This is a genomic window from Mesorhizobium waimense (assembly GCF_003601975.1).
In the GTDB taxonomy this organism is placed as follows: domain Bacteria; phylum Pseudomonadota; class Alphaproteobacteria; order Rhizobiales; family Rhizobiaceae; genus Mesorhizobium; species Mesorhizobium waimense.
The window spans coordinates 1-55567 of record NZ_QZWZ01000006.1; the positions used below are offsets into that span (position 1 = coordinate 1).

General features: G+C 63.8%; 56 protein-coding genes (1 of these 56 cut by a window edge). 25 read left to right on the forward strand and 31 right to left on the reverse strand.

Going from position 1 to position 55567, the window contains the following annotated elements:
* Window positions 1-151 precede the first annotated feature (151 nt).
* Both D3227_RS09365 and D3227_RS09370 read left to right on the forward strand, forming a co-directional pair.
* The gene (locus D3227_RS09365; protein ID WP_120013846.1) at window positions 152-1528 is read left to right on the forward strand and encodes an aspartate aminotransferase family protein; all 1377 of its coding nucleotides are present in this window, start codon (window positions 152-154) and stop codon (window positions 1526-1528) included.
* Window positions 1529-1544: 16 nt separating this feature from the next.
* Entirely contained in the window at window positions 1545-2186 is a 642-nt protein-coding gene (locus D3227_RS09370) for a ThuA domain-containing protein (protein ID WP_120014068.1), read from the forward strand.
* A 42-nt stretch (window positions 2187-2228) separates the two neighbouring features.
* On the opposite strand, the gene D3227_RS09375 is transcribed toward D3227_RS09370, so the two are convergent.
* From D3227_RS09375 to D3227_RS09385, 3 genes are all read right to left on the reverse strand, one after another.
* Window positions 2229-3584, reverse strand: coding sequence for a glutamine synthetase family protein (locus tag D3227_RS09375; protein ID WP_120013847.1), 1356 nt, complete (start codon window positions 3582-3584; stop codon window positions 2229-2231).
* Between the two features lie 261 nt (window positions 3585-3845).
* On the reverse strand, window positions 3846-4544 hold the full coding sequence (locus D3227_RS09380; RefSeq protein WP_120013848.1) for a GntR family transcriptional regulator: 699 nt from the start codon (window positions 4542-4544) through the stop codon (window positions 3846-3848).
* A 214-nt stretch (window positions 4545-4758) separates the two neighbouring features.
* The gene (locus D3227_RS09385) at window positions 4759-5571 is read right to left on the reverse strand and encodes a LuxR C-terminal-related transcriptional regulator (protein ID WP_245451714.1); all 813 of its coding nucleotides are present in this window, start codon (window positions 5569-5571) and stop codon (window positions 4759-4761) included.
* A gap of 114 nt (window positions 5572-5685) precedes the next feature.
* Between D3227_RS09385 and D3227_RS09390 the strand changes: the two genes are divergently transcribed.
* From D3227_RS09390 to D3227_RS09410, 5 genes are read left to right on the forward strand one after another with little or no spacing between them, the layout of a single operon-like run.
* Window positions 5686-6822 carry an ABC transporter ATP-binding protein gene (locus D3227_RS09390; RefSeq protein ID WP_120013850.1) on the forward strand — a complete coding sequence of 379 codons (1137 nt, stop codon included), beginning with the start codon at window positions 5686-5688 and terminating at the stop codon, window positions 6820-6822.
* The gene (locus D3227_RS09395; RefSeq protein WP_120013851.1) at window positions 6803-7966 is read left to right on the forward strand and encodes an ABC transporter substrate-binding protein; all 1164 of its coding nucleotides are present in this window, start codon (window positions 6803-6805) and stop codon (window positions 7964-7966) included. Before D3227_RS09390 ends, D3227_RS09395 begins: the two co-directional genes overlap by 20 nt.
* A gap of 47 nt (window positions 7967-8013) precedes the next feature.
* Window positions 8014-8907 carry an ABC transporter permease gene (locus tag D3227_RS09400; RefSeq protein WP_245451715.1) on the forward strand — a complete coding sequence of 298 codons (894 nt, stop codon included), beginning with the start codon at window positions 8014-8016 and terminating at the stop codon, window positions 8905-8907.
* The gene (locus D3227_RS09405) at window positions 8907-9713 is read left to right on the forward strand and encodes an ABC transporter permease (protein ID WP_120013852.1); all 807 of its coding nucleotides are present in this window, start codon (window positions 8907-8909) and stop codon (window positions 9711-9713) included. The genes D3227_RS09400 and D3227_RS09405 overlap by 1 nt, the downstream gene beginning before the upstream one ends.
* A 10-nt stretch (window positions 9714-9723) precedes the next feature.
* On the forward strand, window positions 9724-10485 hold the full coding sequence (locus tag D3227_RS09410; protein WP_120013853.1) for an SDR family NAD(P)-dependent oxidoreductase: 762 nt from the start codon (window positions 9724-9726) through the stop codon (window positions 10483-10485).
* 23 nt (window positions 10486-10508) lie between these two features.
* On the opposite strand, the gene D3227_RS09415 is transcribed toward D3227_RS09410, so the two are convergent.
* The 9 genes from D3227_RS09415 to D3227_RS09455 all read right to left on the reverse strand — a co-directional run bounded on the left by D3227_RS09415 (window position 10509) and on the right by D3227_RS09455 (window position 18280).
* Entirely contained in the window at window positions 10509-12017 is a 1509-nt protein-coding gene (locus tag D3227_RS09415; protein WP_120013854.1) for an aldehyde dehydrogenase family protein, read from the reverse strand.
* Window positions 12018-12037: 20 nt separating this feature from the next.
* Window positions 12038-12382, reverse strand: coding sequence for a cupin domain-containing protein (locus D3227_RS09420; protein WP_027059488.1), 345 nt, complete (start codon window positions 12380-12382; stop codon window positions 12038-12040).
* A 29-nt stretch (window positions 12383-12411) separates the two neighbouring features.
* A complete protein-coding gene (locus tag D3227_RS09425; RefSeq protein WP_120013855.1) occupies window positions 12412-12753 on the reverse strand; it encodes a cupin domain-containing protein in 342 nt (113 codons plus the stop codon).
* Between the two features lie 23 nt (window positions 12754-12776).
* Window positions 12777-13127 (reverse strand): cupin domain-containing protein, encoded by a 351-nt coding sequence (locus tag D3227_RS09430; protein ID WP_120013856.1) that lies wholly within the window; start codon window positions 13125-13127, stop codon window positions 12777-12779.
* The gene (locus tag D3227_RS09435; protein ID WP_120013857.1) at window positions 13124-14398 is read right to left on the reverse strand and encodes a glycosyltransferase; all 1275 of its coding nucleotides are present in this window, start codon (window positions 14396-14398) and stop codon (window positions 13124-13126) included. Before D3227_RS09435 ends, D3227_RS09430 begins: the two co-directional genes overlap by 4 nt.
* Window positions 14399-14414: 16 nt before the next feature.
* Window positions 14415-15488, reverse strand: coding sequence for an ABC transporter ATP-binding protein (locus tag D3227_RS09440; protein ID WP_120013858.1), 1074 nt, complete (start codon window positions 15486-15488; stop codon window positions 14415-14417).
* Window positions 15485-16279, reverse strand: coding sequence for an ABC transporter permease (locus tag D3227_RS09445; protein WP_120014070.1), 795 nt, complete (start codon window positions 16277-16279; stop codon window positions 15485-15487). Before D3227_RS09445 ends, D3227_RS09440 begins: the two co-directional genes overlap by 4 nt.
* Entirely contained in the window at window positions 16272-17114 is an 843-nt protein-coding gene (locus D3227_RS09450) for an ABC transporter permease (RefSeq protein ID WP_120013859.1), read from the reverse strand. The genes D3227_RS09445 and D3227_RS09450 overlap by 8 nt, the downstream gene beginning before the upstream one ends.
* 101 nt (window positions 17115-17215) lie before the next feature.
* Entirely contained in the window at window positions 17216-18280 is a 1065-nt protein-coding gene (locus D3227_RS09455) for a polyamine ABC transporter substrate-binding protein (protein WP_120013860.1), read from the reverse strand.
* Window positions 18281-18507: 227 nt separating this feature from the next.
* Here D3227_RS09455 and D3227_RS09460 point away from each other — a divergent pair, with 227 nt between their 5' ends.
* The 4 genes from D3227_RS09460 to D3227_RS09475 are packed head-to-tail and all read left to right on the forward strand — an operon-like array spanning window position 18508 to window position 23422.
* Window positions 18508-19446, forward strand: coding sequence for a GntR family transcriptional regulator (locus tag D3227_RS09460; RefSeq protein WP_120013861.1), 939 nt, complete (start codon window positions 18508-18510; stop codon window positions 19444-19446).
* An 11-nt stretch (window positions 19447-19457) separates the two neighbouring features.
* On the forward strand, window positions 19458-20741 hold the full coding sequence (locus D3227_RS09465) for a nucleotide disphospho-sugar-binding domain-containing protein (protein WP_120013862.1): 1284 nt from the start codon (window positions 19458-19460) through the stop codon (window positions 20739-20741).
* Window positions 20742-20747: 6 nt separating this feature from the next.
* Window positions 20748-22133 carry a glutamine synthetase family protein gene (locus D3227_RS09470; protein ID WP_120013863.1) on the forward strand — a complete coding sequence of 462 codons (1386 nt, stop codon included), beginning with the start codon at window positions 20748-20750 and terminating at the stop codon, window positions 22131-22133.
* A complete protein-coding gene (locus D3227_RS09475) occupies window positions 22133-23422 on the forward strand; it encodes an NAD(P)/FAD-dependent oxidoreductase (RefSeq protein WP_120013864.1) in 1290 nt (429 codons plus the stop codon). Before D3227_RS09470 ends, D3227_RS09475 begins: the two co-directional genes overlap by 1 nt.
* Window positions 23423-23475: 53 nt before the next feature.
* Here D3227_RS09475 and D3227_RS09480 read toward each other — a convergent pair whose 3' ends face one another.
* The 6 genes from D3227_RS09480 to D3227_RS09510 all read right to left on the reverse strand — a co-directional run bounded on the left by D3227_RS09480 (window position 23476) and on the right by D3227_RS09510 (window position 29317).
* Window positions 23476-23982, reverse strand: a complete 507-nt coding sequence (locus D3227_RS09480) for an L-2-amino-thiazoline-4-carboxylic acid hydrolase (protein WP_120013865.1) — start codon at window positions 23980-23982, stop codon at window positions 23476-23478.
* Window positions 23979-24764 carry an ABC transporter ATP-binding protein gene (locus D3227_RS09485; protein ID WP_120013866.1) on the reverse strand — a complete coding sequence of 262 codons (786 nt, stop codon included), beginning with the start codon at window positions 24762-24764 and terminating at the stop codon, window positions 23979-23981. The genes D3227_RS09480 and D3227_RS09485 overlap by 4 nt, the downstream gene beginning before the upstream one ends.
* Window positions 24761-25639 (reverse strand): ABC transporter ATP-binding protein, encoded by an 879-nt coding sequence (locus tag D3227_RS09490; protein WP_120013867.1) that lies wholly within the window; start codon window positions 25637-25639, stop codon window positions 24761-24763. Before D3227_RS09490 ends, D3227_RS09485 begins: the two co-directional genes overlap by 4 nt.
* On the reverse strand, window positions 25636-26466 hold the full coding sequence (locus D3227_RS09495) for an ABC transporter permease (RefSeq protein WP_120013868.1): 831 nt from the start codon (window positions 26464-26466) through the stop codon (window positions 25636-25638). Before D3227_RS09495 ends, D3227_RS09490 begins: the two co-directional genes overlap by 4 nt.
* Window positions 26463-27449, reverse strand: a complete 987-nt coding sequence (locus tag D3227_RS09500; protein ID WP_120013869.1) for an ABC transporter permease — start codon at window positions 27447-27449, stop codon at window positions 26463-26465. The genes D3227_RS09495 and D3227_RS09500 overlap by 4 nt, the downstream gene beginning before the upstream one ends.
* A gap of 257 nt (window positions 27450-27706) precedes the next feature.
* A complete protein-coding gene (locus tag D3227_RS09510) occupies window positions 27707-29317 on the reverse strand; it encodes an ABC transporter substrate-binding protein (RefSeq protein WP_120014071.1) in 1611 nt (536 codons plus the stop codon).
* 383 nt (window positions 29318-29700) lie between these two features.
* On the opposite strand from D3227_RS09510, the gene D3227_RS09515 reads away from it, so the two are divergent.
* Complete coding sequence (locus tag D3227_RS09515; RefSeq protein WP_120013870.1) at window positions 29701-30882, forward strand: M24 family metallopeptidase; 1182 nt, start codon at window positions 29701-29703, stop codon at window positions 30880-30882.
* A gap of 165 nt (window positions 30883-31047) precedes the next feature.
* On the opposite strand, the gene D3227_RS09520 is transcribed toward D3227_RS09515, so the two are convergent.
* Genes D3227_RS09520 through D3227_RS09530 form a run of 3 tightly spaced genes read right to left on the reverse strand, consistent with a single transcriptional unit; the run spans window position 31048 to window position 33542 of the window.
* Complete coding sequence (locus D3227_RS09520; protein ID WP_120013871.1) at window positions 31048-31464, reverse strand: cupin domain-containing protein; 417 nt, start codon at window positions 31462-31464, stop codon at window positions 31048-31050.
* A 4-nt stretch (window positions 31465-31468) separates the two neighbouring features.
* Window positions 31469-32335: a phosphoenolpyruvate hydrolase family protein gene (locus D3227_RS09525; RefSeq protein ID WP_120013872.1), complete on the reverse strand. Its 867-nt coding sequence runs from the start codon at window positions 32333-32335 to the stop codon at window positions 31469-31471.
* Between the two features lie 10 nt (window positions 32336-32345).
* Window positions 32346-33542: a Tm-1-like ATP-binding domain-containing protein gene (locus tag D3227_RS09530; protein ID WP_120014072.1), complete on the reverse strand. Its 1197-nt coding sequence runs from the start codon at window positions 33540-33542 to the stop codon at window positions 32346-32348.
* A 108-nt stretch (window positions 33543-33650) separates the two neighbouring features.
* Here D3227_RS09530 and D3227_RS09535 point away from each other — a divergent pair, with 108 nt between their 5' ends.
* The 7 genes from D3227_RS09535 (at window position 33651) to D3227_RS09565 (ending at window position 40394) form a co-directional block, all read left to right on the forward strand.
* The gene (locus tag D3227_RS09535) at window positions 33651-34346 is read left to right on the forward strand and encodes a TetR/AcrR family transcriptional regulator (RefSeq protein WP_120013873.1); all 696 of its coding nucleotides are present in this window, start codon (window positions 33651-33653) and stop codon (window positions 34344-34346) included.
* A 360-nt stretch (window positions 34347-34706) separates the two neighbouring features.
* Complete coding sequence (locus tag D3227_RS09540; protein ID WP_120013874.1) at window positions 34707-36023, forward strand: ABC transporter substrate-binding protein; 1317 nt, start codon at window positions 34707-34709, stop codon at window positions 36021-36023.
* Window positions 36024-36091: 68 nt separating this feature from the next.
* Window positions 36092-36997: a carbohydrate ABC transporter permease gene (locus D3227_RS09545; RefSeq protein WP_120013875.1), complete on the forward strand. Its 906-nt coding sequence runs from the start codon at window positions 36092-36094 to the stop codon at window positions 36995-36997.
* A 1-nt stretch (window position 36998) separates the two neighbouring features.
* Window positions 36999-37958: a carbohydrate ABC transporter permease gene (locus D3227_RS09550; protein ID WP_120013876.1), complete on the forward strand. Its 960-nt coding sequence runs from the start codon at window positions 36999-37001 to the stop codon at window positions 37956-37958.
* On the forward strand, window positions 37955-38191 hold the full coding sequence (locus D3227_RS09555) for a hypothetical protein (protein ID WP_120013877.1): 237 nt from the start codon (window positions 37955-37957) through the stop codon (window positions 38189-38191). Before D3227_RS09550 ends, D3227_RS09555 begins: the two co-directional genes overlap by 4 nt.
* A complete protein-coding gene (locus tag D3227_RS09560) occupies window positions 38188-39291 on the forward strand; it encodes an ABC transporter ATP-binding protein (RefSeq protein WP_120013878.1) in 1104 nt (367 codons plus the stop codon). Before D3227_RS09555 ends, D3227_RS09560 begins: the two co-directional genes overlap by 4 nt.
* Window positions 39291-40394, forward strand: a complete 1104-nt coding sequence (locus tag D3227_RS09565; RefSeq protein ID WP_120013879.1) for an ABC transporter ATP-binding protein — start codon at window positions 39291-39293, stop codon at window positions 40392-40394. The genes D3227_RS09560 and D3227_RS09565 overlap by 1 nt, the downstream gene beginning before the upstream one ends.
* A gap of 39 nt (window positions 40395-40433) precedes the next feature.
* Here the strand turns inward: D3227_RS09565 and D3227_RS09570 are convergent, their stop codons facing one another.
* Both D3227_RS09570 and D3227_RS09575 read right to left on the reverse strand, forming a co-directional pair.
* The gene (locus D3227_RS09570) at window positions 40434-40865 is read right to left on the reverse strand and encodes a DUF4437 domain-containing protein (protein WP_120013880.1); all 432 of its coding nucleotides are present in this window, start codon (window positions 40863-40865) and stop codon (window positions 40434-40436) included.
* A 106-nt stretch (window positions 40866-40971) separates the two neighbouring features.
* The gene (locus tag D3227_RS09575; RefSeq protein ID WP_120013881.1) at window positions 40972-41943 is read right to left on the reverse strand and encodes an AraC family transcriptional regulator; all 972 of its coding nucleotides are present in this window, start codon (window positions 41941-41943) and stop codon (window positions 40972-40974) included.
* 90 nt (window positions 41944-42033) lie between these two features.
* Here D3227_RS09575 and D3227_RS09580 point away from each other — a divergent pair, with 90 nt between their 5' ends.
* Window positions 42034-43248, forward strand: a complete 1215-nt coding sequence (locus tag D3227_RS09580; protein WP_120013882.1) for an MFS transporter — start codon at window positions 42034-42036, stop codon at window positions 43246-43248.
* A 50-nt stretch (window positions 43249-43298) separates the two neighbouring features.
* On the opposite strand, the gene D3227_RS09585 is transcribed toward D3227_RS09580, so the two are convergent.
* Window positions 43299-43868, reverse strand: a complete 570-nt coding sequence (locus D3227_RS09585) for a TetR/AcrR family transcriptional regulator (RefSeq protein ID WP_120013883.1) — start codon at window positions 43866-43868, stop codon at window positions 43299-43301.
* Window positions 43869-43965: 97 nt separating this feature from the next.
* Here D3227_RS09585 and D3227_RS09590 point away from each other — a divergent pair, with 97 nt between their 5' ends.
* Entirely contained in the window at window positions 43966-44874 is a 909-nt protein-coding gene (locus D3227_RS09590) for an SDR family oxidoreductase (protein WP_120013884.1), read from the forward strand.
* A 37-nt stretch (window positions 44875-44911) separates the two neighbouring features.
* Here the strand turns inward: D3227_RS09590 and D3227_RS09595 are convergent, their stop codons facing one another.
* Window positions 44912-45259, reverse strand: coding sequence for a GFA family protein (locus D3227_RS09595; protein ID WP_120013885.1), 348 nt, complete (start codon window positions 45257-45259; stop codon window positions 44912-44914).
* Window positions 45260-45382: 123 nt separating this feature from the next.
* Between D3227_RS09595 and D3227_RS09600 the strand changes: the two genes are divergently transcribed.
* The gene (locus tag D3227_RS09600; protein WP_120013886.1) at window positions 45383-46684 is read left to right on the forward strand and encodes an amidase; all 1302 of its coding nucleotides are present in this window, start codon (window positions 45383-45385) and stop codon (window positions 46682-46684) included.
* A gap of 23 nt (window positions 46685-46707) precedes the next feature.
* Here the strand turns inward: D3227_RS09600 and D3227_RS09605 are convergent, their stop codons facing one another.
* The 5 genes from D3227_RS09605 to D3227_RS09625 form a co-directional block, all read right to left on the reverse strand.
* Complete coding sequence (locus D3227_RS09605) at window positions 46708-47064, reverse strand: DUF6748 domain-containing protein (protein WP_245451716.1); 357 nt, start codon at window positions 47062-47064, stop codon at window positions 46708-46710.
* A 65-nt stretch (window positions 47065-47129) separates the two neighbouring features.
* Entirely contained in the window at window positions 47130-48110 is a 981-nt protein-coding gene (locus D3227_RS09610; RefSeq protein WP_120013888.1) for a hydroxyacid dehydrogenase, read from the reverse strand.
* An 8-nt stretch (window positions 48111-48118) separates the two neighbouring features.
* The gene (locus D3227_RS09615) at window positions 48119-48835 is read right to left on the reverse strand and encodes a FadR/GntR family transcriptional regulator (RefSeq protein WP_120013889.1); all 717 of its coding nucleotides are present in this window, start codon (window positions 48833-48835) and stop codon (window positions 48119-48121) included.
* A gap of 2 nt (window positions 48836-48837) precedes the next feature.
* The gene (locus tag D3227_RS09620) at window positions 48838-50007 is read right to left on the reverse strand and encodes a mandelate racemase/muconate lactonizing enzyme family protein (protein WP_120013890.1); all 1170 of its coding nucleotides are present in this window, start codon (window positions 50005-50007) and stop codon (window positions 48838-48840) included.
* Between the two features lie 57 nt (window positions 50008-50064).
* A complete protein-coding gene (locus D3227_RS09625; RefSeq protein WP_120013891.1) occupies window positions 50065-50952 on the reverse strand; it encodes a sugar phosphate isomerase/epimerase family protein in 888 nt (295 codons plus the stop codon).
* Window positions 50953-51350: 398 nt separating this feature from the next.
* Here D3227_RS09625 and D3227_RS09630 point away from each other — a divergent pair, with 398 nt between their 5' ends.
* The 3 genes from D3227_RS09630 (at window position 51351) to D3227_RS09640 (ending at window position 54621) form a co-directional block, all read left to right on the forward strand.
* Window positions 51351-52406, forward strand: a complete 1056-nt coding sequence (locus D3227_RS09630) for a sugar phosphate isomerase/epimerase family protein (RefSeq protein ID WP_120014073.1) — start codon at window positions 51351-51353, stop codon at window positions 52404-52406.
* Between the two features lie 58 nt (window positions 52407-52464).
* On the forward strand, window positions 52465-53652 hold the full coding sequence (locus D3227_RS09635; RefSeq protein ID WP_120013892.1) for a Gfo/Idh/MocA family protein: 1188 nt from the start codon (window positions 52465-52467) through the stop codon (window positions 53650-53652).
* Between the two features lie 78 nt (window positions 53653-53730).
* Complete coding sequence (locus D3227_RS09640; RefSeq protein WP_120014074.1) at window positions 53731-54621, forward strand: sugar phosphate isomerase/epimerase family protein; 891 nt, start codon at window positions 53731-53733, stop codon at window positions 54619-54621.
* Here D3227_RS09640 and phnE read toward each other — a convergent pair.
* Window positions 54609-55567, reverse strand: partial view of a phosphonate ABC transporter, permease protein PhnE gene (phnE, locus tag D3227_RS09645; protein ID WP_120013893.1) — the 3' portion only. It continues 601 nt past the right edge of the window; the window shows 959 of its 1560 coding nt (coding positions 602-1560); its start codon lies off the right edge, out of view — the gene reads right to left on this strand; it ends in the stop codon at window positions 54609-54611. The two genes, D3227_RS09640 and phnE, sit on opposite strands and share 13 nt — an antisense overlap.

Consider the following 55567-nt stretch of genomic DNA (forward strand, 5'->3'; position numbering starts at 1 on the left):
ACAAGCCTGAGCTGGTCGTGGTGGTAGAAAGCCCTGTATCGTCGGAGCGGCGGCGGCAGATGTTCGAGGCCGTCGACGCCGTGCTGCGCCGCAGCCCCGAAGTCGGCGCCTACAACCAGACTTTCTAAGAACCGTGCAGACAGGAGCCATCATGGACACCAGACCCAATTCCCCTGAAGCTCGTGACATACGCTACCATCTGCATGGCTATACCAACGCCCGCAAACACCAGGAATCGGGCCCGCTCATCATCGAAAAGGGCGATGGCATCTATGTCGAGGACGTGGCCGGCAATCGCTACATCGAAGCGATGGCGGGCTTGTGGAGCGTGGCCGTCGGCTTCTCGGAAAAGCGGCTGGTCGACGCCGCGACCCGGCAGATGTCGAAGCTGCCTTATTATCACGACTTCGGTTCGAAATCGCATTCGCCGCTGGTCGACCTGGCTGAAAAGCTGGTCCAGATGGCGCCGGTCCCGATGAGCAAGGCGTATTTCACCAATTCGGGCTCCGAAGCTAACGACACGGCCATGAAGATGATCTGGTACCGGTCGAATGCGCTCGGCCAGCCGGCGCGCAAGAAGATCATCAGCCGCAAACGCGGCTATCACGGCGTGACGATTGCCGCGGCAAGCCTGACCGGGCTGCCCAACAACCATCTGTCATTCGACCTGCCGATCGCAAACGTGCTCCACACATCGACGCCGCATTACTGGCGCGAGGCCGCGCCGGGCGAAAGCGAAGAACAGTTCTCGAGCCGTCTTGCCGAGGATCTCGAGAAGCTGATCCTTGCCGAGGGACCGGAGACCATCGCCGCCTTCTTCGGCGAGCCGATCATGGGCGCCGGCGGCGTCATCGTTCCGCCTGCCGGCTACTGGGAGAAGATCCAGGCGGTGCTGTCGAAATACGACATCCTGCTCGTGGCCGACGAGGTCATCTGCGGCTTTGGCCGGACAGGCGAGATGTTCGGCTCACAGACCTTCGGCATCGGGCCCGACATCATGGTGCTGTCCAAGCAGATCTCTTCGTCCTACCTGCCGATCTCGGCCCTGCTCATCAATGAGAAGGTGTTCGAGCCGATCGCGGACGAGAGCGACCGCATCGGCACGTTCGGGCATGGTTTCACGGGCGGCGGGCATCCTGTCGCCGCGGCCGTGGCGCTGGAGAATCTCAAGCTGATCGACGAGCGCGACCTTGTCGGCAATGCACGCACGGTCGGTGCGCATCTGCAGGCCCGGTTGCGCAGGCTCGCTTCGCATCCGCTCGTGGGCGAGGTGCGCGGCGTCGGTCTGATCGCCGCCGTTGAGCTGGTCGCCGACAAGGCCGGTAAGGCGCCGTGGGAGAAGCCCGGCGCGCTTGGCGCACTGGTCAACGGATTGCTGCAGCAGAATGGCGTCATCTCGCGCAACATGGGCGACGCGATCGCCTTCTGCCCGCCGCTGATCATTACCGAGGCCCAGGTCGATACGCTGGTCGATGCATTCGAGCGGTCGCTCGCCGCCGCCATGCCACAGGTCCGGCCGCAGGGCTGAGTTGACGGAGATGACTATGCGGCAAGCGCTGATCGTATGGGGCGGCTGGGAAGGACACGAGCCGGGCCAAGGGGCGCGTGCCGTCAAGGCGCTGCTCGAGGAGGAAGGCTTTGGCGTGCGCGTCGAAACCACGACTGCTGCATTCGCCGACCCGGCGCTCGCCGAATTGAGCCTGATCGTGCCGATCTACACGATGTCCAAGCTCACCAAAGACGAGGAACGCAACTTGACGAAGGCGGTGGAAGGCGGCGTCGGCCTCGGCGGCTACCATGGCGGCATGGGCGACGCATTTCGTGAATCGACGGACTACCAGTTCATGTGCGGCGGCCAATGGGTCGCGCACCCCGGCAACATCATCGACTACCGGGTGAACGTCACCAGGCGCAACGATCCGATCATGAGCGGCATCGACGACTTTTCGTACCGCTCGGAGCAGTACTACATGCATGTCGATCCGGCGAACGAGGTGCTGGCGACCACCACCTTTTCCGGCGACCATGCGCCCTGGATCGGCGGCGTCGTCATGCCGGTGGTGTGGAAGCGCCGGCACGGTCAGGGCAAGGTGTTCTATTCGTCGCTCGGGCACGCGGCCGCGGAATTCGAGGTGCCGCAAATGCGGACCATTCTTCGTCGCGGCCTGGCTTGGGCGGCGCGCTGACAGAGTTGGCGCCGCCGCCAAGCTTCCTTGCCGCGGTGCTGATCAGACGCTTTCCAGATAGGTCTCGAGTTCGAAGTCGCTGACATTGAGCGCGAAGGTGTTCAGTTCCTGGCGTTTGCAGGCGATGAAGGAGTCGCGCAGGATCGCCGGGAAGATCTCCGCGACATGCGGCCCGCTCTCGAAGCTGGCGATGGCCGAGGCCCAGTCCGGCGGCAGCCTGGCCGGCTGGCCGCCTTGCCCTTCGCCACGGGTCGGGTCGCCGGGCGACAGTTCTCTTTCGATGCCGACCAGCGCCGCGCCGAGGATGGCGGCCAGCACCAGGTAGGGATTGGCGTCGGCGCCTGAAACGCGATGCTCGATGCGGCGCGCGGCCGACGGTCCGCCGGGAATGCGGATCGCCACCATGCGGTTCTCGTAGCCCCAGGCGACCGCGGTCGGAGCGTAGGACCGCGGACGCAGCCTGCGGTAGGAATTGAAGTGCGGGGCAAACACCAGCGTGCTCTCGGCCATGGCCGCAAGTAGACCGCCTACGGCATGGCGCATAATCTCGGATCCCTGGTCGCTGCCGTCGTCGAAGATGTTGCGGCCATCGGTGTCGATCAGGCTGAAATGGACATGAAAGCCGTTGCCGGCACGGTCGCCATAAGGCTTGGCCATGAAGCAGGCGGCAAAGCCATGCTTGCGGGCGATGCCCTTGACGGTGCGCTTGAACAGCACCGCATCGTCGGCGGCGCGCAGGGCATCGGCGACATGGTTCAGATTGATTTCGAACTGACCGACGCCGTTCTCGGCGATCGCGGTGTCGACGGGAATGCCTTGCATACGGCAGGCATCATAGACGTCGTGGATGAAAGCCTCGAAGTCGTCGATCTCGTCGATCGAAAGGGCTGCATCGGAATCGAGGCGGCGCCCGGTCACCGGCGAGACGGGCCCGACCGGTCGTTGTGACTGCGGGTCGACGAGGTAGAACTCCAGCTCCGTTGCCGCGACCGGCGTCAGGCCGAGCGCCTTGTAGCGGTCGAGGATGCGGGCAAGCGCCCGCCGCGGGTCGCCGAGATAGGGCGTGCCGTTCTCGTCGGCAAGCCAGAGCGGGACAAGCGCTGTCGGATGTGCGGTCCAGTTGACCGGCAGGATGCCGCGTCCGGTCCACTGGCAGAGGCCATAGGCATCGCCGGTCGAGAAAACCAGCGCGTTGCCTTCGATGTCCTCGCCCCAGACGTCGAGGCCGATCAGCGAAAAGGGCATGCGCAGCTTGCCCTCCAGCGCCTTGCGCGCCTGCTCGACGGGAATGCGCTTGCCGCGCATGATACCGTTGAGGTCACACACCGCGGCCCTCAGGCTCTGGATGTCGTTTCTGCTTTCAAGCCAGTTCAAAACGTCCGCAATTGCATCGCCCAATTTCAAACCTCTTGGTTCTTGAAGGTGCCGTAGCCTGGAGCCACGATATCCCTGTTAAAAATAGCTCGTGAGTTTCTGAAGGCGGCCTCGGCTTTGGCCGACGGCGTTTCCTTCATTTTTTCAATTCACTAGCCGGGATGTCGGGCGGCATCTCAAAACCAATTGTGCGATCTGCGATCGCAACATAGAGGTAAGCCGGAGCAAAGCCAAGCGGCATTTGAGCCGCCGGTTCCTCCGGCCTGGATCCCTTTCTAGTTCCGACTAGTTCCGAATTTCCGGAAACTTGGCCTGTCGCAGGATATGCGCTGCGCCTTCGTCGATGTCGCGCATGATGGCAGCGCGTGCGCGCTCCGCGTCCTGGGCCTCGATCGCCGCCACGACCTCCTCGTGGTAGTCGATGTCGAGAATGGAGGCGAGGTCGTCCTCGAATCCCATGCCGAGGTTCCTGAGAAAAGGGCCGACCTGCATCCACACCGTCTCGATCAGGAAGATCATCTGCTCGTTGCCGCAGTGGCGGTAAATGGAGAACTTGAAGGCGTAGTTCTTCCTGAGATAGTCGTCGATATCCCCCTTGCGCGCCGCCATGGTCAGTTCGGCGCAGTGGCGCCGGATGGCCCGCAGATTGTTGCCGTTGATGAGCTTTGTCGCCAGCTCGGTCGCCGAGCCTTCCAGGATCGTTCGCACAGCGGTCAGCTGGGAGAACCGCTCGGCAGAGATGATCGGCACTTCGACGCTGCCATTCGGCATCGGGCTCAGCGCGCGCAGCGCCTGCAGCCGCATGAAGGCGCTGCGCACCGGCATGTCGCTGGTCCCGAGCTCCTTGGCGAGCTTGCGCGAGGTCAGCTTCTGGCCGGGCACGAACTGACCCGACATCAACGCCCGCACGAGCTCCAAATAGACTTTCTCATGCAGGGGGACGGTGTCGACAGCGGTCAATCCGAATTGTGTCTTGTCGGCCATTGGCAATGCGCTACTTCATTCGTTCTGAAATCTACGCAGCTGGCTGTCTTTGCCGCTAGGATATTGGGCCGAACGCGGCGCGGGGCCGAAGCCGGCGGTTTTTCAATCACACGATAGACGGTTCAGCCGCGATGCCGCAAGCCGCGTGATCGCCGCGTCCCCAGTTGCGGCCGGGCTTGGGCCACTGGTCGACGGGGAACGTCAGCCTGTCGGCCTAGCCGATCTGCGCGTCGATGATCTCGACGAAGCGGGCGAAGAGGCCGGCCTGCGACTTGATTTTGAGCTTGCGGTAGATGTTGCGGCGGTGGACCTTTACGGTTCCTGGCACGATCCGCAGCGCCCTGGCGATCGATTCCGTGGAGTGGCCCTGCAGCACCAGGTCGACGACCTGCTTTTCGCGTGAGGTCAGCGACAGGCTTTTCCAGATATGGGCGCGATCGAAGTCGCTGGCGACCGCAGCGTACTCATCGCGCGGCGTCACGGCCGCTTCGTCAGCCGGCAAACCAGGCCAGCGCAGCCTGGCGAGGCTGATCACCGCAGGGGCCATGTCGCGCAGCAGCCTGGCGTCGGCGGTTCCGAACGGACCCGAAGCGCGCAACCGCATCAGCGACAGCACCAGCGCGTCCTTGCCCGGCAGCGGCACGAAGAAGCCGACCTCCTCGGCAAGCCTGGTCTGGCTGTAGTAGGAGCGATAATATTCGCTGGCATAGAAGCGGTCCGGCGCGAGTTCCCGCATCCGCCAGAAACCTTCCTTCCGCTCAACCGCCGCGTGGTGGAACGGGTCGAGCAGATACGGCCCTTCCTGATAAAGCGCGACGAAGACGTGGCTCTCGGCCGGCGAGAATGTCTCGAACAGCAGCGGCGGGCGCGAAGCACCGCGATAGCCGAAGGCCACGCAGTGATCGAAGCCGACGTGGCCGCGCAGCCAGCCGACCATGGCCCTGCCGAAATGGTCGCCGGCCGTCTCGCGCGTCGCCGCGACGACGGCGGCGAGCCCGTTGTATTCATCGCTGCGGGAAACGCCCAATCCATACCCCTCGAAACGATAAAATAGGCTGAGTATACCACCAGCGAGGTATATACTAGCCGCCATTGGCTCTGGTAGCGTTTCGAAATCATCTCGCTGCTGGAGCCCTCGCCTTTGACTGCAGTGCCAGATATCGAGTTTCGCGCGGTCACCAAGCGCTATGGCGCCGTGACGGCGGTCAGCGGCATCGACCTCGCCATCCCGCCGTCGGCCTTCGTCGCGCTGCTCGGGCCGTCGGGCTGCGGCAAGACGACGTGCCTGCGCATGATCGGCGGTTTCGAACAGCCGAGCGAAGGCCAGGTGCTGATCCGCGGCCGCGACATGGCCGGCACGCCGCCCTATCGGCGGCCTGTCAACATGGTGTTCCAGCAATATGCGCTGTTCCCGCATCTCGATGTCGAGGACAACATTGCCTACGGGCTGCGCCAGGCGAGGCCACGGCTGTCGGCGCGCGAGATCACCTCAAGGGCAGGCGAGGCGCTGGCTATGGTGCGGCTGGCCGGCTACGGCCGCCGCAAGATCCACGAGCTTTCCGGCGGCCAGCAGCAGCGCGTTGCGTTGGCACGAGCGCTGGTCAACAAGCCGGCGGTGCTTTTGCTCGACGAGCCGCTGGCGGCGCTCGATAAGAAGCTGCGTACCGACATGCAGATCGAGCTGCAGAACCTGCAGCGCGAAATCGGCATCACTTTCGTGCTCGTCACCCACGACCAGGAGGAAGCGCTGTCGATGAGCGATTTCGTCTGCGTCATGAATGGCGGGCGCATCGTCCAGCTCGGCCAGCCGAGCGAGATCTATGACGAGCCGGCCGATCTCTTCGTCGCCGACTTCGTCGGCAAGACCAATCTTTTGAGCGGCAAGGTCGCGGGACATTCGGGTGAACTTGTCGACGTGACGCTTGCCAACGGCACTGTGATTGCCGCGCGCAAGCGGGTGCCGCTCAGCCGAGGTGACACCGTGTCGGTCAGCCTGCGCCCGGAATCGCTCAGCCTCGGTGCGCCGGGAAGCGGCCGTCTTACGGGCATCGTGCGCAACCGCATCTTCCTAGGCTCGACGGCGGAATACGCGATCGAGGTCCAGGGCATCGGAACGCTGCTCGCCAAGGCCGACCACCTGATCGGCCAGGGCAATCTCTTCAAGCCGGGTGAACCCGTCGCCATCGGCTTTGCCGCCGGAACGCCGCTGGCGTTTCCGGACCCCAAGAACAACGGGACCAACCAGAGGGAAAACCAACATGTCGAAATCCTATCGTGACGGACTGCCGATAAGCCCGGAGAAATTCGTCGATCAACTGATGCGCCTGAAGCGCGGCTCGATCGGCCGCCGCGAATTCCTAGGCCTCACCGGGCTCGGGGTTGCAACGGCGGTAATGGCGCGCGAACTCGGCATCATGCCGACGCCGGCATACGCAGCGGAAAATCTCGGCGACCGCATGTCGATCGCCACCTGGCCGAATTATCACGACCCGGCGACCTTCGAGAGCTTCAAGGCCGAGACGGGCGTCGCCGTGGAGGTCAACGTCTTCGGCTCGAACGAGGAGATGCTGGCCAAGCTGCAGGCCGGCGCTTCCGGCTGGAGCCTGTTCGTGCCGACCAACTACACGATCTCGACCTACAAGAAGCTCGGCATCATCGAAGCGCTCGACATGGCCAAGCTCGCCAATTTCGACGGCACCCAGGAAGACCCGCGCTTCACCTCGGAAGGCACGATCGACGGCGTGACCTACGCGGTGCCGAAGAACTGGGGCACGACGGGATTTTCCATCAACACCAAGAAGCTGACCAAGCCGATGACCAGCTGGAAGGAGTTCTGGGACACGGCCATGGCGGAAGGCGACGGCCGCACCATGGTGCACGACTACCAGCTGACCACGATCGGCAATGCGCTGAAATATTATGGCTACTCGTTCAACTCGCTGAAGCCGGACGAACTCGCCAAGGCCGAGGAATTGCTGCTCAAGGTCAAGCCGCACCTTTTCGCCGTGTCCAGCGATTATCAGCCGTCGATGCGGGCCGGCGATGCCTGGATGACGATGTGCTGGACCAATGACGGAGCACAGCTCAATCGCGGCATCCCGGAGATCGCCTATGTGCTGGGCAAGGAAGGCGGCGAGATCTGGACCGACTTCTACGCCATCCCTAAGGATGCGCCGAACAAGCCGGCCGGCTATGCGCTGCTCAACTATCTGATGAACCCGAAGGTGGCGGTGAAAGAGCACCTGGCCAATGGCGCGCCGTCGACCGATGCTCGGGTCAACGCGCTGCTGCCGAAGGAGGTGCTGGACAATCCGATCCTCTACCCGGCGGCGGACCTGCTGACGCCGCTCGAATTCGGTGCGGCTGCAACGCTCACCGATCCGGGGCGCGCCGAATTGATGGCGCGCTTCAAGTCGGCTTGAGCCGGGCCGACCACAAACCCGATCCAGACAATGCGACCGGCGGGCAAATGTCCGTCGGCCCTGAAGCGGCTTTTTCGATGCGCGGCAATCTCCTTCGCAAAAATCTCCTGACCGCGCTGCTGCTCGCTCCGGCGACGCTGTGGCTGGTGGTGTTCCTGGTGCTGCCGTTCGTCGCCATTGCCATCTTCAGCGTCGGCGAGCGGGCGCCGGAAGGCGGCTACCAGGCCGCTTTCACGCTGGCGCAATATGCCAATCTTCCGGCGCGGGCGACCGCATTCTGGAACACGATGGTGCTGGCGCCCGTCGGCGCGCTTGCCTGTCTGCTCGTTGCCTATCCGGTCGCCTACTACCTCGCCTTGAAGGCGCCGGAGCGCTGGCGGCTGATCCTGCTGGCGCTGGTCGTCATCCCGTTCTGGACCAGCCTTCTGATGCGCACCTATGCCTGGATGTATGTGCTGGGCGGGCGCGGCATTCCGGCGCTGCTTGCGCTTGTCGGCATCGAGGACGTCAGGTTGATCAACACGCCGGGCGCCGTGCTGCTCGGCATCGTCTATGGCTATCTGCCGCTGATGATCCTGCCGATCTATGTCAGCCTCGAACGGCTCGACCGCCGGCTGCTGGAGGCCTCCGCCGATCTGGGTGCTACGCCGCTGTCGACCTTCCTCGGCGTGACGCTCAGGTTGTCGCTGCCAGGCGTGATGACCGGCTTCTCGCTGGTGATGATCTTGCTGCTCGGCGAATATCTGATCCCGACGCTACTTGGTGGCGGCAAGGTGTTCTTCATAGGCAACGCTCTGGTCGACCTGTTCCTGCAGTCGCGCAACTGGCCGTTCGGATCGGCCATCGCCATCACGCTGGTCCTGGTTTCTGTGGTTGTGTTGATTGCCGCCAACCGCATCTCGACCCGGCTTTCGGGCGCGCGCCGGGTGGACCTGATCTGATGCGCGCTTTTGTCGTTGCGGTGTTTGCCTTCCTCTATCTGCCGATCGCGTTGGTGGTCTTGTTCTCGTTCAACGCCGGCCACCACGCCAGCGAACTCACCGGCTTCTCCGTGCAATGGTACGGCAAGGCGCTGTCAAACCCGTTCCTGGTCGAAGCGCTGAAGAACAGCCTGTTCATCGCCACCACCAGCGCCCTGCTGGCGGCGCTGTGCGGCACGGCGGCAGCACTTGGCCTGCAACGGGTCGGCGCGCGGACCCGCGCCGTCTTCGACGCGCTGCTGGGTGCGGCGATCGTCGTGCCAGGTGTCGTCATCGGCATCTCGACGCTGGTGGCGCTCGTCCAGTTGTTCGGGGTCCTCAATCCGTTCCTCGCCGAGCTGTGGCCAAACGACAAGCCGCCACGCCTGGCGCTTGGCTACGGCTCGATCATCGCCGCGCACGGCCTGTTTTCGATGGCGCTGGTGGCGATGATCGTCGGCACGCGGCTTGGCAGCCTCGACCGCAACCTGGTTGAGGCATCGAGCGATCTCTATGCCACGCCGCTGACGACGTTCCGCTCGATCGTGCTGCCGCAGATCATGCCGGCGGTTATCGCCGGCTTCCTGCTCGCCTTCACCTTCTCGTTCGACGATTTCATCGTCGCCTTCTTCGTCGCGGGCGCGCAGACGACCTTGCCGATCTATGTCTTCGCCTCGATCCGGCGCGGAGTGACGCCGGAGATCAACGCCATCGCGACGATCGTGCTCGTCGCCTCGGTCCTGCTCGTAGTGCTTGCCCAGTGGCAATTGCGCCGAAGAAAACACTGAAAGGCGGATCATGATTCTGAGAGATCGCATCGCCGTGGTGACGGGCGCCGGGTCGGGCATCGGGCGCGCCGGCGCCATGATCATGGGCCGGGAAGGGGCGGTGGTGGTGATCGCCGACAGGGACAAGTCAGCCGGCGAAGCAACGGCTTGTGCCGTCCGCGCTGCAGGCGGCCGAGCCGAGGCTGTGGCGACCGATGTCGACGACGATAAGGCAGTCGAGCAGCTGATCAACGGCACACTGGACAGGCACGGTCGCATCGACATATTGCACAACCATGCCGGCATCCAGGTCGGCGGCATGCTGACCGAAGTCGGTACCGACGGCATGGATGCGTCCTGGCGCATCAATGTGCGAGCGCAGTTCCTCGCAGCCAGGACCGTCATGCCGTCGATGATCGCGCAGGGCGGCGGCGTCATCCTCAACACCGCTTCCAATTCCGGCGTGTTCTACGACCGCAAGATGATCGCCTATGCCACCTCGAAGCATGCCGTGGTGGCGATGACCAGGCAGATGTCGCTCGACTATGCAAGGCACAATGTCCGCGTCAACGCGCTCTGCCCGGGCTGGGTCGACACGCCGTTCAACGAGCCGTTCATCGCCCAGATGGGTGGGCGCGAGGCGATCGAGCGCTATGTGCGGACAAAGATCCCGATGGGGCGCTGGGCGAGCGCGGAAGAGATCGCTGAAGCGATCCTGTTCCTGGTCTCGGATCGCTCGTCCTTCATGACCGGCCAGGCGCTGGTGGTCGACGGCGGCGAAAGCATCGGCTGAGCCGTGCTTGCGCGCCGGTCACCTCACACGTGTTTGCGGCCGCCGGTCTCGCGGAACCAGCTGTCGGGATAGGGATACCACCAGCCCTGGATCTCGGGCTTGTGGTCGATGATGACCATCTTGGAGCGGCGGAAGGCGTCGAGCCCCTGGCGGCCGAGTTCACGGCCGAGGCCCGAAGCCTTCCAGCCGCCGAAGGGCAGGGCGTCATTGTCGATCAACGGGTTGTTGACCCAGACCATTCCGGCTTCGAGCCGTTCGGCGGCTTCATGCGCTTCGGCAAGGTCGGTGGTGAACACCGAGGCGCCGAGCCCGAACGGGCTGTCATTGGCAAGCCTGATCGCCTCGTCGAAATCCTTCACCCGGCAGATCGCTGCGACCGGTCCGAAACACTCTTCGCGCACGATCGTCATGTCCGGTGTGACGCCGGTTAGGATCGTCGGCTCGTAGAACCAGCCGACATTGTGCGCCGGCGGAATGCGCCCGCCAGTTACCGCTTTGGCGCCGCAGCGGATGGCATCGTCGACAAGGCGCATGACCTTCGCCCGCGCCGCCTCGCTGACCAGCGGCCCGATCTCGGTCTTGTCCAGCCCGTTGCCGATGCGCAGCGCCCGGGTCCTTTCGGCGAACAGTTCGACGAAGCGGTCATGCACGGAATCGACGACAAAAAAGCGCTCGGCCGAGGTGCAGACCTGGCCGGTGAGGTGGAAGGCGGCGGTGACGCTGCCAGCGGCCGCCACGTCGAGCGGGGCGTGTTCGCTGATGATCAGCGGATCGCTGCCGCCTGCCTCGATGACACAAGGCTTCATGCGCTCCGCGCAGGCCACCGCCACCGCCTTGCCGGCTGCGACCGAGCCGGTGAAGGCGACGGCGTGGGTGCGGTCGGAGGTGATCAGCGCCTGTGCGGTGGCGGCACCGCCGGGCAGGCAGGAGACGAGGCCCTTGGGCAGCGAGCGGAACACGGTCATGTAGTCGAGCGTCGACAGCGTCGTCGCTTCGGCCGGCTTGATGATGCAGGCGTTGCCGGCGGCGAGCGATGCGGCGACGGTCCAGCACATCAGCAGGATCGGAAAATTGTAGGGCATGATGTGGACCGACACGCCATAGGGCTCGAAGCGTGCATATTGGAACGAGCCGGCCTGCGTCGTGCCGGCCACCTTGCCGGCATCGTCGCGCGCCATCTCGGCATAGTAGCGGAAGATCGGCGCGCAATTGGCGATCTCGCCGATGGCTTCGGGATAGGGTTTGCCCATCTCGCGCACCATCAGCTCGGCGCAGCGGGTGAAGTCGGCCGCCTCGATGGCGTTGGCGACGGCATGCAAATGCCTGGCGCGGCTCTTGGCGTCGAGTTTTTTCCACGCGGCTTGCGCTTGCGTCGCTGCGCTGAGCGCGGCGTCGATCTCGCCCTCGGCAACGGCGGCAATGGCGCCGACGGTTTCGAGCGTCGCCGGATCGATCACCGGTTTGTTCGCGCCGGCCATCGGCCGGTAATCCGGATTGACGAAGAAAGCCGGCCGGTCAGCGGAGAAATCCATGGTCGTCCTTTCAGGCCCGCTCAGCGGATCATGTAGACCTTCTTGATCGTCTCATGGACGGTGCAGACGCCCTTCCAGTCCTGCGGGAAGAAGGCCGCCGTGTCCGGCTCGATCTCGATGACCTCGCCGGATTCGTGCACATAGGTGCAACGCCCCTCGAGGAAGTGGCAGAACTCGTCGCGGGTGACGTGGCAGTGCCATTTGCCCGGAGTGCACACCCACAGGCCGCATTCGGAGCGGCCTTCCGGCCCCTTGTAGAGCAGCTTGCCCGAAGTGTGGGATTCGCCTTCGATCATCGTCGGGATGACGCCCCAATCGACGAGGTCGGTGATGGCAAGCGGAGATTGCATGATCGGCGTTGTCATTTCGATTGTCCTTGAAAGTGCTTCGGTGCTCACCGGCACATGAAGGCCTTGGTCAGCGTTTCGGTGATGATGGAGGTGCCGGTCCAGCCGGCGGGGAAGAACACCAGCGTGCCGGCCTCGACCGGTATCTGCTCGCCGTTGTCGCGAACATAGCTGCCGCGCCCGGACAGGAAATGGCAGAACTCGTCGGCAGCGAAGGTAATGTGGCGCGTGCCGGGCGTGCATGACCAAAGGCCGCATTCGCTCGACCCATTCGGGTGCTGGAACAGGATCTTGCCCGATGCGCGCGGCGAGCCGGCGATTGGCGATGCGCTTTCGCCCCAGTCGTCCAGCGCTACCGAGGCGGCGTTCGGCCAATGCGGTGTCGACATGTCGTGATGCTCCCCGTTGCTGTTCAGGCCAGCATGTAGACGTTACGAATGGTCTCATGCACGCTGCATTCGCCTGTCCAGCCGGCAGGGAACATGACCACGGTTCCAGCGGAGACTTCTATCACTTCACCGACATCCGACCTGTAGGTCGCGCGGCCGGCGACGAAATGGCACAATTCGTCGCGCGGGATCGCCAGTCGCCAGCGGCCTGGCGTGCAGACCCAGATGCCCGATTCCGGCTGGTTGTTCGGCCCCTTGTGAACCAGCCTGCCTGTCGAGTGCGAAGCGCTCTCCAGCGCATCCGGCTGCGCGCCCCAGTCGACGAGGTCGGTGCGGGTCGAGGCCTGATGGAGATGGGGTGCGGAGGAGGTCATAGCAGTTTCTCCAGCAACCCAGCCGCTTTCTCCGGCCCGTTCTGCGACTGCATCTGTGCCGATGTCGTCGCCAGCTTCGCCTTCATCGCCGGATCGGTCAGGCAGGTCTCGATCTTGGCGATCAGCTCGGCATCGCTCCAGTCGTAGCGCGGCATGCCAAAGCCGCAACCGATCTCGCCGACGCGGGTGGCGTTGTCGTGACCGTCCCAGACATAGGGCATGATGATGGCCGGCTTGCCGAAATAGAGGCACTCGGTGAACGAGTTGTTGCCGCCATGGTGGATCACCGCATCGACCTGCGGGATGACCGAAGGCTGCGGGAACCAGCTCTCGACGATGACGTTACCGGGCACGTCCGTATACTGGTCCTTGTAGCCGCCGACATTGACCAGCGCGCGGTAGCGGGTCATCCCCAGCGCCGCGATGATGCGCTTCAGCAGGTCGACATCGCCGGCGCCCAGGCTGCCGAAGGAGACATAGAGCAGCGGCCCGTCATTGTTTTTCGCGAAGGTCGGCACGCTGTAGGGCTTTTCCTGCCGCACGCAGCCTTCGAGATACTGGAATTTTGCCGGATCGAGCGGATGGCGACGCTTGAACTTTGCTGCTTCCGGGTAGAGCAGCAGGTTGAGATAGGGCGAGGCTTCGAAGAACTGGCCGATCGGGTAGGGCGCTTCGCCGTTGGCGGTCAGGAACGCGTTGAAGTCGTCATGGATCGGCTTGATGACTGCGTTGAAATGATCGCGGTAGCGCTGATGCCCGGCATGGTCGTTCTCGCCACAGCCGGAGAGATGCGGCGGGATGCCTTCATCCTCGATCTCGTTTTCCGAGCAGGAGATGACGCGCACCCAGGGCTTGCCGTACTGCTTGATCGCCGGGAACAGGATGACGTTGTCGACGCAGATGACATCGGGCTTGATGGCGGTGAGCACGCGCGGCAGATCCTTCTGCGCCCACTTGGCGCTGTCGACGATCGCCGTCCAGCAATCCTTCACATAGTTGTCGACCTGGTCGTAGGGCGATTTGCGGAAGTTCGGGATGTGGCCGTTGATGAAATCCTCCCAGAATTTTGCCATCTGCTCCGGCGGCATCGGCTCGGAGAGGTTCACCGGGTGCGCCTCGAAACCGTAGCCCTTGTAGACGTCGACGAAGCCGGGGTCCGACAGGAACACGGCCTTGTGGCCGCGCGCTTCGACCGCCTGGGCGATGCCGACGGAATTGAGCGCCGGGCCAAAGGCCGCCTCGGGAAAAAACGCGATCGTCTTCTGCGCCATCAAGCTTCTCCTTCAATCACTCTGCGAAAATTCTGACATCGGCGGCGTTCCAGCCGAGCTCGATTGTGTCGCCGGCCGCGACCGGCCGACGGTCGGCGGCATCGGCGGTGACACGCACCAGGAACGGTTTTGGCGAGAGAGCGGTGCGGATATGCAGCTGCAGGTCGAGCCCCTGATAGGCCAGCGCTTCGACCGTGCCGCTAGTCCGGTTGGCCGTCTGAGGCTCAGGGAATAGCCTGATACGTTCCGGCCGCACCGCGGCGACGGCGGATGCGCCAGGCGAAAGCGTTGCGGGAGCCTTGCCGGTGATCCGTGCACCGTTGGCCGCCAGCACGCCATCGGCGGTCGCTTTGCCCGGCACAAAATTCATCACGCCGATGAAGTCGGCGACGAAGCGGTCGGCTGGGTGTTCGTAGACCGCGTGTGGCGTGTCGCATTGCAGCAGCCGGCCATCCTTCAGCACCGCCATGCGGTCGGCCATCACCAGCGACTCCTCCTGGTCATGGGTGACGATGACGAAGGTGATGCCGACCTCGTGCTGCAGGCGCTTCAGTTCGAGCTGCATGGCGCCGCGCAGCTTCTTGTCGAGCGCGCCGAGCGGTTCGTCGAGCAGCAGCAGGCGCGGCCGCTTCACCAGCGCCCGGGCGAGCGCGACGCGCTGCTTCTGGCCGCCCGACAATTGCTCCGGCTTGCGGTCGGCGAAGGGGACAAGTTCGGTCGTCGCCAGGATGGCGTCGACGCGGGAGCGGATTTCTTTTGCCGGCAAACGCTCCATTTCCAGGCCGTAGGAAACATTGGCCCTGACGCTCATATGCGGAAACAGCGCATAGGACTGGAACATCAGATTGACCGGCCGCTTGTTGGGCGGGATCCGTGCGATGTCGCGTCCGTCGAGCAGGATGCGCCCGTCATTGGGCGTCTCGAAGCCGGCCAGCATGCGCAACAGCGTGGTCTTGCCGCAGCCCGAGGGTCCGAGCAGAGCGAAGAATTCGTTCTCGCGGATGTCGAGCGAAATGCCGTCGACGGCGGTCACCCGGCCGAAATTCTTCGACACATGATCGATGGCCAACAGCGTGCGCGGTTCGCTCATTGGCCGATCACCCCGCGGTTGAGCCGCTGCGACAGGGTCAGCGCGGTGATGCTGACCGCCATGACGATGGTCGCCAGTGCGTTGATCTCGGGCGTGATGCCGAAACGGATCATCGCATAGATTTGCATCGGCAACGTGGTCGAGGCGCGCCCGGCGCCAGCGGTGAAGAAGGCGATGATGAACTCGTCGACCGAGAGCGTGAAGGCGAGCAGCGCGCCGGCGATCACTGCCGGCAGGATAACCGGTAATGTTACGCGCCTGAAGGTGGTAAGCGCCGAGGCGCCGAGATCGGCCGAGGCCTCGACGATCGACCAGTCAAAGCTCTTCAGCCGGGCGCGCACCACCGAGCAGACGAAGGCGAGGTTGAAGACGACATGGGCAAGGATGATGGTGTGCAGGCCCATGGTGAGGTTGAGCATCGAGAAGAACGAGAGCAGCGCGATGGCCAGCACGATGTCGGGGATGATCATCGGCGCAAAGATCAACGCCTCGAGGCCCTTGCCATACTGCCGGCGCATCTCGACGCCGATCGCCAGCAGCGTGCCGAGCAGTGTGGCGATGACGGTCGAGACCAGCGCCACGATCAGCGTGTTGAGGGCAGCCTGCAGGATCGCCGCATTGCCGGCCAGCGAGGCATACCATTTCAGCGAAAAGCCCGACCATGCCGTCGGCAGTCCGCCTGCGTTGAAGGAGAGCGCGACCAGCACGGCGATCGGGATGTAGAGGAAGGCGAAGACGAGCGACAGCACGAGCCAGAGCGCGCGCCGCGTGCCGGGGGAACGCTCAGCCATTGGCGCCGCCTTTGGCTTCGGCCGCACGGCCGGCGGCGCGATCGGCGAGCAGTGCCTGCGTCATAAGCACCAGCAGCATGATGGCAATCAGCGCCATGGCGAGCGCGGCGCCGAAGGGCCAGTCGTTGGCGGTCAGGAACTGGTCGTAGACGAGATTGCCGATCATCTGGAAGCGGCCGCCGCCGAGCAGCGCCGGCGTGACGAAATTGCCGATAGATAGCACGAAGACGAAGACCGCGCCGGCGGCGATGCCGGGCACCGTCAGTGGCAGGATAACCCGCCGAAATGTGGTGAGGGCGGACGCGCCCAGGTCGCGCGATGCCTCGGCAAGTTCGGGGTTGAGCCGTGACAGCGGCGCGTAGCAGGCAAGTATGACGAAGGGTAGGTAGTTGTAGACCAGGCCGGCAATGACGGCGCCTTCGGTGTAGAGCATAGACGGCGGCTCGCCGGTGTAGCCGAACCAGCGCAACAACTGGGTGATTAGGCCCTCGCGGTTGAGCAGGACGATCCAGGCATAGGTGCGGATCAGGTAGTTGGACCAGAACGGCAGCACGGCGAAAAACAGGAACACTGGCTGCAGCCGGCGGGGGGCGGCCGATATGGCGTAGGCGGCGGCATAGCCGATGATGACGGCGATGAGCGTGGCCGTGCCGGCGATGCGCGCCGAATTGAGGAAGATGCCGGCATAGAGCGGGTCGAACACCAGCCCGAAATTCTCCAGCGTGAAGGTGTATTCGATGCCGCCATAGATGCCGCGCCGGAAGAAGGCGAGCGCCAGTACCAGCGCGCATGGCACCACCATCAGGGCGGTCAGCCAGGCCAGCGCCGGCGCCATCAGCAAGGAGGAGCGAAGTCTAGTTGGGGACACGTTTGCGAACCGCGTTCGGCGACCGACGGCGGATGCCCGCCGTCGGTCGTGATCCAGTTTGATGCCGCTTACTGCGCGGCCTTGATCTCGCTGACGATCTTCGAATAGTCGCGCTGGGCGTCGCCGACGTCGCGCAGCTGTTCGAACTTGACGAGGTCAGCCACCGGCATCGCCATGTTGGGGAATTTCGCCAGGAAGTCGGCCGGCAGGCTTTCCATCGCCGGCTTGTTCGGCACCTTGTAGTCGATGTTCTGAGCCGCCCAGGCGTGGTTCTTGGCGTCGAGCATGAAGTTGATGAACTGGAAGGCGGCGTCCTTGTTGGCAGAGGCCTTCATCACCACCATCGTGTCAACCCAGAGGTCCGACCCTTCCTTCGGGATGACGTATTTGATCTCGGGGTTTTCGGCGATGCCATAGTTGCACCAGCCGTCCCAGGCCTGCACCAGCAGCGCCTCGCCGGACACCAGCTTGGAATAGAAGGTGGTGTCGTCATAGGCGAGCAAGGTCTTCTTGGCCGAGATCAGCAGGTCCTTGACCTCAGCGAGCTTGGCCGGATCGGTTTCGTTGACCGAAAAGCCCTTGTTGAGCTGGCCGGCGGCCAGCAGCCAGCGGTCGGTCGCCAGCATGGTGGTCTTGCCCTTGAGATCATCGGACGGGGCGAGCAGATCGCTCCAGCTGGTCGGCGCAACCTTCACCAGATCCGAGCGGTAGCAGAGACCGGTGGTGCCCCAGGTGTAGGGCACGGAAAAGGCGTTGCCCACATCGTGCGGCAGCTTGGCCGCTTCCGGATAGAGGTTGGCGAGGTTGGGGACCTTGGCATGGTCGATCGGCTCGGCCAGGCCGAGCTTGTTCAGCACCTCGGCGAAGGGCGAGGAGACGAAGACCACGTCATAGCCCTTGCCGCCGGAGGCGACGAGCTTGCCCATGATCTCCTCATTGGTGGCATGCACCACGACCTCGCCGGAAACGCCGGTCGCGGTCTTGAAGGCGGCCATGGCATCAGGCGCCATGTAGCCGTCCCAGTTTGAGATGACGAGATCGGCGGCCGCAGCCGGCGCCGAGAGCGCCAGCGCGAGGCCAAGCGCGATTGAAGACATTGTGAACGAACGGTGCCGTAAGGCGGTGGCGGTCATGACAGACTCCCATTCCGGTTGATCGTCGAATTCGTTGTCGGATCGGCGTTCGCGGTTCTGCCGCAGCCTCGATCCTGTTCCCCGGTCTTTTTGTTGCCGATTGCAGTGACAGTACTATTGCAGAAAAAAGTACGTCAATCCATAATTTGACAGGCCGCCATGGAATCTGGCCGATTGCGTCCGCGATCGGCCCATCATGGCGGTCGCGCCCGTTCACGAGAATTGTCATGCAAGCGGCAGCCAGGCGACCTCGCACCAACCACCTCGATCTCGCGCAGCGCATCCTGGATGTCGCCCGGCAGCGCGGCTTTGCCCCCGGCGCCCATCTGCCCGAGCAGCAGATTGCTTCGTTGTGCAACGTTTCGCGTACACCGGTGCGGGCAGCTCTGCGCCTGCTCACCGAACAGGGCGTGGTGCGCTGGGAGGCCGCCACCGGTTATCGTCTGGCGGCCGACCTGACGGCGCAGGCGGCTGTTGCCGCCGATCTGCCTGCTACGGCTGAGGACGAACTGGCCGAGGCGATCCTGCGCGATCGCTCGGCTCGGCGGTTGGACCAGACGGTGACCGTCGTCGGCTTGATGCGGCGCTATGAAGCTGAACGCAAGACGGTACTAAAAGCGCTTCAGAGACTGACCGAGGAGAATCTCGTCGACCGCGCGCCGGGCCAATCCTGGCTGTTTCGCCGCGCGCCTGACGATCCGGAGGCACAGGGCGAGAGCTACGAGTTTCGCCTGCTGCTGGAGCCCGCCGCGATACTGACACCGGGCTTCCGGCTGGACGGGGCGCGCGCGGCAGCACTGCGCCAGGGCATGGAAGCACTGGCAATGCTAGCGGATGCGGCGTTCGACACCAGGGAGTTCCAGCGGCTGGACATCGAATTCCACGACATGATCGCCGATGGTTCCGCCAACCGCTTCGTTGCCGACGCGCTGTCGGATCATCTCAGGCTGCGCCGGCTGCCAGGAACCTATGCGGGCGTCAACGTCTTCCGGCTGAAACAGTCGCTGCGCGAACACCTCACCTTACTCGACCATCTGGAAAGCCGGCAGTATGAGGTTGCCGCCGACCTGTTGCGCGTGCATCTGAGGCTGTCGCGCAGCCAGCGGCCGCAGGCGGCCAGTCGCGGCGCGCCCGCGCTGTTCGGCATGATCAGCCGGCCGGATTGACGAGGATCATTTTGACGCGCAAAGCCAGCCCGACCATCGCGCTGTTTGCCGAAGCAAGCTTCGGCGCGGCGCTGAATTGTGTCGGTATCGCGCAGGCGTTGCGCGCACGCGGCGCGCGGCCTGTGTTCATCTGCCATGCCGGGTTTTCCGGTGTCTTTGCCGATTACGGTTTTCAGGAATACCAGCTGCCGACCGACGATCCGCTGAGCGACAGCGAGCGGCAGAGCTACTGGCAGGCTTTCGTGCGCCGGCATCTGCCGCATTTCCGGCTGAGCCCGATCGACCAGCTCGAAACCTATGTCGCCCCGACATGGCAGGCCATCGTCGACACCGCGGTCAATGCCGAAGCGCCGCTGCGCCAATTGCTGGCGCGGCTAAAGCCGGAGGCCGTCGTGCTCGACAACGTTATCATGTTTCCGGCTCTGGCCGGCGCCGGCTGTCCCTGGGTGCGCGTCGTCTCCTGCGCCGAGACCGAGCTGCCCGACGCGGACGTGCCGCCCTATCTGTCCGGCCTTGCCGCCGACGATCCAAGCCGCGAGGCCTTCGAGGCGCGCTACCTCTCTGCCGTTGCGCCGGCGCATGAGCGGTTCAACCGGCTGCGCGCTGATGCGGGTCTGGCGCCACTGCCGAAGGGCCTGTTCCTGGAGGCGTCGCCCGATCTCAATTTGCTACTGACGCCGACCATCGTGCGCCGCGAGCGTGCCACGCCGCTCGACCCCGAGCGCTTCATTTATCTCGAAGGCTGCGTGCGCTCGGAAGGGCCGTTCGAGGTGCCGGTCTTCCCGCGCAACGGCGGACCGCTGGTCTATGTCAGCTTCGGCAGCCTCGGCGCCATGGATGTCGGGCTGATCCAGCGCATGCTTGCCGTGTTCGACAGGTTGCCGGCGCGCTTCATCGTCAATGTCGGCGGCCTGCGCGATGCCTATCGCGCGGTGCCCGACAATGTCTATCTCGATGCCTGGTTCCCGCAGCCATCGGTAGTGGCGAAGTCAGACCTTTTCATCCACCATGGCGGCAACAACAGCTTTTGCGAGGCGCTGCGCTTCGGCGTGCCGTCGCTGATCATGCCCTATTGCTGGGACGGGCACGACAACGCGCGACGCGCCGGCGAGACCGGTGTCGGCGATCATATCGGCCGTGACGGATGGACCGAAGGAGTATTGGAGAGAGCCATTCTCGGCCTGTTGGCCGATGATGCGATGCGCGCCCGCCTGAAGGAAAATGCAGCGCAAATGGCGCTGAAACCCGGAACGGACGTGGCTGCCGAAGCGATCCTCTCTCTGATACGGACATGAACCGAAATGCCTGACAATCACTCAACCATCACGTCGCCTTTGAGCGGCACCAACGATCCAAAAAGCTGGCTGGCCGCGCAGGCGATCAGCGAAGTCGAGTGCCTGGTGCCCGACTTGAATGGCGTCCTGCGCGGCAAGGCCTTGCCGGTGGCAAAATTCCTCAAGGCGCTGGAGGACCGTGCGCTCTATCTGCCGAGCAGCGCCTTCCTGGTCAGCATCGATGGCCGCTATTCCGGCTCGATCGACGAGGGTTTTGCTTATTCGGACCCGGACATGCGCATGGTGCCGGATGTTTCCACGCTGTGCCTGGCGCCCGGTGTTGGCGCGGGCAAAGCGTATGTCTTTGCCGATGCCTTCCACATGGATGACCGTCCATGGATGGCCTCGCCGCGTCATGTCTTGCGGGCGGTGCTCGATCTCTATCGCCAGCGTGGCTGGCGGGCGGTGGTGGCGCCGGAGCTCGAATTTTATCTGACCGCGCCCAATCCCGATCCCGACCGTCCCTTGACCGCACCGGTCGGTGGCAATGGCCGCGCTGAAACCGTGCAGCATCCCTATGACATGGCCGCACTGGAGGAGTTCGAGCCGGTGATCCGGCGCGTCTACGATTACGCGGCGGCGGCAGGACTGCCGCTCGATACGCTGATCCATGAATCCGGCACCGCGCAGCTCGAGATCAATTTCCTGCACGGCGATGCCCTGCCGCTCGCCGACAAGGTGCTGCTGTTCAAAAGGATGACGCGGCAAGCCGCGCGGCAGTGCGGCATGCATGCCACCTTCATGGCCAAGCCGATCGCGGCTCAGGCCGGTAGTTCGATGCATCTGCACATGTCGGTCATCGACGAGGCCGGCAATACACTGTTTGCCAGCGCCGATGATGCCGATACCGAAATGTTCGGCCACTTCATCGGAGGGCTGCAGAAATATGTCCCCGAGATCATGCCGCTGTTTGCGCCGAACGTGAATTCGTACCGACGCATCCGTCCGAACCACAGCGCGCCGGCCAACATCGAGTGGTCGCACGACAATCGTTCTTGTGGTTTGCGCGTGCCGGCCGGCGGACGGGGGGCGCGGCGCATAGAAAACCGGCTGCCCGGCGCCGATGCCAACCCCTACCTCGCCATCGCCGGCTCGCTGCTGGCGGGCTATCTCGGAGTCGAGGAGAAGATCGCGCGTTCATCCGAGGCATCGGGCAATGCGTACAAGATCAAGAGCACGCTGCCGAAAACCATGGAGGAAGCGCTCGACCGGTTCACCGCTTGCGATCCGGTGCGGGGGCTGCTCGGCGAGGACTTCTTCCAGTCCTATCTGCGCGTCAAGAGCGTCGAGCTCGACCTGTTCCAGAGCGTGGTTACGTCCTGGGAACGCGACCACCTGCTACTCAAGGTGTAATGATGGGATTCAATTCCGGCCTGGATATCGGCAAATCCTATTATGTCGCGACCGCCAACCCGGCGCCGGATTATCCGGCCCTGCAAGGTGAGGTCGACGCCGACCTGGTGGTCGTCGGCGGCGGCTGCACAGGCCTTTCCGCCGCTCTTCACGCGGCAGAGCGTGGGCTGAAAGTGCTGCTGCTCGAAGGCGGCAAGATTGGCTGGGGGGCATCGGGCCGCAATGGCGGCCAGATGATCCCCGGCCTGCGCAAGGGTGCCAAAGGGCTGGTCAAGCTCTACGGGCCCCAACGGGCAAAGGTGCTGTTCGATCTCGCTTTCGAAGCACGTGGACTGGTGCTGGATATCATCGAGCGTCACACCATCGATTGTGATCTGAGACTGACCGGCCATCTGGTTGGCGCGGTCAACGGCTCCGATCTCAAAGACCTCGAGGAAGAGGCCGAGTGCCTGGCCACGGCGATGAAATTTCGTGACGTCGAGATTTTGTCGGCGGCGGAAGCGCGCGCCAAGGTCGACACGCCCTATCATGGCGCGATGTACGAGCCGCTTGGTGGCCACATGCACCCGCTGAATTATACGCTCGGGCTCGCCCGCGCCGCGGCTGCGGCCGGCGTCACGATCCATGAGAATTCGGTTGCCGTGCGGCTGGACCGGGAGCCGTCCATCCGGGTCTCGACATCAAAGGGTTCGGTCCGGGCAAAACATGTCGTGCTGGCCGGAGATGCGCTGCTGCATGGGCTCGAGCCGCGCGTTAACAGCCGCATCATGCCGGTCGGCAACTACATCGTCGCCACCGAGCCGCTCGAGGGCAAACGCAATGTCATCCCGGCCAATGTCGCGGTGTCCGATACGCGCTTCGTCGTCAATTACTATCGGATGTCGGCGGATGGACGCCTGCTGTTCGGCGGTGGCGAACGCTACACGCCGTCGCCGCCGGCCGACATTGCCGGCTTCGTGCGGCTGCATATGGAAAAGACCTTTCCGCAACTCAGCGGCTGCCGCATCGATCATGCCTGGGGCGGGCTTGTGTCGGTGACGACCTCGCGGCTGCCGCATGTCGGACATTATGGCGAGGTCTATTTCGCGCATGGCTATTCCGGCAAGGGCGTCATCCTGTCGACGCTGTCGGGCAAGCTGCTGGCCGAGGCGATCACCGGCGATTCCTCGCGGCTCGACCTGTTCTCGATGCTCACCCCGCTGCCGTTCCCGGGTGGAACGGCACTGCGCGGTCCGCTCTATGTCCTTGGCATGCTCTGGTACGCGATGCGGGACCGCATCAAGCACTGAGCCTTCGTGGTGGCCGGCGCGGCAGACGCTGCTCTGGCCACCAATCACACGGCTTAAGCAGCATCCTGGTTGGTCAGGGCGATGTGGCAGCATCCGGAGCCATGACCCGGCGTCCAGGTGACGTTGTCGAAACGCACGCCGGTCGCCTCGAACAGGCCGCGGTCGAAGGCGCCGGCGATGCGGCAGAGCGTGGCGAGTTTTTCCTCGTCTACACCTGCCTCGATCCAGGCGTCCTTCAGCGGGCAGCGTCTCACCTTGAAGGCAATGCGATGTTCACTGCGCTCGACATCGGTCGGATACATGCGGCCGCCATCGGGGCTGACGGCGAGAAATGCTTCGCCGATGGCCGGCGCGTCATTGGGGCCGAAATCGGCGAAGGCTGAAGCGGCGACTTCCCGGCCGCGCAGCTCGATGGTGCGGACCATGATCGCCTCGGCTCTTTCGGCGCCCAGCTCTTCGGTCAATTCATCGAGGAACAGGCGATAGAGATCGGCCCGGTTGCGAAAGGCGGAATCGAGTTCGCGCGACAGGTTTTCGGCTCTGGCTGCGGGGTCGGTCATGGTGCTGTGGTCCTGTGTAGTTTCGGCGTCGCCGCCACCAGCTCCCGGCCGATCGCCGATTGCGGAGCATTGATGACGGCGCGGGCATCGCCGCTCTCGGTGATCCGCCCGGCGTCGAGGATGACGACACGATGGGCGATGGCTCTGACGACGCCGAGATCGTGCGAAATGAACAGATAGGCAATCCGTTCCTTGGTCTGCAGGTCGAGCAGCAATTTGAGGATGTCGCCGCGCACGGAAACGTCGAGCGCCGACACCGCCTCGTCGAGCACGATCAGCGAGGGTTTCGTGGCGATGGCGCGGGCAATGGCGACGCGCTGGCGCTGGCCACCGGAGATTTCGTGGATGGCGCGGGATGCGAGATTGGGGCTTAGGCCGACGCGTTCGAGCAGGGCGACGATACGGCGCGGGCGTTCGGCGCGCGAGGCGATGCCATGGATGCGCAACGGGTCGTTGAGCACGCGCGCCACTGTGGCGCGCGGGTTGAAGGCGGCGAGCGGATCCTGGAACACCATCTGCAGGCGGGCACGCCGGGCTCGCAAGGCGGCACCATTCAGGGCGAGGAAGTCATCACCTTCGAACGCAATGCGCCCGGCATCCGGCTCGACCAGCCTGAGCACAAGGCGCGCAATTGTCGACTTGCCGCTGCCGGACGGCCCGGCCAGCGCCAGCGTCTCGCCGGGTCCTATCGCGAAGGAAACGTTGTCGACAGCGGCGATGGCCTTGCCGCCACGGTGATAGCCTTTGGCAAGGCCGGAGACGGCGAGCAGCGGACTGCTCATACCGATGCTCCGGCGCGCCGCAACATCGGCTCGGTATCGAGGCCGATGTGGGCGTCGAGCAGCGCGCGCGTGTAGACGTGGTGCGGGGCGCTGGCGATCTGCGCCGTGGTTCCAAGTTCGACCAGCTCGCCGTGCCGGAAGACGGCGATGCGGTCGGCAAGTTCGGCGGCCAGCGCAATGTCGTGACTGATGAACAATAGCGTCATGCCGTCCTCGGCCACCAGCTGCCGGATGAGCGATACGATCTCGGCCTGCACGATGGTGTCCAGCGCGCTGGTCGCCTCGTCGGCGATCAGCAGTTTCGGACTGGCGGCTATTGCCGCGGCGATCGCCACACGCTGCTTCTGACCACCGGAGAGCTGGTGCGGATAGGCGTGCATGGCGGCGTCGGGGTCGGGCAGGCGGACGCGTTCGAGCAGGGTTTTGGCTCGTGCAAAAGCCTGCGGCCAGTCGAGGCCGAGATGGGTGTGGGCGACTTCGGCGATCTGCTTGCCGACGGTCATCACCGGATCGAGACTGGCCGAGGGGTCCTGGAAGACTAATCCGATGTCGCGGCCGCCGAGGGGAACGAATTTGGGCTGGCGATCCTTCGCGCCCTCTGTCCTGCCGGACATCTCCGGCAGGACAGAGGGGGGCGCGAAGGAATGAGACGATCGAAATTCGGTCGTTTGCCAATCGATATGCCCCTCGATCCTGGCGGAAGGCGGCAACAATCCTGCAATCACCAGTGCCAGCGTGCTCTTGCCGGAGCCGCTCTCTCCGATGACAGCGATACGCTCGCCGGCGGCGACATCGAGATTGATGTTCTTCAGCGCCTCGCGGCCATTTCCGCGATAGGCCACCGAGAGATCACGGATCGAGAGCAGCGCCGTCATGACAGGCTCCGTCTCACCGCCGTCGTCTCGACGACGCCTTCGCCGGCGAGATAGACGCCGAGCACCGTCAGCACGAGCGCCACGCCTGGGATGACCGACAGGAAGGGCGCGGTGCGCAGCACTGTGCGGCCTTCAGCGATCATGCCGCCCCAGGTGACGCGGTTGGGGTCGCCGAGGCCGAGAAACGAAAGGGCGGCTTCGGTGAGGATGGCGGCAGCGACGATCACCGACGACAACGCCAGCACCGGCGGCAGAGCGTTGGGCAGCACTTCGCGGAAGGCGATTTCGAGGGGATGCATGCCGATGACGCGGGCGCCGGCGACATAGTCGCGCTCACGAATGGAAAGAACTTCGGCGCGCGCCACCCGCGCCGGCCCGGTCCAGGCGCCGAGCGCGATGGCCACGACGACGACGCCGAGCGACGGCCCGACGACACTGACGAAGGCCAGCGCCAGCAGGAAGCTCGGGACGGTCTGAAAAGCGTCGGTGATGCGCATCAGCACTTCGTCGACCAGGCCGCCGGCGAAGCCGGCCAGCGTGCCGACGATCGCGCCTATGACAAGGGCCGCAGCGGCCGCCGCCAGCCCGACCGCCAGCGAGGTACGCGAGCCGTGGAACAGTTCGGCCAGCACGTCGCGGCCGAGGCGATCGGTGCCGAGCGGCAGCCCCCAGTCCTGGAAAGGCGGCAGCAGCGCCGGGCCGGCGATGGCCTGCGGATCACCGGGAAAGAACAGCGAAGCGGAGAGCGCCATGGCAAACAACGCCGCCAGGATGATCGCGCCGGCAATCGCCTCCGGTGTGCGCAGGAAACGCCGGAGCACGCTCACGCGCCAGCCTCACTAGCGCCGACGCGCGGATCGAGGAAGGCGTAGGCGACGTCGACGAGAAGGTTGACGACGATGACGAGAACTGCGCTGGTGAGAATAATCCCGAGGAGCAATGGGGTGTCCCGCGCGGCCACCGCTTCCTGCGCCAGCCGGCCGAGACCCGGCACGGCAAAGACGCTTTCGATGACGACGCTGCCGCCCAGCATCTGTGCCGATTGCAGGCCGAGCATGGTGACCAGAGGCAGCAGCGCGTTGCGAGCGACATGGGCGAGCACGATGCGGCGGCGCGACAGACCCCTGGAGCGGGCGGCAAGGACAAAATCCTGCCGCCAGGCCTCGGCCATGCCGGCGCGCATCATGCGCAGATAGAGCGCGAGATAGATGAAGCCTAGTGCGGACACTGGCAGGACGAGATGGATGGCAATGTCGGCGGCGCGGGCAAGGCCGGTCTTGCTGGAGGCGATGGTCTCGATGCCGCCGATCGGCAGCCAGCGCAGGTCGACGGCGAAGATCACGATCAGCACCAGGCCGAGCCAGAAGCCGGGGACGGCGTAGAGCGCCAGAGAGCCGATCGACAGGAAGCGATCGCGAAAGCTGCCGGGTCTTGCGCCAGCATAGATGCCAAGCGACGATCCGAGGCCGAAGGAGAGCGCGGTGGCGCTGCCCATCAAAAGCAGCGTCGTGGGCAGACGTTCGAGGATGACGTCGCGGATCGGTCGCGAGAAGGTGACGGACTGGCCAAGGTCGAGATGGAGCAGCGCCCAGAGATAGTTGGCAAGCCGGGTCAGCTCCGATTGGTCGAGGCCCCAGCGATGGCGCAGCAGTTCGATCATGCCGGTATCGCCGCCGGTCGAGACGATATAGGCGTCGACCGCATCGCCGGGGGCGGCTTCGAGTAGCAGGAAGGTGCCGATGACGACGATCAGCAGCACGAAAGTGCTGCCGAGAAGACGGCGGCGCAGGAGGGTGAGCGCGCGGGTCATGGGCAAGCGACTTTGGCCGTGAGGCCAACCCTTGGGTGTCGCGTTCTGTCGCGCCTCCGTCTGTCCTGCCGGACTGGGAGATTGGCAGCTTCGGTGCCTCGCCCAGTCCTGCAACGTTGGAGATTGGCGAAAGGCCGGATGACGGCCGATCTCCCTCCTCGTGGGGGAGATGTCCGGCAGGACAGAGGGGGGCGCGAAGGAACTTTCATCGCAGAAGCTGAGCACCCGGATTTGCGATGCGCAAGCCCGCAGAAACGCTAGCCCGCCAAGTAGGTGTCCGCCCAGTTCGACACCGCCCAGCGCGGGTTGTTGGCGATCTTCCCGACCGTATCGCGCGCGACGCTGATAAAACTCCATTCGGCGACGTTGATCAGCGGCAGGTCGGCAGCGACCTTTTTCTGGAACTCCTTGTAGAGCTCGGTGCGGGCAGCGGTGTCGAGCGTCTCGGATGCCTTGGCGATGAGGGCGTCGAGATCTTCGTTCTTGTAGCCGCCCTGGTTGGAGAAGGGCACGCCGTCCGGAATGCCGCTCTGCACCAGGATGGTGGTGGAGATCGCCGGGTCACCGCGGAATACCGGCGGGCCGACGGCGAGGTCGAAGGCATGGTCGGTGTAGACGGCCTTGATGTGCGCGGGCGAGTCGTTGTTGACCAGCTCGGCGTCGATGCCGATGGCGGCGAGCGCCTGGCGCAGATAGTCGCCGAACTGCTTGGTCTCGTTGAAATAGGGCGCTGGCAATAGTTTTAGCGAAAAACGCTTGCCGTCGGGGCCCTTCTTGTAGCCGGCCTCGTCGAGCAAGGCATTGGCCTTGGCGACGTCGAAGGCATAGGTCGGCACGTCGGCAGTGTAGAACTGCGGGTCGTTTTTCGGCACCGGGCCGGTGGCGGTGGCGGCATAGCCGAGGAACACCGTCTTGACGACGAAATCCTTGTCGATGGCGTGCGCGATCGCCTGGCGCACTTTCAGATCGGCCAGTTCTTTGCGGCGATGGTTGATCTCGACCACGAGCTGGTAGGTCAGACCCTCATAGCCCTTGGTGATGACCTTGAGGCCCGGCACCTTAGAGATGCGGTCGAGGTCGGCCAGCGGCACGGCGGAGAAAGCGGCGAGCTGGATCTCCTCGGCTTCCAGGGCGGCGGCGGCCGAGGTGCGATCCGGCAGCACCTGGTAGACGATCTCGTCGAGCCAGGGTTCGTCTTTGCCCCAGTAGTCGGTGTTCTTCTGCAGCCGGTAGTACTGGCCGGCCTTGTATTCGGCGAATTTGAACGGGCCGGTGCCGACCGGCGCATTGTTGGCCGGGTTCTCCTCGATCTTGCCGGTCTCGTAGACGTGCTTCGGCACCACGCTGCTCAGCGCCGGCAAGGCGTTGCGGATCAGCTGGAACGGCGTCGGCTTGGCGAATTTGAACACGGCGGTCAGCTCGTCCGGCGTGTCGACCGCCGCGAGATCCTTGAACACGGTGCGGCCGAGATTCTGCAGCGGCTTCCATATCTGCAGCGCGGAGAAAGCGACGTCGGCGGAGGTGAAGGGCTTGCCATCATGCCATTTGACGCCGTCGCGCAATTTGAACGTCACCGAGAGACCGTCGGCTGCACCTTCCCAGGAGAGAGCCAGGCGCGGCTGCAGCCCATCCTTGCCGTCGAAGGAGGCCTCGGCCAGCGTCTCCACGACCTTGCTGGAAATGAAGAAGACGCCGTTGGATGCAACGATGGCCGGGTTGAGGTTGCGTGGCTCGGAATCGGCGGCGACGACCAGCCGTCCGCCCTTCTTCGGCGTCTGCGCCCAGCCGATCGTTGGCATGGCGGTGGAGGCGAGAAGCGCCGCCGAACCGGCAAGCATCGTGCGCCTGGAAATGGTGAAACCTGACATGATCGACCTCCGTCCTCTCCGCCCCGGCCGGGTGCGCCAATTCCCCTCGACGCCAGCGGGCCCGCGAGCATCTTTGCGGCGGCGATTATGGCCCTTGCCGAGGGTTTCGCCAGAGATGGAATTGGCGCATGCTGGCTTGGCTTTGAAATTTCTGTCCGCTGGACCAGTCGCCAGCAAGCGGTTCAAACGATCAATCTGGTAGGACCAGGTATGACGGTTGCGGCACGAGAACGCAGAATGGTGACGGTGACGACAACAGAAACCTCATTTCTGGCTGGACCAGTGCGGCGAAAATAGTGCAGATTTGATCGACAGCCAGACGATCAGCGACCTGCGCGGCCGGCAAGCCGGTCCGACCGGGCGCCACATTCAGGGAGAGAGCAATGAACATCGCCCCGGGCAAGATCGGCACCATTCCGTTCGACCAGGCGAGGCTCGATGGGTTGATGGAGGAGGCCGGCATCGACGTGCTGCTCGCCACCTCCAAGCACGACACGCAGTACCTGCTTGGCGGCTACAAGTTCATCTTCTTCGCCGCCATGGATGCGATCGGCCATAGCCGCTACCTGCCTGTCGTTGTCTACGAGAAGGGCGGGCCGGACCATGCCGCCTATATCGGCAACCGCATGGAAGGCGCCGAGCACCAGAACAATCCGTTCTGGACGCCGACACTGCATGCCGCCTGCTGGGGCACGCTCGACGCCGCCAACCTCGCCGTCGAGCATGTGCGCAAGATCGGCAAGGCAGACGCCCGCATCGGCATCGAGCCGGCTTTCCTGCCGTCGGACGCCTATACCCTGATCCGCAAGACCCTGCCGGACGCGAAGCTCATCGACGCCACCGACATGCTCGAGCGGATGCGCGCCATCAAGACGGAGGCGGAGCTGGAGAAGCTGCGCATTGCGTCCGAGTTGATCACCGATTCCATGCTGGCAACGATTGGCTGGGCGCGCGAGGGCACGACCAAGACCGAGATCATCGAGCAGCTGCGGCGCGAGGAGACCAATCGCGGTGCGCATTTCGAATATTGCCTATTGACGCTGGGCTCCAGCCACAACCGCGCCGCTTCACCCCAGGCGTGGAAGCAGGGTGAGGTGCTGTCGATCGATTCCGGCGGCAACTATCACGGCTATATCGGCGACCTCTGCCGCATGGGGATTTTGGGCGAACCGGACGCCGAGCTGGAAGATTTGCTGGCCGAGGTCGAGAGGGTGCAGCAGGCGGCCTTCTCGAAGGTGAAGGCGGGCATACTGGGCGGCGACATGATTTCCTTCGCAGAGGGCGTGCTAAAGAAATCCAAGGTCGCGCCCTACACCGATTTCTTCGCCCATGGCATGGGGCTGATCACGCATGAGGCGCCGTTCCTGATGACCAACCATCCGGTGACCTATGAAGGCACCTATGCCGCCAAGCCGCTGGAGAAGAACATGGTGCTCTCGGTCGAGACGACCATGCTTCATCCGACACGGGGTTTCATCAAGCTGGAGGATACGCTGGCGGTGACTGACAATGGCTATGTCATGTTCGGTGATCGGGGTCGGGGGTGGAACAGGGGTGGCGCTTGAATCACAGACGACAGGCGCCGCCTCTCTGCCGGAAGCTTCTCCCCTCCTTATCCTGCACGTTGGTGATTGGCGAAACCTTCGACGAAGCCGTCCTTCTCCCGTCCCTATACAAGGAGAAGTGCCCGGCAGGGCGATGAGGGGCAGCGCTGCCCAATTAAGAGAAGGTCACCTGCCAGCCGGCAGCAGCCTGAAATCCGGCAATTCCCGCAGCGCCAGTTCCGGTCCGGTCGGCGAATAGACGACAAAAAGCTGCATCGGTCCGTCGCCGGTGTTCAGCGTCGAATGAAAACGGCTTTCCGGCACGTAGATGGTGCAGCCGGGGCCGACTTTAGCGACCACCGGATTGCCCTGTTCGTCCTCGACCATCTGCTCGCCGTTTCCAGAGATGACGAAGATGATTTCTTCCGCACCCGGATGATTGTGGCGGGTGTGGCCCTTGCCGGACGGCAGGTCGACGACGCCGCCAGAAAAGCGCTCGGCACCGTTCACTTCCGGCGCAACCGTCAATGCCAACCGGCCCCAGTCGAAGCCGAAGGCGCTGACGTCCTTCGGGTATACGAACACCTTGCTTCTGTCGGCCATCGTCTCATCCCTTCTTTTTCTTCGCGATAGTTTTCGAGCCGCCAAGCGCGACGGCCTTGAAATCTGCGGTCTGCCTGGCGATCGCCGCTTCCGCCGGCAGCCGCTCCATCGAGCTTGCGCCGTAAAAGCCGTGCAGGCCCTTGCAGCGGTCGAGGATATAGCGGGCGTCGCGCGGCATCGAGATCGGGCCGCCATGGCAAAGCAGGATGACGTCCTTGCGCACCGAGCGCGCGGCGTTGGCGATGGCGTCGATCTCGACAACGCAATCGTCGAGCGACTTGGCCGAGGTGGCGCCGATCGAGCCGCCGGTGGTGACGCCCATATGGGCGACGACGATGTCGGCGCCAGCCTTGGTCATGGCGCGCGCTTCATCCGGGTTGAAGACATAGGGTGTGGTCAAGAGATCGAGCTTGTGCGCCTCGGCAATCATGTCGACTTCGAGCCCGAAGCCCATGCCGGTCTCCTCGAAGCTTTGCCGCATCTGGCCGTCGAACAGGCCGATGGTGGGAAAGTTCTGCACGCCCGAAAAACCCATCGTCTTCAGCTCGGCTAGGAACAGCGGCATGATGACGAAGGGATCGGTGCCGTTGACGCCGGCCAGCACCGGTGTCTTCTTGACCACCGGCAGCACCTCGTAGGCCATCTCCTTGACGATCTCGTTGGCGTTGCCATAGGCGAGCAGACCGGCGGCCGAGCCGCGCCCGGCCATGCGGTAGCGGCCGGAATTGTAGATGATGATGAGGTCAATGCCGCCGGCTTCCTCGGCCTTGGCCGACAGGCCGGTGCCAGCGCCGCCGCCGACGATGGGCACGCCCTTGTCGATCATGCCTCTGAATTTCTTTAGTATGTCCTTGCGCGGTATGGCGGCCATTTTTTGGATCTCACTGTCTGGCGATATCGAGGAAGGCCGCCGTTGCGGCTCTGGCAAATTCCGGATCGTTGATGTGCAGCGGCAGCCGCGTCACGCGGCGCGTGGCGTTGGGCTTGATCGTGCGCTCGATAGCATCGAACAGCACGGCGTCCGCCTCCGTATCGAAAAAGGCGCCGCCCGCTATATCGAGCGCCGAGACGCCTTTTTCCGGGATCAGGAAATGCACGGGACCGTCGCAACGGCTCAATCTGTCGCCGATCCATTCGCCGATCCTGCGGCATTCGTCCGCCGTCGTACGCATCAGCGTCACATTGGAATTGTGCTCGTATAACAGCCGCCCGCGATATTTTTCGGGAATGGTCAGCGGGGCCCAGAAGTTGACCATATCGAGCGCGCCGACCGAGCCGACATAAGGCAATCTCGTTCGGGCAATTGCCCCGAAGCGGTCCTCAGTCGCGGGCAGCACACCGCCGAACAGCAGGTCGCAGACTTCCGTTGTGGTGATGTCGATGACACCGGCAAGCAGGCCTGAATCGGCCAGCTTTTCCATGGTGCGGCCACCGGTGCCGGTGGCGTGGAAGACCATGCAGTCATAGCTGACGCGAAGCTGATCGGCGATTGCCGTCACGCAAGGCGTGGTGACGCCGAACATTGTGAGGCCGAGCGACGGCTTGCCGTCTGGCGGCGGCGCCGGTTTTGCCGCCATGCAAGCGATGGCCTGGGCGGCATTGTGCAGAACGACGCGCGACAGCCGGTTAAGGCCGGCCATGTCAGTGACGGACGGCATCATGACGATGTCGGAGACGTCGACATAGGGCGCGGTGTCGCCGGAGGCGAGCGTCGAGACCATGATCTTGGGCAGGCCGAGCGGCAGCGTGCGCATGCCTGAGGTGATGATCGAGGTGCCGCCACCGCCGCCGATACCGATCATGCCTGCTATGTCGGTGCGCGACTGCGCGAAGCCGGCGAAGGCAGCGGCCATCGCCGCCACCGATCGGCCGCGATCGTCGATGCCCAGCACGGCGTTGCGGCCATCGGGATGATGGTCGGCGACGTCCTCGCCGGGAATGTCGACCGGCACGGTGGCGGCGCGCGTTCCGACATCGACACGGGTGACGGCAGCACCGGTGGCGGCGATCGTGTCGGCCAGGAAGGCAAGTTCCTCGCCCTTGGTGTCGGCGGTGCCCACCACATAGATGTGCTTCATCGCTTCCCCGTCCTCAGCGTGCCCAGCGTCGTCGCCTGCCGCTCTCTGCAGGCCGCTCGGCAGTGCCAAGGCCATTGCATTTTTTTGAGACGCGCGTATCGTATTGACATGAATGTCTCACGTCAACAAGCCGCAATGAATGATGACGCCGAGGGAAGGGTAAGCCAGGCGGCCGAGCGCGGGGCGCGTGCCCGCACCAGACGGCTGATGCTGGAGACGGCGACGCGGCTGATGCAGGCAGGCGCCACGCCCTCGGTCAGCGAGGTGGCGGAAGCAGCCGAAGTGTCCCGCGCGACCGCCTATCGCTATTTTCCGAGCCAGGCGGCCCTGGTGCACGCGGTGGTCGACGAAGGGCTCGGCCCGATCCTCACCTGGCAGTCGACTTCCGCCGATCCGGAGCGCCGGGTCGCCGAATTGTTCGGTGCAGCGATGCCGCGCATCGAGGCCTTCGAGGCGACGTTCAAGGCGGCACTAAAACTGTCGCTCGAACAGTGGGCGCAGCGGCAGGCGGGCACGCTGGGCAGCGAGCCGCAATTCACCCGCGGCCATCGCGTCGAGCTGTTGAAGGACGCCATCGCACCGCTCAAGGGCCAGTTGCCGCCGCGCGATTTCAAGCGTCTGGCGCAGGCGCTGTCGCTGATATTCGGTGTCGAGGTGCTGATCGTGCTGAAAGACATTTGGGGCCTGGACAGCCGCAAGATGATGTCGGTGGCGCAGTGGGCGGCCGGCGCCCTGGTGCGGGCGGCGGTGGCGGAATCAGTGGAGAATGGAGACGGGGCCGCGCGACCGGCGGTCGCCAAATAAACGCGAATCTGGTTCGACCAGATCTGGAAGCCAGCTACACATAGTAATTGTGCTGACACAACCAAAACAAGACCCTTATGTATCAAGGAGTAGGAAAATTAAAGTAAAACAGGCAGATACCGCTGCGAATGGCTTGTGGGGCCGCTCCTGATCGCAGAAGAAAGAGCTTGACGTGCATTCGAAATTGGTAATACCAGATCAAGACCGATAAAGCGGATCGAAAGTGAGGGCCGCGATCCATTTTCCGGCCGGGCGAGGAGGCCCAGAACCGGAAATGCGCCACCACGGAGGAACTACCAGGGCCGGCCTCGCTGCCGGCTCGCTTGACAAGGTAGAATGCGCACAAGGGAGGAAATCATTATGCGCAAGACAATGACCAGCCTGCTTGCTGGTATCGGCTTAGTGCTCGCCTGCGGAACGTCCGTCTATGCGCAGGACAAGGAACTCACCATCTTCTGGGCGGAATGGGATCCGGCCAACTATCTGCAGGAACTCGGCAACGAGTACGAGAAGGAAACGGGCGTCAAGATCACGGTGGAAACCACGCCGTGGCCCGACTTCCAGACCAAGGCCTTCACCGAGTTCAACGCCCATGGCGACGCCTATGATATGGTCGTCGGCGACTCGCAATGGCTCGGTGCCGGCTCGACCGGTGGCCACTATGTCGACCTGACCGACTTCTTCAACAAGCACAAGGTCGGCGAAGTGATGGCACCGGCGACGGTGAAATACTATGCCGAATACCCGGGCGGCAGCAGCAAGTACTGGGCCATTCCGCTAGAAGGCGACGCCGTCGGCTGGTCCTATCGCAAGGACTGGTTCGAAGACCCCAAGGAAAAGGAAGCCTTCAAGGCCAAGTATGGCTACGATCTCGACGTGCCGAAGGATTTCAAGGCGCTGCGAGACATCGCCGAATTCTTCCACCGGCCGGATCAGAAACGTTACGGCATCGCCATCTACACCGACAATTCGTATGACGCGATGGCAATGGGCTTCGAAAACGCGCTGTTCTCCTTTGGCGGTGAGCTGGGTGACTATAAGACTTACAAGGTCGATGGCTTCATCAACTCCGACAAGGCGATCGCGGCGCTCGACGCCTACAAGGAACTCTACACGTTCACGCCTCCGGGCTGGGCCAAGTCGTTCTTCGTCGAGGACAATCAGGCGATCACTGAAAACCTGGCGGCGATGAGCATGAACTACTTCGCGTTCTTCCCCTCGCTGATCAACGAGGCGTCGAACCCGAACGCCAAGAACACCGGCTTCTTCGCTAACCCTGCCGGACCTGGCGGCGATCAGTTCGCGGCCCTTGGCGGCCAGGGCATCTCCATCGTCTCCTACTCGCAGAAGCAGGACGAGGCGGTGAAGTTCCTCGAATGGTTCATCAAGGACGAGACCCAGAAGAAGTGGGCGGCGCTCGGCGGCTATACCTGCAGCGCCGCGGTGCTGAAGTCGCCCGAGTTCCAGAACGCCACGCCCTATAACAAGGCCTTCTACGAGACCATGTTCAAGGTGAAGGACTTCTGGGCGGTGCCTGAATACGCCGAACTGCTGCAGCAGCTCAACCAGCGCATCTATCCCTACGTGATCGGCGGACCTGGCACTGCCAAGGAAACGCTGGACGCGCTGGCCGCCGACTGGAACGCGACCTTCAAGAAATACGGCCGCGGCCAATAAAAGTCATGCCTGACGGAGGAGGCCTTCGCGCCTCCTCCGTTTGTTTTTTAAGAATCTGGAGCAGGGTTTTGGCGACCACGATGATCACGACGCTGGACAGGTCCTCGCGGGCCGCTGCCCGCGGCCTCAGCGACATTTCGATCCGCAATCTCTTCATCATCCCGACGATCCTGTTCTTGATCGTCTTCAACATCTTCCCGCTGATCTATTCGCTGGGCTATTCCTTCACCGATTTCCGCGCCTCGACCAATGCGCCGGCGAATTTCATCGGGCTGCAAAATTATCGCGACCTGCTCAACGATCCCTATGTCTGGTTGAACTTCGCCATCACCGCGAAATACGTCATCATCTCGGTCGCCGGACAGCTGCTCGTCGGTTTTGGCGTCGCCATGCTACTCAACCGCGACATTCCGCTGAAGGGATTGCTGACGACGCTGCTCCTGCTGCCGATGATGCTGTCGATGGCGGTGGTCGGCCTGTTCTGGAAGCTGCTCTACGACCCCTCCTTCGGCATCATCAACTACGCGCTCGGCCTCGGCACCTTCGAATGGCTGTCGGATCCGAACATGGCGCTTTATGCGGTGGCGCTGACCGACATCTGGATGTGGTCGCCCTTCGTCATGCTCTTGTCACTGGCCGGTCTCTCGGCGGTGCCGAAGCATCTCTACGAAGCCGCCGCCATCGATCGTGCCGGGCCGTTCTACACCTTCTTCCGCATCACGCTGCCGCTGGTCGCGCCGATCCTGATGATCGCGGTCATCTTCCGCACCATGGAAGCGTTCAAGACCTTCGACCTTGCCTACATCCTGACCAGCCAGCCGACGGCCGAACTGATCTCGATCCGGCTCTACAAGATGGCGTTCCAGGAATGGCAGACGGGGCGCTCCTGCGCGATGGCCTACATTGTGCTGATCATGGTGCTGGCGATCACCAATATCTACGTCAAATACCTCAACAAGGTGAAGGAGCGCTGACATGGCCGCCGTCCGCACTTCTTCCGAAATCGGCTTCAACCGTGCGGCAATCGTCGCGGTGCTGGTGGTGACGATCATCTTCCTAGCGCCGATCTACTGGATCGCCTCGACGGCGTTCAAGCCGCGCAATCTCGCGACCACGATCCCGCCGACGGTGGTCTTCCAGCCGGAGATATCGCCCTTCGTCAAGCTGTTCGCCAAGCGTTCGCAACTGCGCAGTCCGCCGACGCCCGAAGAGTATGCGGCGGCTCCGTGGTGGGAACGCGTCGTCTTCAATGGCGGCGAAAAGATCGTTCGCGACGGCAAGGGCGAGGTGCAGTGGTCGGGCTATCCGAGCCGCTTCATGAACTCGCTGATCGTCGCCATCACCTCGACGGTGCTGGCCGTCGGCATGGGCACTTTTACCGCCTACGGGTTTTCGCGCTTCAGGGTGAAGGGGGAGGCGGACCTGCTGTTCTTCATCCTGTCGACGCGCATGCTGCCGCCGGTGGTGGTCGCCATTCCGATGTTCCTGATGTACCGGGCAGTCGGTCTCAACGATTCCCATCTCGGCCTGATCATCCTCTACACCGCCTTCAACCTGTCCTTCTCGGTCTGGCTGATGAAAGGGTTCATGGACGAGATACCGAAGGAATATGAGGAAGCGGCGCTGGTCGACGGCTACACGCGCATGGAAGCCTTCTTCAAGATCGTGCTACCCGAGGCAGCAACCGGCATCGCCGCGACCGCCGTCTTCTGCTTTATCACGGCGTGGAACGAATATGCCTTCGCTTTGATCATGACCAGCCGGCGCGCCCAGACAGCACCCCCCTTCATCCCCAGCCAGGTCGGCTCCGGCCTGCCGGACTGGTCGGTGATCGCCGCCGGAACCTTCCTGTTCCTGCTGCCGGTCGCGATCTTCACCTTCCTGCTTCGCAACCATCTTCTGCGCGGCATGTCGTTTGGAGCGATCCGCAAATGAGCTTTCGCGCCATCAACCAGAAATACCTGGAACCCGGCTCGCAGATCCTGATGGTGCTTGGCATCATCGCGCTCTGCCAGCCCTGGAACATGCTGCTGCACAGCTATGGAGTGACCATCATCCTGATCGGGCTGATCGGCTTCAACATCACGTCGAAGATCGCGCCGGAGGAAGAGGCCGGCACCGGTCATGGCGCAGATGCGCAGGCGCGAAATCCGGGAGCACAGCATTGACCCAGATCGAGCTTCGCGGCGTGCAGAAATATTTCGGCGCCGTCCAGGTCATCAAGGACCTCAACCTCAAGATCGACGACAACGAGTTCATCGTGCTGCTCGGCCAGTCCGGCTGCGGCAAGACGACGACGCTGCGCGCCATTGCCGGGCTGGAGACGATCGACGGCGGCGACATCCTCATCGACGGCAAGCCGGTGCAGCATCTCAAGGCCGCCGACCGCGACATCGCCATGGTGTTCCAGTCGTTCTCGCTCTATCCGCATATGAGCGTCTACGAGAACATCGCCTTTCCGCTGCGGGCAACGCGCAAGAGCAAGGCGGAGATCGACCAGGAAGTGCGCTCGGTCGCCAAGACGCTGCAGATCACCGACCTGCTGGCGAAGAAGCCGTCGGCGCTGTCGGGCGGCGACATGCAGCGCGTCGCCATCGGCCGGGCGCTGGTGCGGCGTCCCAAGGCGATGCTGATGGACGAACCGATCGGCGCGCTCGACGCCAAGCTGCGCGAGGAGATGCGGGCCGAGATCAAGCGGCTGCACATCAAGCAGGGCTCGACCAGTATCTACGTCACCCACGACCAGATCGAGGCGATGAGCCTCGCCGATCGCATCGTCATCATGCATGAGGGCGTGCTGCAGCAGGTGGGTTCTCCGGACGACGTCTATTCGCATCCGGCCAATCTGTTCGTGGCGCAGTTCGTCGGCAGCCCGGTGATGAATGTCGCCGAGGCGTCGGTCACCGAGAAGGCCTCGGCCGCTTCGGTCACGCTCGGTGACGCGGCCGCCGGCTTCGAGTTCCCGCGCGCGCTTTTGTCGAAGCTCAACGGCCATGCCGGCGACAAGCTTGCGCTCGGCATCCGGCCGGAAGGGGTGATCGTGCGCCATGAGGCGGCGGAAGGCTTCCTGCCGGTCGAGACGCAGATCGTCGAGCCGCTCGGATCCTTCGACATCGTCGACATCAAGGTCGGCTCCAAGATGCTGCGCGCGCGCACCAAAAGCGGCTTCGTCAGCGGGCCGGGCGAAAAGGTCTTTGCCAGGATCGATCCGGCGCAGGCGCATTTCTTCGACGTGGCGAGCGGCAGGTCGCTCGGAGTGAGACTCTGATGGCCCACATCCAGCTGAAAAACATCTCGAAGAGCTTCGGCAATCACACGGCGCTCACCGGGCTTAATCTAGAGATCGCCGACGGCGAGTTCTTCGTGCTGCTCGGCGAGACCGGCGCCGGCAAGACGACGACGCTGCGCATGATCGCCGGGCTGGAAAAGCCGAGCGAGGGCCAGGTCTTCATCGACGGCGTCGACGTTGCCGACTGGGGTGCGGCCGAGCGCGACGTGGCGCTGGTGCTGCAGCAATATTCGCTCTATCCGCGCTACACGGTGCGCGAGAACCTCGAATTTCCGCTGAAGCCGAAGATCCGCCGGTTGCCCGATGCCGAGATCAAGGATCGCGTCGACCGCGCGGCCAGGACGCTGCGCATCGAGCATCTGCTCGACCGCAAGACCGACCGGCTCTCGGGCGGCGAGATGCAGCGCGTCTCCATCGGCCGCGCCATCGTGCGCAAGCCGCGCGTGTTCCTGATGGACGAGCCGCTGTCGGCGCTCGACGCCAAATTGCGCGAAGCCCTGCGCACCGAACTGAAGAATTTGCAGATGCAGCTTGGCGCCACCTTCCTGTTCGTCACCCACGACCAGATCGAGGCGATGTCGATGGGCGACAAGGTCGGTGTGCTCAACCACGGCCGCATCGTCCAGACCGGCACGCCGCAGGAGATCTACAACAATCCGCGCGACACTTATGTGGCGAGCTTCGTCGGCTCGCCGCCAATGAACCTCATCGACGGCAGGCTGGTCGACAACCGCGCGGTGATGGCGCCGATGAATTTCGAACTGCCGTTCTCAGGGGGAACCAGGACTTCTTGGGGGTTGAACTCGGGCGGCGCGACCGACGGTCGCCCGCTTGTCTTCGGCATCCGTCCCGAGGACGTCTATCTGGAGAGCGGTGCGCCGGTCGAGGCGCGCGTCCATGATGTCGAGAACCATGGCGTCGAAAAAATCCTGACGCTCAGGGTCGGCGACACGATGCTGCGTGCCACGGTACCGGCGAGGACCGATGTCGAGATCGAGCAACCGGTGCGCTTCGCCTGGAATCCGGACAAGGTGGTGCTGTTCGACAAGGGCAGCGGGATAAGCCTACGCCACGCCAGCTAGTCCGCGGATTTCTTGCGCGACGGTATCGCCGACCGGCCGCTATTTCGGGAAGTAGGTCTCGTAAGGCGTGTCGTTGATCAAAAGTATCACGCACTCGGTGTCCGATAGGCACGCATCGTCGTGCATCTCATTGGCCTTCTGGGTCCAATACGATCCGGGGGGCAGCTCGACCTTGGTCGCTTCGCCGCCGTCCATCTGCCAATGCGCCCAGAGCCCCTTTATGACCACCGCGCGATAGTCCGCTGTGTGCGCATGAACCGGCGCACGCCAGTTGCCGGGAACCTTGAGCAAAGTCCCCGCCGGACCTTTGGCCCGTTCGCCCCATAGCGGCCCGAGCCGATGCGGCTGGTCGGGCACTTCGGCGACATAGGGGATGTTGTCGGCCGGCAGGTAGCTGTCTTCAAGGGCAAGTGCCCGTCCCGGAATGAAGGACAGGGCGGCGAGAGCAAACAATACAGAACGTCTGGCCATAGCGGTTTCCTCCGCCGGCCAGATTATTCGCCGGACGTCGCAGGGCAATGACGCTCCGTCCAAAAGGCTTGGCAATTCCTCCAGGGCAGGGGCGGCGCCGCGGCGTCTAGGACTCGTGGTCGCTGGCGCCGGTGTTGCGCAGATGGCTCGGCGCCACGCCCATGACCCGCTTGAAGGCACGGCTGAAGGACGCTTCCGAATCGTAGCCCAGTTTGGCCGCAGCGACGGATACCCTCATCCCATCTCGGGCCAACCATTGCCGCGCCTGGTGCATGCGCACCCGCGAGACATATTTTGCCGGCGTCTCACCGACCACGGTGGCGAAGCGCTGGGCGAAGGCGGAGCGCGAGGCTCCCATTGTCCGCGCCAGCGCTTCGACCGTCCAATCGCGGTCCGGCTGCAGGTGAATGGCGGCCAACACCTTGCCGACATCCGGGTTCCTTACCGCGGCGATCCATCCGGTGGCGTCGCCGCAGCCATTCTCCACCCAGGAGCGGATGATCGTCGCGGCGAGCACATCGGCAAGGCGTGCCAGGATGCCGCCCGATCCGACCCGGTCCATCGTCACTTCGCCGGCCATGGCATCGAGCAGATGCTGGATGCCGGGCGCATTCGCCATCAGTTCATGCGCGCGCATCAGGTCGGGCATCATGTCCAGAAGCGGATGCGATCCGTCGAGGTTGAAATGCATGCTGCCACAGAACAGCAAGGTCTTGGGGCCGCCGCACTCGTTGGAGACGTCATAGATGTTCTCGCACACCGGCTCGATGCTGTAGCGACCGATCGGTACCGCGGGCACGCCCGGCGCGCTGGCCAGAACGTGCTCGTCGCCGCGCGGGATCAGCAGCGCATCGCCCACCGTCAGTTCGATCCATTCCTTCGCCGGCGACAGCAGCCAGCAGCCCTGCTGGCCGATGAAGTGGAAGCGCGCCGCCTTCTGCGCCGGGAAGGATACGGCCCAGGGTTCACCCAGCACACAGCGGCCATAGTCAACGCCATCAAGACGCAAGCCGCGCAGCATGTCGCTGAGCGGATCGCCGGAACCCGGTAGCGCAGTTTTGGACGAATTGTAATTCATTCCGGTGTTTCTAGCATGGAAACTCCAGATTGTCACTCCCATGTTGCAGTGCAGCCAAATGGTGCGCCGCAACCAAACCGGAGATCCATCATGACCGAACCCGCGACAGGCGTCATCGACGCCGCCGTTCTCGACTCTTCCGAATCCGACGAACGATCCGAGCCGGCGTGGGGCGCGGTTGTGTCGCTTGCGCTGGGCGTTTTCGGCCTGGTGACCGCCGAATTCCTGCCCGCCAGCCTGCTGACGCGGCTGGCGCAGGATCTCGGCATCACCGAAGGTGCGGCCGGGCAAGCGGTGACGGCGACGGCCGTCGTCGGCGCGATCGCCGCACCCACCATGGCCATCGTCACCAAGCGGCTCGATCGCAGGCTGGTCATGTGGGGGCTGACGATACTCCTGATCGTCTCCAACCTGCTCGCCGCCTTCGCGTCATCGCTTCCCGTTCTGCTTGCGGCCCGCGTCGTTCTTGGCGTCGCCCTCGGCGGCTTCTGGTCGATGTCGGCGGCCATGGCGATGCGGCTGGTGCCGATGCGGCTGATGCCGCGCGCCATGTCGATCATCCTCACCGGCGTTTCGGTCGCCACCGTCACCGCGGCCCCGGTGGGCGCCTATGTCGGCGATGTCTGGGGCTGGCGGACCGCTTTTATGATCGCGGCGATTGTCGGCGCGCTGGCGCTGCTGGTGCAGATCGCAACGCTTCCAAAGCTGCCGCCGGCCGGCGTGGCAAGTTTCAGCACCTTGCTGGAGGTGCTGAAGCGGCCGATGATCAGGGTGGCGCTGCTGGTCGTGCTGCTGGTCGCCTCAGGGCACTTTGCCGGCTTCACCTATGTGCGCCCGTATCTGGAGCAGGTTCCCGTCCTGCCGATCGAAACGATCTCGCTCGTGCTTCTGGCTTACGGCATCGGCGGCTTCTTCGGCAATTTCGCCGGCGGCTTCATGGCCGAGCGCAGCCTCAAGACGGCGGTCGGTCTGGCACCGCTGCTCATCGCCTTGTCGGCCCTGGTGCTGCTAACGCTCGGCGCCTCGCCGGTGACGGCGGCGGTCGCGGTCGCCGCCTGGGGCTTTGCCTTCGGCGCCGTGCCGGTCGGCCTGCAGACCTGGCTGGTGCGCGCAGCGCCCGACCAGGCCGAGAGCGCCGGCGGGCTGATGGTGGCGACGTTCCAGGTGGCGATCGCGCTGGGCGCGGTGTTTGGCGGATTGCTGGTCGATCACGCCGGCGTCGCCAGCGCCTTTGCCTATTGCGGTACGGCGACGCTGCTGGCGGCGCTGGTTACCTTCCTGCTCGGCCCGAAGCGCGCAAGCTAGGTCAGCTTTCGACGCTCGACGCCTTCCACATCAATCGGCCCGATACTCGGCTACGGGTTTCGGGCCGAAAGCGCCACCACGAAACGCTTCAGGCTGTGCTCGACATAGGCAGTCAGCTCCATGTCGGGGTCAAAACTCCACCACAGCAGAGAACCCTGCCAATGGGACGCCATCAGCAGGCCGATATCTTCGGGCATGTCGGGCACGTCGGCGAAGCAGCCGGCGAGCACCTTGCTCAGCACCGCCTTCCAGGCGGCGCCGCGCGCCCGCAGCACGGGATCGCGCAGATCCTCGCGCAGGACGAGCAGACCTTGGGCATAGGATTCGATATCGCCGTAGCCTTTGGACAAGGCGACGAGCAACTGGATGGCCCCGGCCGGAGTTTTCGGAATCGAGCCGGCGAGATCCTCGGTTTTTCGGTCGAGCCCATCCCAGGCGTAAAGCAAAGTGCGTTGCTTCAGCTGTGCCTTGCTCTTGAAGCGCTGCACCAGCGTCGACCCCGAGAGACCACATGCCCGCGCCAGCCGCTCGAAGGTCAGCGCTTCCGGGCCATCGGAATGGATCAGCCGGTACGCGGCCTCCAGCACCTGCTCGTCGGGTTGGGTTTTTGGTCGGGTCATCTTGACACCTAATTATAAACGAATGATCATTTATAAATGATTGGAGAGGCGAGAGCCAGTCCGGTTTGTTCGATGAGTCGCTTTTTGGGAGGGGTTCATGACGCTTGAAGGAAAAGTCGCTCTTGTCGCCGGCGCCACCCGCGGCGCGGGCCGTGGCATAGCGGTCGAACTCGGTGCGGCTGGCGCCACCGTCTATGTCACCGGGCGGACGACACGAACCCAGCAGTCCGACTATGGTCGCCCGGAGACCATCGAGGAGACGGCGGAGCTAGTGACGGCGCAAGGCGGCAAGGGCATTGCCGTTCAGGTCGATCATCTGATTGCGGACGATGTGCGCAAACTGGTCGAGCGCATCCGCGCCGAACAGGGCCGCCTCGACATCCTGGTCAACGACCTGTGGGGCGGCGAGAAACTGTTCGAATGGAACAAGCCGGTTTGGGAGCACAATCTAGACAACGGCTTGCGCCTGCTGCGCCTAGCGATCGACACGCATCTGATCACCGCGCACCATGCGCTGCCGCTGATGATCGAGCGGCCGGGCGGGCTGCATGTCGAAGTCACCGACGGCACCGCCGAATACAATGCCGACCACTACCGACTGTCGCCCTTCTATGATCTCGCCAAGGTGGCGGCGACGCGCATGGCATGGGCGCATGCCAAGGACCTCGCGCCGCATAGCGCTACGTCGGTTTGCCTGACGCCAGGCTGGTTGCGGTCCGAAATGATGCTGGAGGCGTTCGGCGTCACCGAAGAAAACTGGCGCGACGCGACCGCAAAGGTGGCGCATTTCATCATCTCGGAGACGCCGCGCTTCATTGGCCGCGCGATAGCGGCACTGGCCGCGGATCCGGATCGCTCGCGCTGGAACGGTCAGTCGCTGTCGAGCGGCGGGCTGGCGCAGGTCTATGGCTTCACTGACCTCGACGGCTCACGCCCCGATGCCTGGCGCTATGTTCCGGAAGTCCAGGATGCCGGCAAGCCAGCCGACGCGACCGGGTACCGGTAGAGCGGCTTTGCGCATCGTGGACCGCTCCGTAGAACTCCTAGGCCGAGCGGCCATCGAAATCGATCACAGGCACCGCTGACAGGTCGATGTCGTCGAGGCAGTTGATGTTGACATAGGCGCTTCGCTCACTGCCTTCGCCGACATCCTCGGCGAAGGGATGGATGCCACAGGTCCGGCAGAAGCGGTGGGCGATAGCCTTGCTGGCGAATGTGTAGCGGCCGAGATCGTCGCCCCAGGCGAGCATCCGCAATTTCTGGTGCGGCACGGCCCACAGCAGCGCGCCCTTGCGCGCACAGATCGAGCAATTGCATCGCACGGCCGCGGTCAATTCGCCCTCGACCTCGAACGCGACCTTGCCGCAATGACAGCTGCCCTTGTAGTGCATCGAGTGTTCCTCTTCCTTCGGTCCGACAGGGTGCAAATCCGACTTTGCCGGGTTATGTCTCTACAGGCCATGTTGGCCGCCAGCCTTTAAGACGTTGCAGTTGGCCGGAGTCCGACACCAAAAATGCACTCAGTCCGCGACCATCTGGAAAAAAACATCCTTGCGCGCCTCGCCGCCCGTGCCGGCGAAGAACGCGTGTTCACAACGCTCTATGCCGAAGCCGCGCGGGCTGCGGCTGATGCCAGCGATGCCCGCAAGCGGGCAGGCGTGACGCTCGGGCCGCTCGACGGCACCATTGTGTCGATCAAGGATCTGTTCGATGTCGCCGGCGAGGCGACCACAGCCGGCTCGCTGATGCTCAAGAACGCCGCACCTGCCCAGCGCGACGCGGCAATCGTCAGTCGGCTGCGGCAGGCCGGGGCTGTCATCATCGGCAAGACCAACATGACCGAGTTTGCCTTCACTGCGATCGGCGACAACCAGCATTACGGCACTCCCGGCAACGCGATGGATTCCAGCCGCATCCCGGGCGGCTCGTCTTCGGGTGCCGGTGTTTCCGTCGGCGAAGGCACCTGCGACATCGCCATTGGCTCAGACACGGGCGGTTCAGTGCGCATACCGGCATCGCTCAACGGCGTCGTCGGCTTCAAGCCGACGGCTCGGCGCGTGCCATTGACCGGCGCCTACCCATTGTCCGCGACTCTGGATTCGATCGGACCGCTTGCACTCAGTGTCGCTGCGTGCGCGATTGCCGACGCCGCGATGGCCGGCGAGGAGTTGCCGGCACCGCACCTGCCGCTCCCGCTTGCCGGGCTTCGTGTAGGTATTCCGCGCGGCCCGCTTTTCGAAGACACCGAAAGTGAGGTCGCCGCGGCGTTCGATCGCAGCCTTCGCAAGATCGAGCCGACAGGCGCGCGCCTAGCGGACATATCGATGGACGATTTACTTGCCGCGATGCGTGCGGCCACCAGGCGCGGTTCGATCGCGGCCATGGAAGGGGCCGAAATCCATGCCGACTGGCTGGCGACGGGGGCATCGGTGCCGGTCGACCCATGGGTCAGCGGGCCGCTGTCGCGGGCGGCCGCAATCCCGACGCCGGTCTATATCAGGGCAATGCGCCGCCGCGCGGCACTTTGCATAGCCATGGACGAGCGGTTGGCGTCGGTCGACGTGCTAGCGCTGCCGACCACCCCGGTGACGGCGCCGACCATAGTTTCGATGACTGAGAATGCCGATCTGCGCGAACGCACCGAAGGGCTGCTGCTGCGCAACACGCAGGTGGCCAACCAGTTCGACCTCTGCGCCATCTCGCTGCCGATGCCCGGCATGACGCTGCAGGCCGGCTTGATGCTGGTGGCGCGCAACGGCCATGACCATCATTTGCTGCGCATCGCGGCCGAAGTCGAGGCGCTGTTAGTCTGCTGATCGGGTAGCCCTTTGGAATCGGGTTAACGCGGCCGGCAGTGCTTGCGCTCGGTCTTCTTGGAGGCTCGTTCGATGCTGGTCGCGATTAGCCGATCGTATCCGCTGCCGGAATTCGGCTCGTGTTCGATCGACCCTTTGACTACGATCTTTCCCGTATCAAGTGATGCCGAGAGATCTTTCTTTGCTCTGTCTTGCCACGGCAATCGGGTGGTGTCGATCGACACCACCTCGATGATCTCACCGGTGGCGAGGTCGAGAGCGCTGTGCGACGGGCAGGGCTGCATGACGCAGGCTATCCCATTGCTGCAGTAGACATAACTGCTGCCCTCGATCGCGGCGGCCGACGGCGATGCCGCGATTGAAGACGCGGCGATGGCCATGAAGGCGCGGCGAAGGCCAGGCATGGTTTCAACGTCGCGGAGAAATGAGGCGAAACCGCGATGTGTTACACGCTCGCCGGGAACCGCCGCCGGTACTGCTGGACCACTTCGGGATTGCGCAGATTGACCGGCAATTTGTTGGCCAACACCAGCAGGGCTTCGCCGGCGGCGCCGACGCCCATGCGCATCATTGATTCCTCGGTGATGCCGGCCATGTGCGGGGTGATGATGACGTTGTCGAAGCCGAAATAGGGATGATTGGGCGGCAGCGGCTGCGTCGCAAACACATCGAGTGCCGCACCACCGATGCGGCCCTTCTGCAAGGCCTCGATCAGCGCCTCGTCGTCGACCACTGGCCCGCGCGAGACGTTGATCAGCAGCGCATGCGGCTTCATGCGGGCGATGCGCTCGCGGCTGATCAGGCCGCGCGTCTCTTCCGTCAGCGGGCAGCACAAAACGATGATGTCGCTCTGCTCGACCAGCGCGTCGATCGACAGGAAGCCGACCCTGTCGGGCGCCGGCCGCATGCTGCGCGTCGTCGCCACGACGTTGAGATCGAAGCCGTGCGCGGCGATATGGCCGACCGCCTGGCCGACGGCGCCTAAGCCGACGATGCCGATGGTCTTGCCGGCGAGTTCGCTGTTGGCATTGGCGTGCTCGCGGCCGGCGAGCCAGCCCTTTGTGCGCAAGTCGCGGTCGACCACGCGAAAACGCCGGGAAAGCGCAAGGGCGGCAAACATCACATGCTCGGCGACCGAGCGCGCATTGACCGCAGGCACGTTCGCCACCAGCACGCCGGCGGCAGTCGCCGCGTCCATCGGGATCATGTCGAGCCCGGCGCCATGGCGGATCGCGGCCCGCAGCTTCTTAGCGCCATCGAAAAGCGCCGGTGGCAGAGGCGCACGGACAATGACGATGTCGGCATCCTTCGCCTCACTGGCGAGTGTGTTGGCATCGAGGGCGGAGGCGACGACGAGCCTGCCGGCCTCGGCCAGCATGGCCGTGGCGCGCGGATGCAACGGATGCGTCGACAGGATCTTGGGCATCTTCTGCGTCAGGCCTTTTCGAGCACCGGGCTCGGAGGCTCGGCCGCCTTACCGCTGATGAGGCCTTTCCAATAGCTCTCCGCGCCCTGCAGATGGGCGCTCATAAGCGCCTGGGCGAGATTGCCGTCACGGCGCAGCAGCGCCTCGTAGATCTGGATGTGCTCGGCATGCGAACGCACGCTGCGTTCGGGATCGTTGAAATAGATCGGCAGGCGCAGCTCGCCCATCAGATAGTAAACGCTGCAGATGTTGTGGAAGACGCTGTTCTTGGTGGCGCGCACGATCTCGAGGTGGAATTCGCGGTCTTCCCTGGCCAAGCCCTCGCCGGCGGCGATGCGTTCCTCCGAAGCTTTCAGGATCTCGCGCAGCCGTTCGAAATTCTCCTCAGTGGCGCGCGAACAAGCGAGTTCGGCCGCCTTGATCTCGTGGATCTTGCGCAACTCAACCGTTTCGTAGATCTGCACCGGATCGAGCGGCAGGCCGGCGCGCGCGAACAGCGCCATGGCCTCGACGCTCGCCTGCTTGGTGTCGATATAGATGCCGGATTTGGCGCGGCGCTCGACGATGCGCATGGCTTCGAGGATGGCCAGGGCTTCACGGATCTGGCCGCGGCTGACGCCGAAATGCTCCGCCAGTTCACGCTCCGACGGGGTGCGGCCTGTCTCCTTGTCCGAATTGGAGAACAGATAGGCGGCGAGTTCGGCGAGAAGGTTCTTTTCTTTCATCGTCAGCAGCGTTGCGCGTGCGCCTCCAGGAATCGTTCCGAAAGGGTGAATCCCAAACCAGGCTTTTCAGGGATCGCTATCATACCGTCCTTTGCTTCGACAGTCTCTTCGATAAGATCATGGATCATCGGGTTGGCGCCCAGCGAATATTCGACGGTGAAGCTCGCCGGCGAAGCAGCGCAGACATGCAGCCCGGCAAAGAAGCAGGGCGCGCCCGCCCACAGATGCGGCGCAAAACGCAGGTTGAAGGCGCTGGCGATGGTGCCAATCTTCATCGCCTCGCTGATGCCGCCGCAAAAGGCCGGATCCGGTTGGAAGATGTCGGCGGATTTGAGCACCGCGAGATCGCGGAAGGCATAGCGCGTCGCCTCGCTTTCGCCGGTGGCGATCGGGATGGAGCCGCTGGCGCGCACTTCGGCCATCCCCGCCTTGTCGTCGGCAATCACCGGCTCCTCGAACCAGGCGAGGTCGAGATCGGCGGCGAGATGGATGAAGCGCTTGGCCTCGGCGACCGTATAGGTGCCATGCGCGTCGACCATCAGCTCGACATCGGGGCCGAGCGCCTGCCTTGCGGCGCGGACGCGGGCGGCGGAAATATGCGGGGCGCCGTCCATGGCGCCGATGCGCATCTTCAGCGCCTTGAAACCACCCTTGGCGATGTAGGATTTGAGCTGGTCGCCGATGGCGTCGGCGGCAGCCCAACCGCCCGACGCATAGGCCTGCATGCGCTCTACCTTGCGGCCGCCGAGCAGCCGCCAGACCGGCTGTCCCAGCGACTTGCCGAGAATGTCCCAGAGCGCGATGTCGACTGCGCTGATCGCGGCAATGCTCAAGCCGCGCCGCGCCAGTTGCGGCATGGCATGGCCGCCGTGGGCCGCGGTCTCGTGGCGCACGCCGTTATAGAGCATCTCCCAGATGACGCCGATGTCGGCCGGGTCGCGGCCGATCAGCTGCGGGGCGACCTCGTGGTTCAGCATGTGGACAAGGGCGCCGTAGCTGCCGGCGCTGCCGGCGGCGTTCTTGCCTTCGCCCCAGCCGACCAGACCGTCATCGGTCTCGATGCGCAGGATGGCGGCATCGAACGTCGTCACCTGGCCGAAGTCGCTGCGATGCTGCCGCGCGACTTCGATCGGTATGCGAACCCACCATGCCTGGACGTTTCTGATGCGCATGTTCTTCCCCGGCCCTGCCGCTGGCCGGGCGGAAGGGCTCATTCCCAGTCGGAGCGGCTACTTGATCAGAGGCAGCAGCGTTTCGGCGGTGATGCGCATCTGGTCGGTGTAGAATTTCTCCGTCAGCACGCTGGAACCGTGATCCTGGATGAACTTCAGCTGTTCGGGAGAGATGTCGACAGGGTGGCGCTCGACCATTTCGGGATAGGGCGCGGCCGGCGTGCGGTCGACGGGCGCGACGAACTCGTTGGTCAGCGCGCCGTCATAGCCGACTTCCTTCAGCGTGCGCACGATCTTAGGCCAGTCGATCTGCCCGAGGCCGGCGGCGAAGCGATTGTTGTCGGCGACGTGGAAGTCGAACAGGCGCTTGCCGACCTGGCGGATGGCGTCATAGACGTTAAATTCCTCCATGTGGATATGGTAGGCGTCGAGGCAGACACCGCATTCGGGACTTACCGCATCGGCCAAGGCGAGGGCTTGGGCACCACGGTTGAACAGATAGGTTTCGAAGCGGTTGAGCGGCTCGACGGCGATCTTGACGCCGACCTTCTTGGCATGGGTGAAGCATTCCCTGGTGGCGTCGACCACCCATGTCCACTCCTCTTCCTCGGTGCCGTCCGGCACCACCTTGCCGACGGTGGCGGGAACCAGCGTGATGATCTCACCATCGAGTTCGCTGATCATGGTGAGCACGTCCTTGACATATTGAACCGAGCGCTCGCGTTGGCCCTGGTCCTTGGCGGCGAGGTTGCGCTCGCCCAGCATCAGCGTCACCGCGCCCCAGCAGCGGATGCCGTGTTCCTTGAGCAGCGCGCGCGTCTCATTGGTCTTGTATTGCGCGGGCTCGCCGGAAATCTCGATCGACTCGTAGCCGAATTTCTTGATGCGCTTCAGCGTCGTTTCCAACGGCTCCGCCCGCATCCAGTTGTGCGTCGAAAGATGCATGGTCTATCCTTCCCAGAATTCGCCTGTCACGTTTCCCACGGCGCCCTCCAGCGAAGCGCGCCGCATGATTCCTCCTCAGGGGCGTTCCAGTGTTTTTGACTAACTGGTTCGACCAATTGGGCCTGAAGGCAGGTCTACAGCAAATTCCCATGAACGGCAAGAAGTCGCGAGCGGCAACTCATCGTGCCGGCTACTCTATTGATTAAATTAATGTATTTTCGCAGTTTGTGATGGCCGCCGATCCTTCTGCGGTGCGTTGCGCCGCTTGACCGACTGGCCGTATTTGGTCATACCAGAATGGCGACACAAACAAGTGTCTGCGGGAAAACATCAAACGGGCTGGCCCTGCTTCCAATCGGCGCTATGCTTGGTCGTGACATGAGAGAGGGAGGATGCCGATGCCGTCGACGATGAAGGGTCCCGGTCTGTTTCTGGCGCAGTTCGCGGGCGATGCCGCACCGTTCAATTCACTTCCCTCGATCACCAAATGGGCTGCCAGTCTCGGCTACAAGGGCGTGCAGATCCCGACCTGGGACGCGAGGCTGTTCGACCTCAAGAAGGCGGCGTCTTCCAAGGCCTATTGCGACCAGGTGAAGGGCATCTGCGCGGACGCCGGCGTCGAGATAACCGAGCTGTCGACGCATCTGCAGGGGCAGTTGGTGGCGGTGCATCCGGCCTATGACGCGCAGTTCGACGGCTTCGCGCCGCCGGCGGTGCACAACAATCCGAAGGCCCGGCAGAAATGGGCGGTCGAGCAGATGAAGTTCGGCGCCAAGGCGTCGAAGAATCTGGGCCTGAAGGCCTCGGTCTCCTTCTGCGGGGCGTTGGCCTTCCCTTACCTCTACCCGTGGCCGCAGCGGCCTGCAGGCCTGATTGAGGAAGCCTTCTCGGAACTCGGCAAGCGCTGGAAGCCGATCCTCGATGTCTATGACGAGAACGGCGTCGACATCGGCTACGAGATCCATCCGGGCGAGGACGTGTTCGATGGCGCAACCTTTGAGATGTTCCTCGATGCGGTCGGCGGCCACAAACGCTGCAACATCAATTACGACCCATCGCATTTCCTGCTGCAGCAGCTCGACTATCTCGAATTCATCGACATCTATCATGAGCGGATCAAGGCGTTCCACGCCAAGGATGCCGAGTTCAATCCGACGGGACGGCAAGGCGTCTATTCCGGCTATCAAAGCTGGACCAACCGGGCCGGTCGGTTCCGTTCGCTCGGCGACGGGCAGGTGGATTTCGGCGGCATCTTCTCCAAGCTCACCCAGTACGGGTACGATTCCTGGGCGGTGCTGGAATGGGAATGCTGCCTGAAGCATCCGGAGGATGGTGCTGCCGAAGGCGCGCCCTTCATCCAGCATCACATCATCAGGGTGACGGAAAAGGCATTCGACGATTTCGCCGGCGGCGCCACCGACAAGAAGGCGCTGCGCGCCATGATGGGTATCTGACCGGGCTTCGCCGGTGACAATCGCCAAAGGCAGAACGCATAAGACGAGGGAGACAAGAATGGTCGGCGCATCGAAGTCGGAAACAGGAGGCGGTCCGATCCGCTACGGCATGGTCGGCGGCGGACAGGGCGCCTTCATCGGCGCGGTGCACCGGATCGCGGCGCGGATGGACAACGACTTCGTGCTGGTCGCCGGTGCGCTGTCGGCGAATCCCGAGCGCGCCAAGGCTTCGGCCGCCGAGCTCGGGCTCGATCCGGCGCGCAGCTATGGTTCCTACGCCGAGATGGCCAAGGCCGAGGCCAAGCGGCCGGACGGTATTGAGGCGGTGGCCATCGTCACGCCCAACAACGTGCATGTGCCGGCGGCGAAGGCCTTCCTCGAAGCCGGCATCCACGTCATCTGCGACAAGCCGCTGGCAACGACTTTGGCGGAGGCAAAGAAGCTGGCGGCGGTGGTCGAAAAGACCGGCAAGGTGTTCGTGCTGACGCACAACTACACCGCCTATCCGATGATCCGCCAGGCGCGCGAGATGGTGGCCAAAGGGCAGCTCGGCGACATCCGTATCGTGCAGTCGGAATATCCGCAGGACTGGCTGACCGAAGACCTTGCCGCTACCGGCCAGAAGCAGGCGGCGTGGCGCTCCGACCCCAAGCAGGCGGGTGCGGGCGGCGCGCTCGGCGACATCGGCACGCATGCCTACAACCTGGCGCGCTTCGTCTCCGGGCTGGAGCTCGATGCGCTGTCGGCCGATCTCGACGCTTTCGTGCCGGGGCGCCAGCTCGACGACAATGTCAACGTCATGTTGCGCTTCAAGCCGGTCGGCAAGGCGCATCCGGCCAAGGGCATGATCTGGGCGAGCCAGGTCGCGCCCGGCCACGAGAACGGGCTGAAGCTGCGCATCTACGGCTCGAAGGGTGGGCTGGAATGGGTGCAGGCCGATCCGAACTATCTTTGGTACACGCCGTTCGGTCAGCCGAAGCAGTTGCTCACCCGCAACGGCGCCGGCGCGCTGCCGGTTGCCGGCCGCGTCAGCCGCGTTCCGTCGGGCCATCCGGAAGGCTATCTCGAAGGTTTCGCCAACATCTACCAGGAGGCAGCCCGTGCCATCCGCGCGGCGCGCAAGAAGGGCGGTAGGCCGGCAAAGGATGTCGTCTTCCCCACCATCGAGGACGGCGTCGAAGGCATGGCCTTCATCGAGGCCTGCGTGAAGTCGTCGAAGAAGAACGGGGCTTGGACGAAGCTTTAACGAGTGTCGATATTCAGGTGATGCCGCCTGACCTGAATCTCTACACGCCTTGTCGCGAAATTTTCGGGGAGGATGTCGATGAAGATCGGCATGTGCATGTTTTTGTGGACGACCAGCGTCTCGAAGAAGCACGAGGCGCTGTTGCGTGACATCAAGGCGACCGGCTTTGATGGTGTCGAGATACCGGTGTTTTCCGGCACGCCCGACGACTACAGGAAGCTTGGTGACTTGCTCGACCGCATCGGGCTGGAGCGCACCGCCGTCTCGGCGATGGGCGATCCCTTGATGAACCTGATCTCGCCTGATGCCGGGACGCGCAAGACCGGGATCGACTACATGAAATGGGCGATCGATTGCAGTGAGGCGCTTGGTGCCGACAGGCTGAGCGGTCCGCTGCATTCGACACTCGGCGCCTTTTCAGGCAGCGGGCCGACAGCGGCCGAGAAAAAACGCTCGGTCGCCGCGCAGCGCGCCATCGGCGACCACGCCGGCAAGAGGGGCGTCACCATCGGCCTCGAGGCGCTCAACCGCTTCGAATGCTATCTGCTGAACACGATGGACGATTTGTGCGAGCACATCGATGCGATCGACAGGCCGCACATCCAGGCGATGTACGACACCTTCCATGCCAATATCGAGGAGGCCGATCCGATCGGCGCCTATACGCGCAACCGGAAAAATGTCGTCCATATCCACATTTCCGAGAATGACCGCGGCGTGCCGGGGCGCGGGCATGTCCCATGGAAAGAGACGTTTTCGGCCATTCGCAAGAGCGGTTATGACGACTGGCTGACGATCGAGGCGTTTGGGCGTTCGCTCAAGGATCTGGCGGCGGCGACCAAGGTGTGGCGCGATTTTTCCGAGAGCCCGGAAGCGGTTTATCGCGATGGTTACACGCATATACGGAACGGGTGGAAGAAGGCTGGTGCCAGGGACGCAGCGAAGGCTTTTCCCTCTCAGGCGATCTGAGCCGCCGGCAGCGGGCGGGTGGGCGTGCGCTGGGGCCGCTCGTCGTTGCCGTTTCCGACGGTCCCCATAAGTTTGCGGCGGAGATAGTTGGAGACGTTGTCGAAGATAAAGACGACAAGCAGGATCAACAGAACCATGTAGAAAACATTGGCCCAGTTGGTGTTGGTGCGCATGGCCTCCCACAATTTCAGACCGATGCCGCCGGCGCCGACGGCGCCGATGATTGTCGCCGAGCGCGTGTTCGATTCCCAGAAATAGAGGGATTGGCTAAGGAACACCGGCAGAACCTGAGGCAGCACGCCATAGCGTTGCACCATCGCCGGCGTCGCGCCCACCGAGCGGATGCCCTCGCGCTGCTTGTCGTCGATGTTTTCCAGCGCCTCGGAATAGAGTTTGCCCAGCGTTCCGGTGTCGGTGAAGAAGATCGCCGACATGCCGGCCAGTGGTCCCGGACCGAAGCCGCGCGTGAAGAACAGCGCCCAGATCAGCATGTCGACAGACCGCAGGAAATCGAAGAAGCGTTTCGTCGCCTGGTTGGCCATCCAACTCGGGGTGATGTTGCGCGCAGCCAGGAAAGCGAGCGGAAAGGCGACGACCGAGGCCAGCACCGTGCCGACAAAAGCCATGACGATGGTTTGCAGAAGCTTCAGCCACACGTCGCCGTGCTGCCACTCGGCGTTGTAGAGGATGTTGTCCCAGGCAAGCGCCGCGTTTGATCGCGACGGGTCGATGCGTTCCCGGGAAACGATCAGTGAAGCGACCTCGCCGAACGGTTTTCCCCAGAATGGGGAATTCGTGTCAAACACAAAATTGGCCCAACCGAAAAACCGCCTCCAGGCGATCACCTCGTCGTTTTGCACTTCGGCGCGGCCCAAAAAACCGAACGAAACATAGGCTGTCGAACCTGGCTTGCGTTGCTCTATCCAGTAGGGCAGCGGCGTGCGCG

Excerpts from the sequence above, each read along its gene's own strand:
- D3227_RS09365 (WP_120013846.1), top strand. The coding sequence starts at position 152 with ATGGACACCAGACCCAATTCCCCTGAAGCTCGTGACATACGCTACCAT.
- D3227_RS09370 (WP_120014068.1), top strand. The coding sequence starts at position 1,545 with ATGCGGCAAGCGCTGATCGTATGGGGCGGCTGGGAAGGACACGAGCCG.
- D3227_RS09380 (WP_120013848.1), bottom strand. The coding sequence starts at position 4,544 with ATGGCCGACAAGACACAATTCGGATTGACCGCTGTCGACACCGTCCCC.
- D3227_RS09395 (WP_120013851.1), top strand. The coding sequence starts at position 6,803 with ATGTCGAAATCCTATCGTGACGGACTGCCGATAAGCCCGGAGAAATTC.
- D3227_RS09400 (WP_245451715.1), top strand. The coding sequence starts at position 8,014 with ATGTCCGTCGGCCCTGAAGCGGCTTTTTCGATGCGCGGCAATCTCCTT.
- D3227_RS09405 (WP_120013852.1), top strand. The coding sequence starts at position 8,907 with ATGCGCGCTTTTGTCGTTGCGGTGTTTGCCTTCCTCTATCTGCCGATC.
- D3227_RS09410 (WP_120013853.1), top strand. The coding sequence starts at position 9,724 with ATGATTCTGAGAGATCGCATCGCCGTGGTGACGGGCGCCGGGTCGGGC.
- D3227_RS09415 (WP_120013854.1), bottom strand. The coding sequence starts at position 12,017 with ATGGATTTCTCCGCTGACCGGCCGGCTTTCTTCGTCAATCCGGATTAC.
- D3227_RS09420 (WP_027059488.1), bottom strand. The coding sequence starts at position 12,382 with ATGACAACGCCGATCATGCAATCTCCGCTTGCCATCACCGACCTCGTC.
- D3227_RS09425 (WP_120013855.1), bottom strand. The coding sequence starts at position 12,753 with ATGTCGACACCGCATTGGCCGAACGCCGCCTCGGTAGCGCTGGACGAC.
- D3227_RS09430 (WP_120013856.1), bottom strand. The coding sequence starts at position 13,127 with ATGACCTCCTCCGCACCCCATCTCCATCAGGCCTCGACCCGCACCGAC.
- D3227_RS09435 (WP_120013857.1), bottom strand. The coding sequence starts at position 14,398 with ATGGCGCAGAAGACGATCGCGTTTTTTCCCGAGGCGGCCTTTGGCCCG.
- D3227_RS09440 (WP_120013858.1), bottom strand. The coding sequence starts at position 15,488 with ATGAGCGAACCGCGCACGCTGTTGGCCATCGATCATGTGTCGAAGAAT.
- D3227_RS09445 (WP_120014070.1), bottom strand. The coding sequence starts at position 16,279 with ATGGCTGAGCGTTCCCCCGGCACGCGGCGCGCGCTCTGGCTCGTGCTG.
- D3227_RS09450 (WP_120013859.1), bottom strand. The coding sequence starts at position 17,114 with ATGGCGCCGGCGCTGGCCTGGCTGACCGCCCTGATGGTGGTGCCATGC.
- D3227_RS09455 (WP_120013860.1), bottom strand. The coding sequence starts at position 18,280 with ATGACCGCCACCGCCTTACGGCACCGTTCGTTCACAATGTCTTCAATC.
- D3227_RS09460 (WP_120013861.1), top strand. The coding sequence starts at position 18,508 with ATGCAAGCGGCAGCCAGGCGACCTCGCACCAACCACCTCGATCTCGCG.
- D3227_RS09470 (WP_120013863.1), top strand. The coding sequence starts at position 20,748 with ATGCCTGACAATCACTCAACCATCACGTCGCCTTTGAGCGGCACCAAC.
- D3227_RS09475 (WP_120013864.1), top strand. The coding sequence starts at position 22,133 with ATGATGGGATTCAATTCCGGCCTGGATATCGGCAAATCCTATTATGTC.
- D3227_RS09480 (WP_120013865.1), bottom strand. The coding sequence starts at position 23,982 with ATGACCGACCCCGCAGCCAGAGCCGAAAACCTGTCGCGCGAACTCGAT.
- D3227_RS09485 (WP_120013866.1), bottom strand. The coding sequence starts at position 24,764 with ATGAGCAGTCCGCTGCTCGCCGTCTCCGGCCTTGCCAAAGGCTATCAC.
- D3227_RS09490 (WP_120013867.1), bottom strand. The coding sequence starts at position 25,639 with ATGACGGCGCTGCTCTCGATCCGTGATCTCTCGGTGGCCTATCGCGGA.
- D3227_RS09500 (WP_120013869.1), bottom strand. The coding sequence starts at position 27,449 with ATGACCCGCGCGCTCACCCTCCTGCGCCGCCGTCTTCTCGGCAGCACT.
- D3227_RS09510 (WP_120014071.1), bottom strand. The coding sequence starts at position 29,317 with ATGTCAGGTTTCACCATTTCCAGGCGCACGATGCTTGCCGGTTCGGCG.
- D3227_RS09515 (WP_120013870.1), top strand. The coding sequence starts at position 29,701 with ATGAACATCGCCCCGGGCAAGATCGGCACCATTCCGTTCGACCAGGCG.
- D3227_RS09520 (WP_120013871.1), bottom strand. The coding sequence starts at position 31,464 with ATGGCCGACAGAAGCAAGGTGTTCGTATACCCGAAGGACGTCAGCGCC.
- D3227_RS09525 (WP_120013872.1), bottom strand. The coding sequence starts at position 32,335 with ATGGCCGCCATACCGCGCAAGGACATACTAAAGAAATTCAGAGGCATG.
- D3227_RS09530 (WP_120014072.1), bottom strand. The coding sequence starts at position 33,542 with ATGAAGCACATCTATGTGGTGGGCACCGCCGACACCAAGGGCGAGGAA.
- D3227_RS09535 (WP_120013873.1), top strand. The coding sequence starts at position 33,651 with ATGAATGTCTCACGTCAACAAGCCGCAATGAATGATGACGCCGAGGGA.
- D3227_RS09540 (WP_120013874.1), top strand. The coding sequence starts at position 34,707 with ATGCGCAAGACAATGACCAGCCTGCTTGCTGGTATCGGCTTAGTGCTC.
- D3227_RS09550 (WP_120013876.1), top strand. The coding sequence starts at position 36,999 with ATGGCCGCCGTCCGCACTTCTTCCGAAATCGGCTTCAACCGTGCGGCA.
- D3227_RS09555 (WP_120013877.1), top strand. The coding sequence starts at position 37,955 with ATGAGCTTTCGCGCCATCAACCAGAAATACCTGGAACCCGGCTCGCAG.
- D3227_RS09565 (WP_120013879.1), top strand. The coding sequence starts at position 39,291 with ATGGCCCACATCCAGCTGAAAAACATCTCGAAGAGCTTCGGCAATCAC.
- D3227_RS09570 (WP_120013880.1), bottom strand. The coding sequence starts at position 40,865 with ATGGCCAGACGTTCTGTATTGTTTGCTCTCGCCGCCCTGTCCTTCATT.
- D3227_RS09575 (WP_120013881.1), bottom strand. The coding sequence starts at position 41,943 with ATGAATTACAATTCGTCCAAAACTGCGCTACCGGGTTCCGGCGATCCG.
- D3227_RS09580 (WP_120013882.1), top strand. The coding sequence starts at position 42,034 with ATGACCGAACCCGCGACAGGCGTCATCGACGCCGCCGTTCTCGACTCT.
- D3227_RS09585 (WP_120013883.1), bottom strand. The coding sequence starts at position 43,868 with ATGACCCGACCAAAAACCCAACCCGACGAGCAGGTGCTGGAGGCCGCG.
- D3227_RS09590 (WP_120013884.1), top strand. The coding sequence starts at position 43,966 with ATGACGCTTGAAGGAAAAGTCGCTCTTGTCGCCGGCGCCACCCGCGGC.
- D3227_RS09595 (WP_120013885.1), bottom strand. The coding sequence starts at position 45,259 with ATGCACTACAAGGGCAGCTGTCATTGCGGCAAGGTCGCGTTCGAGGTC.
- D3227_RS09600 (WP_120013886.1), top strand. The coding sequence starts at position 45,383 with ATGCACTCAGTCCGCGACCATCTGGAAAAAAACATCCTTGCGCGCCTC.
- D3227_RS09605 (WP_245451716.1), bottom strand. The coding sequence starts at position 47,064 with ATGGCCATCGCCGCGTCTTCAATCGCGGCATCGCCGTCGGCCGCCGCG.
- D3227_RS09610 (WP_120013888.1), bottom strand. The coding sequence starts at position 48,110 with ATGCCCAAGATCCTGTCGACGCATCCGTTGCATCCGCGCGCCACGGCC.
- D3227_RS09615 (WP_120013889.1), bottom strand. The coding sequence starts at position 48,835 with ATGAAAGAAAAGAACCTTCTCGCCGAACTCGCCGCCTATCTGTTCTCC.
- D3227_RS09620 (WP_120013890.1), bottom strand. The coding sequence starts at position 50,007 with ATGCGCATCAGAAACGTCCAGGCATGGTGGGTTCGCATACCGATCGAA.
- D3227_RS09625 (WP_120013891.1), bottom strand. The coding sequence starts at position 50,952 with ATGCATCTTTCGACGCACAACTGGATGCGGGCGGAGCCGTTGGAAACG.
- D3227_RS09630 (WP_120014073.1), top strand. The coding sequence starts at position 51,351 with ATGCCGTCGACGATGAAGGGTCCCGGTCTGTTTCTGGCGCAGTTCGCG.
- D3227_RS09635 (WP_120013892.1), top strand. The coding sequence starts at position 52,465 with ATGGTCGGCGCATCGAAGTCGGAAACAGGAGGCGGTCCGATCCGCTAC.
- D3227_RS09640 (WP_120014074.1), top strand. The coding sequence starts at position 53,731 with ATGAAGATCGGCATGTGCATGTTTTTGTGGACGACCAGCGTCTCGAAG.